Origin of the sequence: Thermophilibacter immobilis (genome assembly GCF_015277515.1) — a bacterium.
Classification (GTDB): domain Bacteria; phylum Actinomycetota; class Coriobacteriia; order Coriobacteriales; family Atopobiaceae; genus Thermophilibacter; species Thermophilibacter immobilis.
The window spans coordinates 2,009,153-2,066,823 of sequence record NZ_CP063767.1 but is presented as its reverse complement, the minus strand read 5'-3'; the positions used below and the strand labels follow the sequence as shown (position 1 = coordinate 2,066,823).

At 61.1% G+C, this 57,671-nt stretch carries 48 protein-coding genes, 3 tRNA genes and 1 other RNA gene (2 of these 52 running past the window's edge); 45 read left to right on the top strand and 7 right to left on the bottom strand.

Annotation, left to right across the window (positions count from 1 at the left end):
• On the bottom strand, window positions 1–481 hold the beginning of the coding sequence (locus tag INP52_RS09400; RefSeq protein WP_194371187.1) for an adenine deaminase. Its footprint begins 1,331 nt before the window's first position; 481 of the gene's 1,812 nt are visible here — the first part of the coding sequence; it begins with the start codon at window positions 479–481; its stop codon lies off the left edge, out of view.
• 533 nt (window positions 482–1,014) lie between these two features.
• Here INP52_RS09400 and ffs point away from each other — a divergent pair.
• The 19 genes from ffs to INP52_RS09305 all read left to right on the top strand — a co-directional run bounded on the left by ffs (window position 1,015) and on the right by INP52_RS09305 (window position 24,482).
• An RNA gene (gene ffs, locus INP52_RS09395) (signal recognition particle sRNA small type) lies at window positions 1,015–1,110 on the top strand.
• 78 nt (window positions 1,111–1,188) lie between these two features.
• Window positions 1,189–1,836, top strand: coding sequence for a DedA family protein (locus INP52_RS09390; RefSeq protein WP_194371185.1), 648 nt, complete (start codon window positions 1,189–1,191; stop codon window positions 1,834–1,836).
• 255 nt (window positions 1,837–2,091) lie between these two features.
• Window positions 2,092–3,294: an MFS transporter gene (locus INP52_RS09385; protein WP_194371183.1), complete on the top strand. Its 1,203-nt coding sequence runs from the start codon at window positions 2,092–2,094 to the stop codon at window positions 3,292–3,294.
• Window positions 3,295–3,617: 323 nt separating this feature from the next.
• Window positions 3,618–5,849 carry a DNA polymerase III subunit gamma/tau gene (gene dnaX / locus INP52_RS09380; RefSeq protein WP_194371181.1) on the top strand — a complete coding sequence of 744 codons (2,232 nt, stop codon included), beginning with the start codon at window positions 3,618–3,620 and terminating at the stop codon, window positions 5,847–5,849.
• Between the two features lie 101 nt (window positions 5,850–5,950).
• A complete protein-coding gene (locus tag INP52_RS09375; RefSeq protein WP_194372941.1) occupies window positions 5,951–6,268 on the top strand; it encodes a YbaB/EbfC family nucleoid-associated protein in 318 nt (105 codons plus the stop codon).
• Window positions 6,269–6,275: 7 nt separating this feature from the next.
• Window positions 6,276–6,884, top strand: coding sequence for a recombination mediator RecR (recR, locus tag INP52_RS09370; protein WP_194371179.1), 609 nt, complete (start codon window positions 6,276–6,278; stop codon window positions 6,882–6,884).
• Window positions 6,885–6,912: 28 nt separating this feature from the next.
• A complete protein-coding gene (locus INP52_RS09365) occupies window positions 6,913–7,686 on the top strand; it encodes a hypothetical protein (protein WP_194371177.1) in 774 nt (257 codons plus the stop codon).
• Between the two features lie 87 nt (window positions 7,687–7,773).
• Window positions 7,774–7,850 (top strand) — tRNA-Asp (locus INP52_RS09360).
• Between the two features lie 162 nt (window positions 7,851–8,012).
• Window positions 8,013–8,708 (top strand): HAD family hydrolase, encoded by a 696-nt coding sequence (locus INP52_RS09355; RefSeq protein ID WP_194371175.1) that lies wholly within the window; start codon window positions 8,013–8,015, stop codon window positions 8,706–8,708.
• Window positions 8,709–8,737: 29 nt separating this feature from the next.
• On the top strand, window positions 8,738–9,229 hold the full coding sequence (locus INP52_RS09350; RefSeq protein ID WP_194371174.1) for an RrF2 family transcriptional regulator: 492 nt from the start codon (window positions 8,738–8,740) through the stop codon (window positions 9,227–9,229).
• A gap of 3 nt (window positions 9,230–9,232) precedes the next feature.
• Complete coding sequence (locus INP52_RS09345; RefSeq protein ID WP_194371172.1) at window positions 9,233–10,105, top strand: HhH-GPD family protein; 873 nt, start codon at window positions 9,233–9,235, stop codon at window positions 10,103–10,105.
• A gap of 81 nt (window positions 10,106–10,186) precedes the next feature.
• Window positions 10,187–10,732 carry a rubrerythrin gene (gene rbr, locus INP52_RS09340; RefSeq protein WP_194371170.1) on the top strand — a complete coding sequence of 182 codons (546 nt, stop codon included), beginning with the start codon at window positions 10,187–10,189 and terminating at the stop codon, window positions 10,730–10,732.
• Window positions 10,733–11,139: 407 nt separating this feature from the next.
• Entirely contained in the window at window positions 11,140–12,453 is a 1,314-nt protein-coding gene (locus INP52_RS09335; RefSeq protein ID WP_194371168.1) for an O-acetylhomoserine aminocarboxypropyltransferase/cysteine synthase family protein, read from the top strand.
• A 298-nt stretch (window positions 12,454–12,751) separates the two neighbouring features.
• Complete coding sequence (gene glgB / locus INP52_RS09330) at window positions 12,752–14,917, top strand: 1,4-alpha-glucan branching protein GlgB (RefSeq protein ID WP_228478338.1); 2,166 nt, start codon at window positions 12,752–12,754, stop codon at window positions 14,915–14,917.
• Between the two features lie 40 nt (window positions 14,918–14,957).
• The gene (locus tag INP52_RS09325) at window positions 14,958–17,405 is read left to right on the top strand and encodes a glycogen/starch/alpha-glucan phosphorylase (RefSeq protein WP_194371166.1); all 2,448 of its coding nucleotides are present in this window, start codon (window positions 14,958–14,960) and stop codon (window positions 17,403–17,405) included.
• Between the two features lie 59 nt (window positions 17,406–17,464).
• The gene (locus INP52_RS09320) at window positions 17,465–18,613 is read left to right on the top strand and encodes a glucose-1-phosphate adenylyltransferase (RefSeq protein WP_194371164.1); all 1,149 of its coding nucleotides are present in this window, start codon (window positions 17,465–17,467) and stop codon (window positions 18,611–18,613) included.
• 2 nt (window positions 18,614–18,615) lie between these two features.
• Window positions 18,616–19,710 carry a glucose-1-phosphate adenylyltransferase subunit GlgD gene (gene glgD / locus INP52_RS09315; protein WP_194371162.1) on the top strand — a complete coding sequence of 365 codons (1,095 nt, stop codon included), beginning with the start codon at window positions 18,616–18,618 and terminating at the stop codon, window positions 19,708–19,710.
• Between the two features lie 44 nt (window positions 19,711–19,754).
• Window positions 19,755–21,227 carry a glycogen synthase GlgA gene (gene glgA / locus INP52_RS09310; protein WP_228478337.1) on the top strand — a complete coding sequence of 491 codons (1,473 nt, stop codon included), beginning with the start codon at window positions 19,755–19,757 and terminating at the stop codon, window positions 21,225–21,227.
• Between the two features lie 3 nt (window positions 21,228–21,230).
• Window positions 21,231–24,482 carry a 4-alpha-glucanotransferase gene (locus tag INP52_RS09305; RefSeq protein ID WP_194371158.1) on the top strand — a complete coding sequence of 1,084 codons (3,252 nt, stop codon included), beginning with the start codon at window positions 21,231–21,233 and terminating at the stop codon, window positions 24,480–24,482.
• On the opposite strand, the gene INP52_RS09300 is transcribed toward INP52_RS09305, so the two are convergent.
• On the bottom strand, window positions 24,479–24,703 hold the full coding sequence (locus tag INP52_RS09300) for a PTS sugar transporter subunit IIA (protein WP_194371156.1): 225 nt from the start codon (window positions 24,701–24,703) through the stop codon (window positions 24,479–24,481). The genes INP52_RS09305 and INP52_RS09300 overlap by 4 nt on opposite strands.
• 143 nt (window positions 24,704–24,846) lie before the next feature.
• Here INP52_RS09300 and mfd point away from each other — a divergent pair, with 143 nt between their 5' ends.
• The gene (gene mfd, locus INP52_RS09295; protein ID WP_194371154.1) at window positions 24,847–28,284 is read left to right on the top strand and encodes a transcription-repair coupling factor; all 3,438 of its coding nucleotides are present in this window, start codon (window positions 24,847–24,849) and stop codon (window positions 28,282–28,284) included.
• A 238-nt stretch (window positions 28,285–28,522) separates the two neighbouring features.
• Here mfd and INP52_RS09290 read toward each other — a convergent pair whose 3' ends face one another.
• Window positions 28,523–30,892 (bottom strand): glycoside hydrolase family 3 N-terminal domain-containing protein, encoded by a 2,370-nt coding sequence (locus tag INP52_RS09290; protein WP_228478335.1) that lies wholly within the window; start codon window positions 30,890–30,892, stop codon window positions 28,523–28,525.
• A 635-nt stretch (window positions 30,893–31,527) separates the two neighbouring features.
• Between INP52_RS09290 and INP52_RS09285 the strand changes: the two genes are divergently transcribed.
• Both INP52_RS09285 and INP52_RS09280 read left to right on the top strand, forming a co-directional pair.
• Window positions 31,528–32,328, top strand: a complete 801-nt coding sequence (locus tag INP52_RS09285; protein WP_194371150.1) for a PTS mannose/fructose/sorbose/N-acetylgalactosamine transporter subunit IIC — start codon at window positions 31,528–31,530, stop codon at window positions 32,326–32,328.
• 17 nt (window positions 32,329–32,345) lie between these two features.
• On the top strand, window positions 32,346–33,230 hold the full coding sequence (locus INP52_RS09280; protein WP_194371148.1) for a PTS system mannose/fructose/sorbose family transporter subunit IID: 885 nt from the start codon (window positions 32,346–32,348) through the stop codon (window positions 33,228–33,230).
• Between the two features lie 307 nt (window positions 33,231–33,537).
• On the opposite strand, the gene INP52_RS09275 is transcribed toward INP52_RS09280, so the two are convergent.
• Window positions 33,538–34,398 carry a sugar phosphate isomerase/epimerase family protein gene (locus INP52_RS09275; protein WP_228478334.1) on the bottom strand — a complete coding sequence of 287 codons (861 nt, stop codon included), beginning with the start codon at window positions 34,396–34,398 and terminating at the stop codon, window positions 33,538–33,540.
• 194 nt (window positions 34,399–34,592) lie between these two features.
• Between INP52_RS09275 and INP52_RS09270 the strand changes: the two genes are divergently transcribed.
• From INP52_RS09270 to INP52_RS10215, 10 genes are all read left to right on the top strand, one after another.
• Window positions 34,593–35,021 (top strand): PTS sugar transporter subunit IIA, encoded by a 429-nt coding sequence (locus tag INP52_RS09270; protein ID WP_194371144.1) that lies wholly within the window; start codon window positions 34,593–34,595, stop codon window positions 35,019–35,021.
• Window positions 35,018–35,485 carry a PTS sugar transporter subunit IIB gene (locus INP52_RS09265; RefSeq protein WP_194371142.1) on the top strand — a complete coding sequence of 156 codons (468 nt, stop codon included), beginning with the start codon at window positions 35,018–35,020 and terminating at the stop codon, window positions 35,483–35,485. Before INP52_RS09270 ends, INP52_RS09265 begins: the two co-directional genes overlap by 4 nt.
• 77 nt (window positions 35,486–35,562) lie before the next feature.
• Window positions 35,563–36,546: an SIS domain-containing protein gene (locus INP52_RS09260; RefSeq protein ID WP_194371140.1), complete on the top strand. Its 984-nt coding sequence runs from the start codon at window positions 35,563–35,565 to the stop codon at window positions 36,544–36,546.
• Window positions 36,547–36,747: 201 nt separating this feature from the next.
• Window positions 36,748–37,470: a GntR family transcriptional regulator gene (locus INP52_RS09255; RefSeq protein WP_194371138.1), complete on the top strand. Its 723-nt coding sequence runs from the start codon at window positions 36,748–36,750 to the stop codon at window positions 37,468–37,470.
• A 368-nt stretch (window positions 37,471–37,838) separates the two neighbouring features.
• On the top strand, window positions 37,839–38,705 hold the full coding sequence (mazG, locus tag INP52_RS09250; protein ID WP_194371136.1) for a nucleoside triphosphate pyrophosphohydrolase: 867 nt from the start codon (window positions 37,839–37,841) through the stop codon (window positions 38,703–38,705).
• 97 nt (window positions 38,706–38,802) lie between these two features.
• Entirely contained in the window at window positions 38,803–39,330 is a 528-nt protein-coding gene (locus tag INP52_RS09245) for a septum formation initiator family protein (RefSeq protein WP_194371134.1), read from the top strand.
• The gene (locus INP52_RS09240; RefSeq protein WP_194371132.1) at window positions 39,330–40,352 is read left to right on the top strand and encodes a Ppx/GppA phosphatase family protein; all 1,023 of its coding nucleotides are present in this window, start codon (window positions 39,330–39,332) and stop codon (window positions 40,350–40,352) included. Before INP52_RS09245 ends, INP52_RS09240 begins: the two co-directional genes overlap by 1 nt.
• 15 nt (window positions 40,353–40,367) lie before the next feature.
• Window positions 40,368–40,452: transfer RNA gene (locus INP52_RS09235), tRNA-Leu, on the top strand.
• Between the two features lie 298 nt (window positions 40,453–40,750).
• A tRNA-Glu gene (locus INP52_RS09230) sits at window positions 40,751–40,823 on the top strand.
• Window positions 40,824–40,855: 32 nt separating this feature from the next.
• Window positions 40,856–41,023 carry a Rho termination factor N-terminal domain-containing protein gene (locus INP52_RS10215; RefSeq protein WP_408647675.1) on the top strand — a complete coding sequence of 56 codons (168 nt, stop codon included), beginning with the start codon at window positions 40,856–40,858 and terminating at the stop codon, window positions 41,021–41,023.
• A 14-nt stretch (window positions 41,024–41,037) separates the two neighbouring features.
• Here INP52_RS10215 and INP52_RS09220 read toward each other — a convergent pair whose 3' ends face one another.
• Both INP52_RS09220 and INP52_RS09215 read right to left on the bottom strand, forming a co-directional pair.
• A complete protein-coding gene (locus INP52_RS09220) occupies window positions 41,038–42,009 on the bottom strand; it encodes a hypothetical protein (RefSeq protein ID WP_194371128.1) in 972 nt (323 codons plus the stop codon).
• Window positions 42,006–43,052 (bottom strand): response regulator receiver protein, encoded by a 1,047-nt coding sequence (locus tag INP52_RS09215; RefSeq protein ID WP_194371126.1) that lies wholly within the window; start codon window positions 43,050–43,052, stop codon window positions 42,006–42,008. Before INP52_RS09215 ends, INP52_RS09220 begins: the two co-directional genes overlap by 4 nt.
• Window positions 43,053–43,456: 404 nt before the next feature.
• On the opposite strand from INP52_RS09215, the gene INP52_RS09210 reads away from it, so the two are divergent.
• The 13 genes from INP52_RS09210 (at window position 43,457) to INP52_RS09150 (ending at window position 56,920) form a co-directional block, all read left to right on the top strand.
• The gene (locus INP52_RS09210) at window positions 43,457–44,671 is read left to right on the top strand and encodes an iron-containing alcohol dehydrogenase (protein WP_194371123.1); all 1,215 of its coding nucleotides are present in this window, start codon (window positions 43,457–43,459) and stop codon (window positions 44,669–44,671) included.
• A 348-nt stretch (window positions 44,672–45,019) separates the two neighbouring features.
• Window positions 45,020–46,036, top strand: coding sequence for a LacI family DNA-binding transcriptional regulator (locus INP52_RS09205; protein WP_194371121.1), 1,017 nt, complete (start codon window positions 45,020–45,022; stop codon window positions 46,034–46,036).
• 302 nt (window positions 46,037–46,338) lie between these two features.
• Window positions 46,339–46,827: a PTS system mannose/fructose/N-acetylgalactosamine-transporter subunit IIB gene (locus INP52_RS09200; RefSeq protein WP_194371119.1), complete on the top strand. Its 489-nt coding sequence runs from the start codon at window positions 46,339–46,341 to the stop codon at window positions 46,825–46,827.
• Window positions 46,828–46,848: 21 nt separating this feature from the next.
• Complete coding sequence (locus INP52_RS09195) at window positions 46,849–47,607, top strand: PTS mannose/fructose/sorbose/N-acetylgalactosamine transporter subunit IIC (RefSeq protein ID WP_194371118.1); 759 nt, start codon at window positions 46,849–46,851, stop codon at window positions 47,605–47,607.
• A complete protein-coding gene (locus tag INP52_RS09190; protein ID WP_228478333.1) occupies window positions 47,600–48,508 on the top strand; it encodes a PTS system mannose/fructose/sorbose family transporter subunit IID in 909 nt (302 codons plus the stop codon). Before INP52_RS09195 ends, INP52_RS09190 begins: the two co-directional genes overlap by 8 nt.
• Before the next feature lie 74 nt (window positions 48,509–48,582).
• Window positions 48,583–49,512, top strand: coding sequence for a phosphoglycerate dehydrogenase (locus INP52_RS09185; protein WP_194371116.1), 930 nt, complete (start codon window positions 48,583–48,585; stop codon window positions 49,510–49,512).
• A gap of 2 nt (window positions 49,513–49,514) precedes the next feature.
• Window positions 49,515–49,928: a PTS sugar transporter subunit IIA gene (locus tag INP52_RS09180; protein ID WP_194371114.1), complete on the top strand. Its 414-nt coding sequence runs from the start codon at window positions 49,515–49,517 to the stop codon at window positions 49,926–49,928.
• A gap of 44 nt (window positions 49,929–49,972) precedes the next feature.
• On the top strand, window positions 49,973–50,869 hold the full coding sequence (locus INP52_RS09175; RefSeq protein WP_194371112.1) for a dihydrodipicolinate synthase family protein: 897 nt from the start codon (window positions 49,973–49,975) through the stop codon (window positions 50,867–50,869).
• A gap of 57 nt (window positions 50,870–50,926) precedes the next feature.
• On the top strand, window positions 50,927–51,565 hold the full coding sequence (locus INP52_RS09170; protein ID WP_228478332.1) for a beta/alpha barrel domain-containing protein: 639 nt from the start codon (window positions 50,927–50,929) through the stop codon (window positions 51,563–51,565).
• A gap of 216 nt (window positions 51,566–51,781) precedes the next feature.
• The gene (locus tag INP52_RS09165) at window positions 51,782–53,200 is read left to right on the top strand and encodes a glycoside hydrolase family 1 protein (RefSeq protein ID WP_194371108.1); all 1,419 of its coding nucleotides are present in this window, start codon (window positions 51,782–51,784) and stop codon (window positions 53,198–53,200) included.
• A gap of 23 nt (window positions 53,201–53,223) precedes the next feature.
• Complete coding sequence (locus INP52_RS09160) at window positions 53,224–54,012, top strand: MurR/RpiR family transcriptional regulator (protein WP_194371106.1); 789 nt, start codon at window positions 53,224–53,226, stop codon at window positions 54,010–54,012.
• A gap of 132 nt (window positions 54,013–54,144) precedes the next feature.
• Window positions 54,145–55,563, top strand: coding sequence for a PTS transporter subunit EIIC (locus tag INP52_RS09155; RefSeq protein WP_228478331.1), 1,419 nt, complete (start codon window positions 54,145–54,147; stop codon window positions 55,561–55,563).
• Window positions 55,564–55,630: 67 nt separating this feature from the next.
• Entirely contained in the window at window positions 55,631–56,920 is a 1,290-nt protein-coding gene (locus INP52_RS09150) for an IS256 family transposase (protein WP_228478260.1), read from the top strand.
• A gap of 297 nt (window positions 56,921–57,217) precedes the next feature.
• Here the strand turns inward: INP52_RS09150 and INP52_RS09145 are convergent, their stop codons facing one another.
• On the bottom strand, window positions 57,218–57,671 hold the end of the coding sequence (locus INP52_RS09145; RefSeq protein ID WP_194371101.1) for a Mur ligase family protein. The gene runs 1,094 nt beyond the window's last position; 454 of the gene's 1,548 nt are visible here — the last part of the coding sequence; its start codon lies off the right edge, out of view; the stop codon is at window positions 57,218–57,220.

The window sequence follows — 57,671 nt, the reverse complement described above, 5'->3', positions numbered from 1 at the left end:
CGGTCACGGCCGGCACGCACGACGGCGTGGTGACCATGGCCTTGAGCGGCACGCGGTCGGCGTCCTCGTACATGGAGCGCACGCCCTCAAGGCCGCGCACGTTGGCGCACTCATGTGGGTCGCAGAAGACGCCCGTGGTGCCATGCGGGACCACGGCGCGCGCGTACTCGGCCACGCCGACCATCGAGCTTTCTATGTGGATGTGGCTGTCCATGAAACCGGGGGTGGCAAAAAGTCCGGTGGCATCGATGACGTGGGTCTTCTCGCCGATGCAGTGCTCTGCTGTGTGTCCGTCGATGCCTAGGTAGGCCACGCGTCCACAAGAGAGCGCGATGTCGGCGTCAGGCAGGAGCTCGTGGGTGGTGACGCTCACGAGGGTAGCGTGGCGAATGACGGTGTCGGCGGGCTCGAGGCCCTGCGCCACGCGGACGAGCGTGGCGTTGCACTCCCAAAGTGGCTGCCTGCAGAACCTGTTGATCACGTTGACTCCCTCGGACACATTGTTTAGGGACCAATCTAGCGTAGCAGTCCACCCGCCGCGCGAGCAGTGAGTTTTCACGTGCTCGCAGCGTATGGGCTCATGGGGGCAAGGTCTGTAACATCTTAGGGGCACGCTGCTGTCCGCGAGTACGTCCTAGCGTTGCTCGGATACGCCGACACCTATACCGCTATTCATTTTGTTCGAGTCTGAACTGCACTTTTCTCAGAAGTTATGCAGTCTTTTTGGTGCTGCTCTGTTGGCGCAGATAGAAAAGGGGACTTGTCAATAGATTTATCGGGTGTGCCCGAGTAGCTCGTTTTTGGTCAAGTCTATGACCTGCTGATTTTCAATCGGGGATAGGCTTGCTACTCAAGGGATGGCAAAAAACTGTTGACAAGTCCCCTGTATACGGTTGGATGCCATATTTTCAGACTTGGTCGGCGCGAAAGAGGATTAAAAACTCTTGGCAGGGGAGATTCATGCTCCGCTAGTGGAGCTCTTCTCACTAGGCTATACTTAACATCCGAGCGCGTTGGATGGGTTCGGGCGACGCAACACCTCGAACCTGGTCAGGGCCGGGAGGCAGCAGCCATAAGGGGCCTCTGGCGGGCGCCCGTTCCCATCGAGCGCACTCGTGCCCCGTCGCCGCAAGGCTGCGGGGCGTTTTCTTGCGACGTGCGACCGGCTTGCGCCGGGAGGGAACGGTTATGGGTTTCATCGACTTTATCGCCAACCTGCTGCGCGACCCGCGCGCCGCCATTGCCGGATGGATCGCGGCCGGCCCGCTGACGGCCTATGGTTTTGTCTTTCTCATCATCTTCATCGAGACGGGCGTGGTGTTCTTCCCGTTTCTGCCGGGAGACTCTCTGCTGTTCGCGTCGGGGTTCTTTGCCCAGGGAGGCGGGTTCAACATCTGGGCTCTTCTCGCCGTGGCTTGGTGCGCGGCCATTCTGGGCGACCAGTGCAACTTCATGATCGGACACTTCTTTGGAGGGAGAATCCTAGCCTCGGGCAAGGTCAAGGTCATGACGCCCGAGCGCATGAAGAAAAGCGAGAAGTTCCTTGAGAAGTGGGGACACCTGGCCATCTTCCTGGGGAGGTTCTTTCCGTTCATCCGCACGTTCGTCCCGTTCATCGCTGGCATGGGCGGCATGCACTGGCGAAACTTCGTGATCTTCAACGTGCTCGGCGGCGTCACGTGGTCGACGCTGTTCACGCTGCTCGGCTACTTCTTCGGGGGGATTCCTTTTGTGCAGGACCACTTCGAGCTGCTGATCGTGGGCATCGTATTGGTATCGGTCATCCCAACCGTAGTGGGCCTGGTGCATAGTCGCATGAAGGCGCAACGAGCTTAGAGATCGTATCCCCAGACGGCCTTTCGAACGGTTCTGGTTTGTACGGGAGCGCGTTCGCAGGGGGCGCAATATCCCCCGACTGAACCCTAAGACGGAGAACCGTGAAGTCTTCGTGTCGGTTTTTCTGGATGATTCGCCTTCCTCACTATAATGATGCACGTCGATGAGCGGCCCCGCGGCGTAAGTCCGATTGACTCCGTGGCCGCCCGACCTTCGCCGGACGGTCAAAGCTGCGTCCGTTCGGAGGAAAGCATTATGTCCCATAAAAATTCTCGTGCCCAGGCCGCGCGCCCCCAGTTGTGGACGCGCGACCTTGTGCTCATCATCCTGGTGAATCTCTGCGTGTTCGTGAACCACATCATGAGCCTCTCGACGTTCCCGTTCTACATTCAGAGCCTTGGCGGAACCGAGGCGGACGCTGGAGCGTGCGCGGCGCTCTTCTGCCTGGTCGCGGTCGTGTGTCGACCGTTTGTGGGGTGGTGGCTCGATAACGGGGCTCGCCGCGTGGTGCTGGTCGTGGGCCTGCTGCTCTTGGGCTTGGCTCCGCTGGGGTATCTCTTCACGTCGGTACTGTCGTGCGCCATTGCCTCTCGTATGCTGCATGGTGCCGCCCTCTCGTTCTCTAACTCGACGACGGCTACGGTCGCCTCGGACGTCATTGCCCGACCGCGCTTTGCCGAGGGGATGGGGTGCTTCGGCATGGCGACGGCCCTGGCCTCGGCGCTCGCGCCGGCGCTCGGCCTCACGCTGATTGAGCGAGCAGGATATGGCGTGCTGTATGCGACGGCGGCGGGTATCGCGCTTCTGGGACTGATTCTGTTTCTGTTCGTGCGCGCCCCACGCGTCGAGGTGCCCCATACGTCGTTGAGCATCAAGGGACTTATCAATCGCGACTCCTTGCCCGCCTCCTGCACGATGCTCGTCTTCATGTTCACTCTTGGCGCGCTCGAGAACTTCGTGGCCATTTTCTCCTCGAACGAGGGGCTGCCTTCGGGGTCTGTGTACTTCGTGGTCATGTCCGTGTCGCTGCTGGTCGTGCGCGTGACGCTGGGAAGGGTCGTGGACGAGCGCGGGGAGGCGCTCTTTGTCTACACCGGAAACGCCGCCATGCTCGTGGCCTTGCTTCTGCTGGCGCTCTCTCCCAACGTGGTGACGTTCGTGCTCTCGGCGGTGCTCTCGGGGTACGCCTTCGGCGGACTTGAGCCTGCGCTGCAGTCTATGGCGGTCCATACGGCCACAGATGAGAAGCGCGGCTCGGCCAACTCCACGTTCTTGTGCGGCTACGATATCGGCTACGGCCTGGGCGGAGGAGTCGCAGGTGTGCTCATTACAAGCGTGGGCTATGGGGTCATGTGGGCAATTGTCTCGCTTGCGTGCGTGGCCTCGGTCGTGCTCTACGTGGCGTGGGCGCGCCGCTCCGACACGAGCTTCTCCAAGCAGATTGCGATGCGAGGTTAGGGGCGTACGCCAGAGGCCGGCGGCAACGCGGGCGCTCCCTGCGTTCGTTTGTGCGGCCGCAAAAGTCGTCGGGCGGCGATAAAAACGAAGGAGCTCTCCATTTTCCCAGTTCAGAGGAACGTTACTTTTTGTCAGTCACGTGTTCTTGTCATTTGCGACCGCACAAAGCAGTGGTGGCGTGACGTCGGGAGAGGACTGCTGAGAAGCTCGGCGCCGCAGCCTCCCCACGAAGGTGTGCCCGCGACGTTCTTCTCGTGGGCGGTCGAGCGTCCCCGCGCGCGCAGGTATACTGAGGAGCCACATGACAATGCGCCGGAGGATGTATGGAATCGCTGTACACCAAGTATCGCCCACAGACGTTTGAGCAGGTCGTGGGCCAGAGCCACGTGGTTGAGACCCTCAAGCGGGCCGTGCTCGAGGGCCGTACCAGTCACGCGTACCTGTTCTGCGGCCCGCGCGGCACGGGCAAGACCACCATGGCGCGCCTCCTGGCCAAGGCCCTTATGTGCGAAAGCGGCCCCGCGGCTCTGCCCGACGGAACCTGCGAGCAGTGCCATCTCATCGCGGCCGGCGAGCACCCGGACGTCATCGAGCTCGACGCCGCCTCGCGCACGGGCGTGGACAACGTCCGCGAGGAGATCATCTCCCGTGTGAACTACGCTCCCACGCGTGGCCGCTGCAAGGTCTACATCATCGACGAGGTCCACATGCTCACCACGGCGGCGTTCAACGCGCTGCTCAAGACCCTCGAGGAGCCTCCCGAGCACGTGGTCTTCATCATGTGCACCACCGACCCGCAGAAGATTCTGCCCACGATTCTCTCGCGCGTGCAGCGCTTTGACTTCCATGCCATCGGAAGCGGGGAGATGCAGGCTCACCTGGCCTTCATTTGCAACCAGGAGGGGTTTTCCTACGATGAGGGCGCGCTCGAGCTCGTGGTGCGCCACGCGCGCGGAGGCATGCGCGACGCCCTGACCTCGCTCGAGCAGCTCTCGGTCTTTGGCGAGGGCGACGTGAGCATGGCGGCGGCGTCCGACTTCCTGGGCGAGGTCTCCGGCTCCGTCTTGGGCCAGGTCTCAGGAGCGCTGGCCGCACGAGACGTGGCCGCGCTGTTCGGCGCGGTCTCCAAGCTCGTGGAGGCGGGTCGCGACCTGCTCCAGTTCACGCGTGAGCTCGCGGCATACCTGCGCGACGTCTACGTGGTCTCGGTAGCACCGCGCTCCGATGAGGTGGTAGACGCACGGGGAGAAGAGCTCGAGCATCTGCGCTCCGTGGCTGCCGCGTTTGGCTCGCCAGATCGCATAGCGCGCGTGCTGACCATCTTGGGGGACGCCTCGAGTCAGATGCGCATGGCTACCAACCAGCGGCTCGTTCTTGAGATCGCCTTCACGCGCAGCGCGCGGCCCGAGTCCGACCTCACGCTCGAGGCCCTTGCGGAGCGCGTGTCCGACCTCGAACGCCAGGTGGCCATTCTCGCCACGCCTGCCGCAACGGCTCTCGTGGCTTCGGGCGCTCCCGCTCCCGTCGAGGAGGAGCCCGAACCAGCGTTACCGAGCGTCACGCCGCAGGCGTCGAATCCCGTGCAGGTCCCGGAGCCCACGAAGCCCGAGGTGGCATCCCAGCCTAAGTCCGCCCCGCGCGCCGCTTCGCAGGGCGAGCCGCCCCGTCTCGCCCCAAGCCCGTCGCAGCCCGCCGCCCGGCCGACGGTCACCAACGGAAACCTCCAGCGTCTCTGGAAGCAGGTCGTCGACGAGCTCGTAACCAACGTCCCCTCCAAGGGCTCCCTGCTCCTCTCGTCCACGGCTGTTTCCGACGACGGCGAGAAGCTCACGATTTCGCTGCCCAAGGGCTCCCGCTTCGCCGCGCGCATGCTCGAGCGCACTGACGTGCGCGAGAGCATTGAACCGACGGTCTCCCGGGCCTTCGGCCCTCGCCAGATTGTGTACGTGGAGTCGAGCCTTGCCAGCCAGAAGATCTCGCGCGCCGAGAAGCCCGCCGCGTCCGCTTCGCGTCCGGCGGCCCCCCGACCTTCCGCCGCGCCGGCTCGGACGCCGGAGCCCGCGCCCGCCGCGCCTCCCGCTCCCAAGAAGGCCGATTTCCCCATGCCATGGGACGCCCCGACCCCTGCCCAGAGCGCGAGCCCACAACCCGCTCCCGCGGATGATGTGGTCCCCTATGGCGATTCTGACGTGACCGTCTACGAGGAGCACTATGAGGAGGAGGGCTTCTCGCCAACCGCCTTGCCGAAAAAAGCGAACTCTGCGGCGAGCTCGAAACCGACCTCAAAGACTCCATCCGCAGCCCAGGCCCTGGCTGCGTCCACGAGCCCAAATCCGGCCCCGTCCCCGGTGCCACCCGCGCCCTCCTCCGGCCTGACCCCCGAGTTCTCGAGCATCGCCTCGATGCTCGCCGAGGCCTTCGGTCAGCCGGTCTCTGTGAGCGTGGAGAGCGCCGCCACGACCACGGACGACGAGGCCGCCGCCGAGCTCTCACACGATGCCCGCGCCAATCTTGAGCCCAGCTTCACCGACGAGCCCACGGAGGACGACGACTAGCCCGTCCCGCTCACAGACCACAGGCTAGAGGCCCCAGAGCCCAAGCCCGGGCCGCATGGCCCCTGACGAAAGGAAGAACCTTGTCCAAGGGATACAACAACATGGGTGGTATGAACCGCAACCAGATGATGGCGCAGGCTCGCAAGATGCAGGAGCAGCTTGTGGCCGCCCAGCAGCGCGCCTCCGAGACCGAGGTCACGGCCAGTGCCGGAGGCGGTGCCGTCAAGGTCACGGCCACGGGCGACCTGCGCCTGACCTCGCTCACGATCGATCCGGACGCCCTCGACCCCGCAGACGCCGAGATGCTGCAGGACATGATCCTTGCCGCCGTCAATGACGTCCTCGAGTCCGCTGAACAGGCCGCCGGCCAGCAGATCAACGCCGCCACGGGCGGCCTCAACATCCCGGGCCTCTTCTAGGGTGCCCATGGATTCGACAATCAACGACGGTCGGGCGCTCCAGCGTCTCCTCGACGAGCTGGGTCGCCTTCCCGGAATCGGCCCCAAGTCCGCCCAGCGAATCGCCTACCATCTCCTCGAGGCGGACGCGGAGGAGGCGCGCAGGCTCGCGATGGCCATTCTCGAGGTCAAGCAGCAGGTGCATTTTTGCCCCGTCTGCTTCTCCTACGCCACGCGCGACACCTGCGACGTGTGCGCCGACGTCTCGCGTGACCGCTCCTCGATCTGCGTGGTCTCGGAGCCGCGCGACGTCACGGCCATCGAGCGCACGGGCAGCTACCATGGCTTGTACCACGTTCTTGGTGGCGTCATCAGCCCCATGGACAAGATCGGGCCCGAGCAGCTCCACGTCCGCGAGCTCCTCTCTCGTCTGGCAGACGGTTCGGTGAGCGAGGTCATCCTGGCCACCAACCCAGACGTGGAGGGAGAGACCACGGCGACCTATCTCTCACGGGTCATCCGACCGCTCGGCGTGCGCGTGACGCGCCTCGCAAGCGGCTTGCCGGTGGGGGGAGACCTAGAATACGCTGACGAGGTGACCCTTGGCCGTGCCATCGAGGCACGCCAAGAGGTCTAGCAGCACTCACGGGAAGGAACGACGAGAGATGTCGAACAGCGAGGAGCGGCACCCGGCGCACGGGGCACGTCACGAGCGGTCCACTGCTGACTCCGAGTGCCTCTCGACCATTCACGAGGGGCAGGGTGCGCGGGTGACCACGCGCAAGAACGCCTCCGAGGCAGCCGATCGAGCCCGTCACAACGCCGAGAAGCGCTATCAGACCCGCCACCCGGAGGCCCATCGGCCGCAGGGAGGCCCCGAGCGCAGCCACAAAAACGTCGCCCTCCTGGTCGCGGCAGCCATCCTGGGGCTCGTGCTCCTGTTCTTCGTGGTGCGCTGCGCCACCGCGGCACTCACGCCAGGTCCCGCGGAGCAGGCCGCGCAGAGCTCCGATCAGACCCAGCAAGACGCTACCGACCAAACCCAGCAGGGCACGCAGGATTCCACGAATGAGCAGGCACAGACAGACGCGGCGGTGTCCTACCGCGGCGCCTCCTATGCGCTCCAGACGCAGGAGGATGGCCTCTGGGGTCTCGTGTGCACCTCGCCGGATGGGACATCGACCACGCTCTTCAAGATCGAGGGAGACCCCCTCTCGCTCATGCGTCACGACGACACGATTCTCATCCCGGAGAACCGAGATGGCAGCTGGGACGTGGCGTGCTACGTGATTGACGCCCATGCGGACGCGGGCTATGTGGTGGGCTCGGACGGCGCCATGGTCCAGGGCTCTGCTGAGGCCACGTCTGCCCAGCTTGACGACGCGACGATTCACGTCACGGACGCCACGGGCGCGACCACGGACGTGGCCCTGGCGTAGCAAGGGGCTCCGTCAACGGCTTTTTTCAAATTGCCTCTTGCCATGAACCCCAGAGGTATGCGAGAATTGCCCACGCGCAAGGCGAACGGGGTATTAGCTCAGCTGGTTAGAGCGCCGGCCTGTCACGTCGGAGGTCGCGGGTTCGAGCCCCGCATATCCCGCCATTGCACGCTTCGGGGCCCTCTGGGCCCCTTTTTCTTTGGGGTTCGGGTTTTCAGCTGTCCGCGGTCGTCTCGGCCTCACTTCGATTGGTATCTCGAGCGCACAATGCTCGGGGCGAGGTACCATATAGCTCGTTATTTTTGAACGAGACCACAGGATGAGGAATGCAGACCAGCTCAGAGCGGCATGAGATTCATAACGTTGCGGTCTTCGACTTCGATGGCACCATCGTCGACGGTCAGTCTGGTGCCCTCTTCACGACCTATCTCTTCAGGAACCACATAATGTCGCTCGGTCGTGCGCTCAGGCTTGGGTGGTGGGGCGTGCGTTATAAGCTGCACCTTCCGTATCGTCAGGACGAGGCGCGCGAGCTCGTCTTTGGGGCGCTTCTGGGTCGCCCATACGACGAGGTGGATGCTCTCATGGTGCGCTTCCACGACGAGGTCCTGCTTCCGCGCTATCGTCCGCAGGCCGTGGACGAGGTCGCGCGCCGCAGCGCGGAGGGCAACGTCACGCTCCTGGTCTCCGCCACCTTCGAGACCATCGCCCAGGCCGCCGCCCGTACCCTCGGCATGGACGGTGTCGTGGCGACGCAGATGGCGCATGATGCACAGGGCGCTTACCTGGGTGTCGTCGAGGGACCCGTGATAGCGGGAGCCGAGAAGTACCGTGCGGTCGTGCGCTGGTGCGACGAGCGGCTCGGGTTTGGCCAGTGGCTTCTCGCCTACGCTTACGGTGACCACCACACCGACAAGGACCTCCTCTCACATGCGCAGGAGCCGTTCGCGGTCTGCCCGGGCAAGACCCTGCACGCGATCGCCAAGCAGCACGGCTGGAAAATTCTGGAGTGGGACGCCTAGGGCGCCTCGCGCGTCGAACAAGGGGGAGCATGGACATTTCAAGAAAGACCGACTACGCCCTACGCATGCTTGCGGAGCTCGTGAGCAACTCCACGGGAGTCGTGTCCGTGCGCACGGCCGCGAGGGAGAACGAGGTTCCTTATTCGTTTGCCCGCTCCATCCAGCATGATCTTGCCCTCGCCGGCATCGTCGAGAACACCCGGGGGGCAAGCGGCGGGATGCGTCTTTCCGTGGACCCGCACAAGACCACGCTGCTACAGCTTGTCGAGGCGGTGCAGGGCCCCGTGGTCGTCTCAGCCTGTCTCTCGCTGCCCGCGACGGGCGAGCCCTGCCCACGACGCCACAACTGCCCCTTCAACCCCGTCTGGTGCAACGCCGAGCGCCTCCTGCGCTTGTTTCTCGCGTCGGTGACCCTCTACGAGCTCGTGGTCGAGAGGACCTCTCCCTTGTTCGAGGGCAGTTTTCGCCTGGTCAGCGAGGAGGAGGCCCGCGCCGCGGCAAAGGACGCAAGGGAGGAGTAGCCCATGGTCGATGACGCCTGTCTCGCGAGCTTTCGCGCCACGGTGCGCACGCGGGGCGTCGAGCTCTATCGTGACCTGCCCTGGCGGCGCACGCGCGACCCGTACGCCATCTGGATTAGCGAGGTCATGCTCCAGCAGACACAGACCACGCGCGTAGACGGGCGCTGGCAGCGCTGGCTCGAGCGCTTTCCCACGGCCGACGCGCTGGCCGCGGCGGACTCCGGCGACGTGCTCGACGAGTGGCAGGGTCTGGGCTACAACCGCCGGGCGCTCGCCGTGCACCGTGCGGCCCAGGCCGTCTCACAGGCGGGCGGGCAGCTTCCCTCGGAGGCCCCCCTTCTCCAGGCGCTTCCCGGCATCGGGCCCGCCACGGCGGCGGGCATTCGAGCCTTTGCCTTTGACCTGCATTCCGTTTACCTTGAGACCAACGTTCGCACGGTCTTTCTCCACGAGCTCTACCCCTCGTCTGATGGCGTGGCCGACTCCGAGCTCGTGCCGCTCGTGCGCGACACCTGCCCCGCCGACGACTCCGATCCCGCCGACGACCCGCGCACGTGGTACTACGCCCTGCTCGACTACGGTGCCTACCTCAAGCGCACCGTGCCCAATCCGTCGCGGCGCTCGCGCACGCACGTGCGCCAGTCCCGCTTCGAGGGGTCGCATCGCCAGAAGCGCGCCGAGCTGCTGCGCGTTCTTCTCGCCCATAAGGGAGACGCCTCTGCCGGTGCGGATTTTGAGACGATTGTCTACGAGCTCTCGCGCGAGGAGGAAAAAGCGGGTAGAACGGCTCTTGGCTCAGCGGATGTGCAGGTTCTGCTCGATGAGCTCTCCGACGAGGGGTTCTGCCATCTGGAGCATGACACTTGGCGCATCTAACTGATATAGTGTCCTAATACTGGGCGAGGGGCCCGGTATGAGAGAACGTTGATCCCTGAGGGGACCAGAGAGAGGAGCATTATGGCTGTCGATTTTGAGAGTTCGCAGACCAAGAAGAACCTCGAGGCTGCCTTTGCGGGCGAGTCCCAGGCCACCGTCAAGTACAGCTACTACGCTGACAAGGCCAAGAAGGAGGGCTACGTCCAGATCGGCGACATCTTCACCGAGACCTCGGGCAACGAGCGTCAGCATGCCAAGCTCTGGTTCAAGTACCTCCACGACGGCGACATTCCCGGAACCGTCGCCAACCTCGAGGACGCTGCGGCCGGCGAGAACTACGAGTGGACCGACATGTACAAGGGCTTCGCCGAGACCGCCAAGCAGGAGGGCTTCACCGAGATCGCCGCTAAGTTCTCCCTGGTCGGCGGCGTCGAGAAGCACCACGAGGAGCGCTATCGCAAGCTCGTCGAGCGCGTCGAGAAGGGCGAGGTCTTCGCTCGTCCCGGCGTCAAGGTGTGGAAGTGCCTCAAGTGCGGCCACCTGCACGTTGGTGCCGAGGCCCCGAAGGTCTGCCCGGTCTGCGGTCACCCGCAGAGCTACTTCGAGGAGCAGGCGATCAACTACTAGGTCGCGCCTTGTCGTCTCTTGGGCACCCGTCTCGCGCGCTGCGAGGCGGGTGCTTTTTCTTATCGGCGCCCTCTCCGTCCCCCGTCGTGGAGAGGGGGAGGCCTTCGAAGGGATGGAGGAGAGAGGGAGACGGATGCGAGGGGCTCCCGTAACAAAGTGCTTACACAACACGGCTTGCGAATCTTCATCACTTTGCTAGGATTAGGCACATGAAGAAGCAGCACGTATACAATGCGCTCATCTGCATGGGGTTGTTCATGCGCAGGCCCGAGGTCGCCTAGACACGGGTTCTTCTCGCATGCCCGCGTCTGGCCTCGGGCGGTTCGCCTTTTCTCACCATACAACCTAGACAAGGTGCGCACGGCTGCGGTCGGCGCTGCCTTCTCCCCCTGCAGAGAGGAACCATCATGGCCTTCCAGCTTGATCCCACCTTCTCCTCCGATCCCGAGAAGCACTTTGACACCCTCCAGGTCCACGCGGGTTTGGCCCCCGACCCCACGACCGGGGCGGCCGCGCTGCCCATCTATGCCTCGGCAGCGTTTCAGTTTGACGACGCCGCTGACGCCGCCGGCAAGTTCGGTCTCACCAGGCCGGGCAACGTCTACGGTCGCCTGACCAACACCACCACCGACGCGGTGGCCGCGCGCGTGGCCGCCATAGAGGGCGGGACCGGGGCCGTGGCCGTCGCCTCGGGTCACGCCGCCGAGATCCTGGCCATCACCAACATCGTGGGCGCCGGCGACGAGATCGTGGCATCTGACTCCCTGTATGGCGGCACTTGGAACATCTTCCTGCACACCCTCGCCGACCTAGGGGTTAAGACGACCTTCGTCGAGAACAACGACATTGACGCCTTCGTTGCCGCCAGCAACGAGCACACCAAGCTCTGGTACGTGGAGACCATAGGCAACCCCCTCGTCGACGTGGCCGACGTGCCCGCCCTCGTCGAGGCGGCCCGCTCGCTCAACCTTCCCGTGTTCGTTGACAACACCTTTGCGACGCCCTATCTCTACCGTCCCACCGAGGACGGCGCGGCCGTGGTGATCGAGTCGCTGACCAAGTGGATCGGCGGTCACGGTGCCACGCTCGGCGGCGCCGTGATCGATGCGGGGACCTTTGCCTGGGGGGCCGTTCCCGGCAAGTTCCCCACCCTTACTGAGCCCGACCCGTCCTATCACGGCCTTGTCTTCGCTGAGGCCGCTGCCGCGGCGCCCTTCTCGACGCGCGTGCTTGCCAACAAGCTGCGTGACTTTGGCCCCACGCTCTCTCCTTACGCGGCTCAGCTCATCGGTATCGGCATCGAGACCCTCTCGTTGCGCGTACAGCGCCACTCCGACAACGCCCTGGCGGTGGCCCGCTTCCTGGAGGGCCATCCCAAGGTCAGCTGGGTGCGTTACGCGGGGCTCGAGAACGACCCGTCTCACGAGCTCGCTGCGCGTCTGCTGCGCCACGGCTTTGGCGGCGTCTTGGTGTTCGGCGTTAAGGGCGGCCGCGAGGCGGGCTTGCGCGTCGTCGAGAGGGTGCGCCTGTTCACGCACCTCGCCAACGTGGGCGATGCCAAGTCGCTGATCATCCACCCGGCCTCGACCACGCACTCCCAGCTCTCGGCGGAGCAGCTCAGGGAGGCCCATCTCTCCGAGGACCTCGTGCGTCTCTCGGTGGGCATCGAGAACGTCGAGGACCTTATCGCCGACCTTGACCAGGCGCTCGCACGCGCGTAGTCGCTGCCCGAGAGGGACTGCCGTCTCATAAGAGGAATCTTCGTGGGCCCCCGTGCGCACTGCGCATGGGGGCCTGTTCGCGTTTACCGTGCGTGCGGATATACCGCTCACCTAATTATTCAGCAGAGGGTTTGCTAAAATGCCTGTTCGCGTATCTCAGATGTGTCGCTCACGGTTTTTTTTGTGGACATTCGGTGCTCATACTTGGTACAACAGGAACGTTCCGCGAGCGGGGTCACGCCCGCGCTGGGACGCCCGCGCAGGGGGTGTGACGCATTCGATCTCTGAGGAGCATGACGTGGAGACTCTTGACGCCAGTCTGTACCTGAGCGACTATGACCTCTTCCTGCTCGCGGGAGGGCAGTGGTACCAGAGCTACGAGAAGCTCGGCGCGCATCCGGCCGTGGACGCGAGCGGTGCGACGGGTTTCCACTTTGCCGTGTGGGCCCCGCGGGTTCAGAGCGTTCACGTCATCGGCGCGTTCAACGGATGGGACGAGCAAGCCAACCCCCTCGTCCAGACCTCGATCGGAGGCGTCTGGGAGGGCTTCGTCGCCGGTGTCGAGCTCGGGAGCCTCTACAAGTACCTCATCGTGACCGCCTCGGGCAAGAAGCTCTACAAGGCCGATCCCTATGCTTTCTTTGCCGAGGTGGCTCCCGGCACGGCCTCTCGCACGACCGACCTCTCCGGGTACGCCTGGAGCGACGCCTCCTATCTCGCCCGTCGCGCCGCGCGCAACCCCTTTAAGGAGCCCCTCAACATCTTTGAGGTGCACCTGGGCAGCTGGAAGCGGCACGGCGACGAGCCTCAGGGCGAGCCGCGCGCAGACGGAACCTATCCCGGCCCGGGGGACCAGTTCCCCGCCCAGCGCGGGACCTTCTACACCTACGACGACTTCGCCGACGAGCTCGTGGCCTACGTGCGTGACATGGGCTACTCCCACATCGAGGTCCTGCCCCTGAGCGAGCACCCGTTCGACGGGTCCTGGGGCTATCAGCCCACGGGCTACTTTGCCGCCACGTCGCGCTACGGCACCCCCCAGCAGCTCATGCACTTCATCGATGCCTGCCACGAGGCGGGCATCGGCGTCATCTTGGACTGGGTCCCCGGGGGCTTCTGCGCCGACGCCCAAGGCCTGGCCGCCTTCAACGGGGAGATGCTCTACGAGCACGAGATCCATCCCAACTGGGGGACCCACAAGTTCGACTACGCGCGAGGCGAGGTCAGGAGCTTCCTGGTCTCCAACGCGCTGTTCTGGGCCGAGCGCTTTCACGTCGACGGCATCCGGATGGACGGCGTGACGAGCATGCTCTACATGAACTTCGGCGTTGACGATCCTAGTCGCAAGCGCGTGAACAAGAAGGGCACCGAGGAGGACCTCGACGCCTCTGCCTTCATCCGGCAGACCAATGCGGCCATGGGCAAGGCCCATCCCGACGTCATCATGATCGCCGAGGAGTCCACCGCCTGGCCGCTCGTCACCTACCCGCCCGCCGACGGCGGCCTGGGCTTCCACTTCAAGTGGGACATGGGTTGGATGAACGACACCCTCCACTACCTGCAGACCGACTTTCCCTGGCGCCCGGGCAACTACCGAATGCTCACGTTCTCCTCGATGTACCAGTTCAACGAGAACTTCATCCTGCCGCTCTCGCACGACGAGGTCGTCAACGGCAAGTGCTCCCTGATTACGCGTCAGCCTGGGGATCCCTGGCGCCAGTTCGCCGGCATGCGGGCGCTCGCGCTCTATCAGATGACGCATGCGGGCGGCAAGCTCAACTTCATGGGCGACGAGATCGCCCAGTTCATCGAGTGGCGCTACTACGAGGGCATCCAGTACTTTCTCGCAGAGGAGTTCGAGTCCCATCGCAACCAGCAGCTCTTTGTGCGCGAGCTCAACCACTTCTACAACGAGCACCCCGCTCTGTGGCAGTGCGGCTACGAGTCCGACAGCTTCTCGTGGATCGACGCCGACAACGCGGAGCAGTCAATCATCTCGTTCGTGCGCCGGGGCGACGATTCCGCCGACGACCTCGTCGTCCTTATCAACTTTGACGTCAGCGCCCACGAGGGCTTTCGCATGGGCGTGCCCGCATGGGGCGTCTGGGAGGAGCTTCTCAGCTCCGATGACGAGCGGTTCGGCGGCTCGGGCGTCACCAACACCGTTAGGCTCGCGGCCGAGGACGAGCCCTGGAACGGCTGCGAGCAGTCCATCACCGTGCGGGTCCCGCCGCTGGGCGGCATGATTCTGGCCTGCACCGGGGAGCTGAAGCGCCCCGCCAAGAAACCGAGCGAGTCCATCAAGGCATCCCCGACCGAAAAGAAGGCGCCGGTCGCCGCAGCCAAGCCCTCGACCAGGTCCAAGGCCACAGCAAAGGGTAAGGGTAAATCAAAGGCCAGGGGCAAGACCGGTAAGACCAGCAAGCCCAAGGTCACCGCGACCAAGAGGAAGACCTCTCGGTAGCCTTTTGCCCGTCAGTATCATCGGATTTGAGGAGTTTGTTTTGCCTACTACCACGTCCAAGATCTTCGAGAACGAGCAGGACTTCGTTGAGCAGTATCGCAAGGCTTGCCTTGCCCACTACGGGGAGCCGTTCGAGGAGTGCACGAGCCAGGAGCAGTTCTCGGTGCTGGCCGGCCTCGTTGCCAGCAAGTCGCGTGCCGCCCAGATTACCTCGCACCCGAAGGGTGCCAAGAAGGTCTACTACTTCTCGCTCGAGTTCTTGCTGGGGCCCCTGCTCGACAACTACCTCATCAACTTTGGCATCCGCGACCTCGTGGACAGGGGCATCAAGTCCATGGGTGCCGACCTCGACACCATCTGTCGCCAGGAGGTCGATCCCGGCCTGGGCAACGGCGGTCTGGGACGGCTGGCTGCCTGCTTCCTGGACTCCATGGCTCACGAGGGCATCGCCGGCTACGGAAACGGCATGCGCTATCGCTACGGGCTGTTCCGTCAGAGCATCGAGGGCGGCCGCCAGGTCGAGTGCACGGACAACTGGCTCGCCAATGGCTTTGCTTGGGAGACGCGCAAGGACGACAGCTCGGTCATCGTGCAGTTTGGTGCGCAGGTCGTGCGCCACGAGGATGAGAACGGCCACTTCTGGTTCACTCAGGAGGGAGGTGAGAGGGTCCGCGCGGTCCCCTATGACGTGCCCATCGTGGGCTTTGGCGGCAAGGTCGTGAACAAGCTGCGCCTGTGGAGCGCCGAGCCCTCTGCCGAGAACTTTGACCTCGACGCCTTCAACGCCGGCGACTACGCGCGCGCCAACAAGTTCCGCTCGGACGTCGAGGCCATCTCCACGATTCTGTACCCCAACGATTCGGGCGAGCACGGACGGATGCTGCGCCTCAAGCAGGAGTACCTGTTCGTCTCCGCAGGCCTGCAGACCATCCTGCGCACCTACGAGCGCGACTTCGGGGACGACTGGGAGCATCTGGGTGACCACGTGAGCATCCACACCAACGATACCCATCCCGCAATGTGCGGGCCCGAGCTCATGCGCCTGCTCGTGGACGAGCGCGGTGTGGGCTTTGACGCGGCCCTTAAGATCGCCCAAGAGGTTCTCTCGTTCACCAACCACACGGTCATGCCCGAGGCCCTGGAGAAGTGGCCCATAGCCACGTTTCGCGCCCTGCTTCCTCGCCTCTACATGTTCGTCGAGGAGATTGACCGCCGTTTTCGCGAGGACCTCTCCAGCAGGCTCTCTCCCACGGATGGCAACTGGACCAACGTCCTCAAGAGCACGGCGATCCTGTGGGACGGTCAGGTCCGCATGGCGAACCTCTCGATTATCTTCAGCCACTCGATCAACGGCGTCTCGGCGCTTCACACGCAGATTCTCAAGGACAGCGTCTTTCACGAGTTCTACGAGCTGCGCCCCGAGGCGTTCAACAACAAGACCAACGGCGTCTCTCACCGTCGCTTCCTGCGCGAGGCCAACCCGTCCTACTCTCGGCTCATCACCGACGCCATCGGCGACGGCTGGCTCGACGACGCCATGGAGCTCGAGGGGCTCGTGGCCTTTGAGGGTGACGCGAGCTTCCTCGACGGCATGGAGAAGGCCAAGCATGAGGACAAGGAGCGCCTGGCGGCCTTTGTCAAGCAGGTCTCAGGCGTGGAGCTGGATACGAGCACGGTCTTTGACGTGCAGGTCAAGCGCTTCCACGCCTACAAGCGCCAACTCCTCAACGTGTTCAAAATCCTTGACCTGTATAATCGCATCCTGGCTGATCCGAGCTTCGAGATGCAGCCGACCTCGTTTATCTTCTCGGGCAAGGCCGCACAGAGCTACACCTTCGCCAAGGAGATCATTCGCCTCATCAACTCGGTGGCCGACGTCGTCAACGCCGACGCGCGCGTCAACGACAAGATCCGCGTGGCCTTCGTGCCCAACTTCGCGGTCTCCAACGCGCAGCTCATCTACTCCGCCGCCGAGATCTCCGAGCAGATTAGCGTGGCGGGAGCGGAGGCCTCGGGCACCTCGAACATGAAGCTCATGATGAACGCCGCCATCACGCTGGGAACCCTCGATGGATCCAACGTTGAGATCTCCGAGCTCGTGGGACCCGATAACATCAAGATCTTTGGCCTTCACGCCAACGAGGTCGAGGAGCTGCGCGCGAGTGGCCGCTACTACGCCTGGGACCAGTACAACGCGGACCGCGCCCGGCTGGGCCGCGTGGTGGACGAGCTCACCGACGGCACGCTCGCGCGCCTCTCGGGCAACTTCGACAGCGTGCGCGACTATCTCATGGCCGACAATGACCCCGATCTGGTCCTGCGTGACTTCCCCTCCTACGCCCAGGCGTTCGATGAGCTGAGTCATGACTACGCGGATCGGCGCTGGTGGAACAAGGCGGCGCTCCACAATACTGCCAAGGCGGGATATTTCTCCAGCGACCGAACCATTCGCGAGTACATGGCCGACATCTGGCACATTGAGAGCTAGGAAGAAGCATGTTCTTGGGGCTCCACGCCCTGTGACAGGTTGTGAAAGGAGTGGGGGGTATGAGCAGAAAAGAGTGCATCGCAATGCTCCTGGCAGGAGGTCAGGGTAGTAGGCTCGGAGCCCTGACGGAAAACGTTGCCAAACCAGCGGTCTCGTTTGGGGGCAAGTTCCGCATTATCGACTTCGCGCTCTCCAACTGTGCGAACTCTGGTGTCACCACGGTGGGGGTGCTGACGCAGTACCGTCCGTACCTGCTGCACAGCTACATTGGCACCGGGGAGGCGTGGAACCTCGACGATCGCGAGGGCGGCGTCTCCATCCTGCCGCCGTACGCCACGCAGGCCGGCGGTGCCTGGTACGAGGGCACGGCCGACGCCGTGACCCAGAATCTGGGCTACATCGAGCAGAACGACCCCGAGTACGTGCTCATTCTCTCCGGCGATCAGCTCTACCGGATGGACTACGCGGACATGCTCGCCACCCACCGCGCCCACAACGCGGACCTCACGATCGCGGTCATGCCCGTGCCTTGGGAGGAGGCCTCGCGCTTTGGCATCATCACGCAGGACGACGACGAGAAGATCCTGAAGTTCAGCGAGAAGCCCACCAAGCCTGACTCCAACCTCGCGTCGATGGGCATCTACATCTTCAACACCGACCTGCTCGTCTCGTCTCTGAAGGAAGACGCCATCGACCAGGTCTCCGAGCACGACTTTGGCAAGAACATCATCCCGAAGCTCCTGGAGCAGGGCAAGCGCCTCTGCACCTACGAGTTCAACGGCTTCTGGCGCGACGTGGGCACCATCTCGAGCTATCACGAGACGAGCATGGACCTTCTGGGCCCCAACCCCGCCTTTGACATCTTCTGCAGCACCTTCCCCATCATGAGTAACGCCTCCACCCGCCCGCCGGCGTTTGTGGGAAAAAACGGCAACATAGAGGACTGCCTGGTCGCAAATGGCTGTCAGATCCATGGCACCGCCAAGCACTCGATCCTTTCGACCGACGCCTACGTCGGCGAGCGCGCCACGATTGTCGACTCGGTGCTCCTGCCGGGTGCCGTGGTCAAGGACGGTGCCCACGTCGTGCGCGCCATCCTGGGCGAGAACGCCGTCGTAGAGGAAAACGTCAACCTCGGCAGCGTCGACCAGACCAAGGACACGGCCGTCATCGGCAACGACGTCGTCGTTGGAAAGGGGGAGAACTAGCCATGGAGAAGATCATCGGTCTTATCACCTGCAACTACTCCGCCAAGGAGTCCAGCCCGCTCAATGAGAGCCGCCCCGTGGCGTCTCTGCCTTATCTGGGACGCTACCGCCTCGTTGACTTTGCCCTCTCCAACCTGGTGAACAGCGGCATTCGCACCGTGGGCATGGTCATGCCGTACAACTACCGCTCGATCATCGACCACGTGGGCTCCGGCAAGGACTGGGACCTCGACCGCAAGAACGGCGGTCTGTTCATCCTGCCGGGGTCCGCCTTTGGCACCTCGCGCACGGGCGCTCGCTTCCTTTTGCGCGACCTCGTGCACAACCGGGTCTACTTCACGAGGAGCACGGCCGACGCCGTGATCTTCTCGACGGCCAACTTCGTGTACAACGCCGATCTCGGCCAGGTCTACGAGGCCCACAAGGCCTCCGGCACCGACATCACCGTCCTCACCAAGACGGCCTCTGAGGCCGACGAGGACGTTACCGCGTTCGACGTCGAGGACGGCCGCGTGAAGGGCGTTCACCACGGCGTGAACTTTGGCGAGACGATGTTCCTTGACTGCTTCATCATCGACCGGCAGCTCCTGCTCGACATGTTCGACTGGTACGCCCCGACGGACTACCTCGATCTCTTCGAGGCCATGCAGGGAGACTTCGGTCGGGTCAACGTTCGCACGCACGACTTTGGGGGCTACGCGGTCCCGGTCTTCAACAAGCGCTCCTACTACCGCTCCAACATGGACCTACTCGACCCGCACGTCTCGGCCGAGCTCTTCCCGAGCGGTCGCTCGATCAAGACCAAGGCGCATGACACGGCGCCAGCCAAGTTCGAGGTCGGCTCTCGCTCCAGCAACTCTCGCATCTCCTCGGGCTGCCGCATCTATGGAAGCGTCAGCGACTCCATCCTGGGCCGCGGCGTGGTCGTGGAGGCGGGCGCCACGGTGCGCAGCTCCATCGTGATGCAGAACTGCATCGTGAAGAGCGGCGCGCGCGTGGAGAACGCCATCGTGGACCGCGGAAACGTCGTGCCGGCGGGCACCGAGATGAGGGGCACTCCTGAGGACGTGCTCATCAAGGAGAAGGCCCGCGACTAGGAGTCGGAGAGAAAAACATGTCAGCCACTGCAAAACGAAGAAAGATGAGGGTGCTCTTCGCGTCCTCAGAGGCCGTCCCGTTCGTCAAGACGGGAGGGCTCGCAGACGTCGCCGGATCGCTTCCCCGCGCTCTCAAGCACGCCGGCGCCAGGGTTGCCGTGATTCTCCCCAAGTACGGCAGCATCCCGCAGGAGTACCGCGACCGGATGAAGCACGTTACCGACTTCAACGTGCCCCTTGCCTGGAGAAACGACTACTGCGGCATCGACAAGCTGACCCTACAGGGCCTCGACTTCTACTTCATCGACAACGAGTCCTACTTCAAGCGCGATGGGCTCTACGGCTACTACGACGACGGCGAGCGCTTCGCCTTCTTTTCCAAGGCCATCTGCGAGGCCATCGCTCAGGTGTCCGAGCTCGCGTGTGACGTTCTGCACTGCAATGACTGGCAAAGCGCGCTGTGCCCCGTGTTCCTGCGCGAGTTCTATCGCGAGATTCCCGCCTGCAATCAGGTGAAGTGCGTCTTCACCATTCACAACGTCAAGTTCCAGGGCCAGTACTCCTTCACGGTCCTCGATGACGTCCTGGGCCTGGGGCACATCCCCGCGGCGCGCGACCAGCTCTACTACGACCGAGACTCGATCAACTACATGAAGGGCGCCCTGTGCTACGCCGACGCGCTGACTACGGTGAGTCCGAGCTATGCCTACGAACTGCAGATGCCGTTTTACGGTGAGGGCCTCGACGCCCTCTTCAGGCGTCGCTCGAACGTCTTGTCCGGAATCCTGAACGGCATCGATCAGAGCATCTGGAACCCCGCCACGGACCCGATGATCGAGGAGGGCTTCTCGGCAGCAGACCTTTCGGGCAAGGCTGCGTGCAAACGAGCGCTCCAGGCCGAGCTGGGCCTGGACGAGGATCCCACGCACCCGCTCGTCGTCTTCGTGGGACGTCTCACCGACCAGAAGGGCCTGGGCCTGGTGCGCTACGCCATGAGCGCCCTCATGCGCCGCGGGGTTCAGGTGGCCGTTCTGGGCACGGGCGATGCGGAGCAGGAGGAGGCGCTGCGCTACTTTGCCGCCGCCTATTCGGGCCAGATGTGCGCACGCATCGCGTTTGACAACGAGCTCTCGCACCGCATGTACGCGGGCGGCGACATCCTGCTCATGCCATCCGAGTTCGAGCCCTGTGGCCTGTCGCAGATGATCGCCATGCGCTACGGCACGCTGCCGCTCGTGCGCGAGACCGGGGGGCTTGCGGACTCGGTCGTGCCCTACAACAAGTTTACCGGCGAGGGGACCGGCTTCACCTTTGCCAACATGAATGCCGACGAGATGCTCGACACCCTCCTTGGAGCCTGTGAGATTTTCTGGACTAAGGCGGATACGTGGACTAAGCTCGTGCGTCAGGCCATGGCGGCGGACTTCAGCTGGCGTCGTGCCGCGAACGACTACATGGATATCTACCATGGTCTCCATCCGGAGGTCATTCGGTATAACAAGAGAAGAGACAGGTAGCGCTTGAAGGCTCGTCACGTAACCTCCGAGAAAGAGTACCGAAGTCCTTTTGGTGCCGTCCAGCTGGGCGGTACCGTCACGTTGGGCATCGACGTGTGGGAAGACGGGGTCGTCTTCTGCACCCTGCGCGTCTGGACCGACGCCCACGGCGAGGAGCTCGTGGAGATGCACGGCTCCAACCAGGAGGATCACCTGCGCTTCTCGGCGACCTATAGGCCTGCTGAGACGGGCGTGGTGTGGTACAGCTTTGACATCGAGGCCCAGGACGGCTCCGTGTGGCGCTACGGCGCGCGCGAGGGCTGGACCACGGGAGAAGGCGCCTTCTCCTACGCCGAGCCTCCCTCGTTTCAGATCACAGTCTTCTCGCCGCGCGCCCAGCAGCCGAACTGGTACCGCGAGGGCATTGCCTACCAGATCTTCCCCGATCGCTTCGCGCGCGGGAAGGACTGGGAGAAGCGCGCCCACCGTGCGCTTGCCAGGCCGCGCGGGGCCGCCGAGCGGGTCCTGGTCGAGGACTGGGATACCCCGCCCACCTATGCGCGCCGCGAGGACGCGAGCATCGCTCGCTGGGACTTCTATGGAGGGACCCTCGAGGGCGTGCGCGAGCATCTGGACTATCTGGAGAATCTCGGCGTGAGCGTGATCTACCTCAACCCCATCTTTGAGGCGGCGAGCAACCATCGCTATGACACGGCCGACTACCTGCGCATAGACCCCATGCTCGGCGGCGAGAATGACCTGCGCACGCTGTGCGTGGACGCGGCCGAGCGGGGCATGTCCGTCATCTTGGACGGCGTCTTCAACCACTGCGGCGCCGACTCGCGCTACTTCAACCGCTACGGGACCTATCCCGAACCGGGTGCCTTCCAGAGCGAGGACTCCGCGTATCGCGACTGGTTCAGCTTCAACGAGGACGGCACCTACGCGAGCTGGTGGGGCAACCCCGACCTGCCTGACCTCAACGAGAAGAGCTCCTTCCACGATCTCGTGTGCGGCCGCAACGGCATCGTGCGCCGCTGGATGCGCGCGGGTGCGCGCGGCTGGCGCCTTGACGTCGCCGACGAGCTCTCCGACGAGTTCATCGTCGACATCAAGCATGCCATCCTCACCGAGCGTCCCGACGCCGTGCTCATCGGCGAGGTCTGGGAGGACGCCTCCAACAAGCTCGCCTACGGAAAGCTCCGCCAGTACTTCCAGGGCCGGGAGCTGGACGCGACGATGAACTATCCGCTGCGCACGGGGCTTCTCGCCTTTCTGCGGGGCACGACGGGTGCCCCCGAGCTGGTCGCCTGCCTCGAGCAGCTGCGCGAGAACTACCCGCGTGACGCCTTCTACTCGGCGCTCAACCTCCTGGGTAGCCACGACCGGGAGCGTCTGTTCACCGTCTTGGGGGGTGCCCCTGACCCCGACAGCCTCTCGGAGGACGAGCGCGCGAGCTATCGGCTGGACGAGGGACAGGTGGGCCTTGCGAAGGCGCGCCTGTGGGCGGCGGCGCTGCTCCAGATGACGCTACCAGGCGTGCCCTGCGTCTACTACGGTGACGAGCGGGGCCTCGAGGGCTTTCGCGATCCGTACAACCGGGCGAGCTTTCCCTGGGGCGGCCCGCGCGGGCGGGCGGACTGCGCGAACAGCTATCGCAATGCGATCGCGCTGCGCAGGACCCTGCCGGTGCTCGTGGACGGGGACTTCGAGCCCTTCTCCTCGGGTGAGGACGTCTTTGGGTTCTGGCGACGCGGGGACCACGAGAGCGTGTGCGTGCTCGTGAATCGCAGCCTCTCCGAGGCCCACACGGTCAAGGTTCCCCTGGTGGGAGAGGCGGTCACGGACGTGGTCTCGGGGCGGGCACCGCAGGTGGACCACGGGCAGGCCGAGGCCTTCCTATGGCCGCTTGGCACGGCGGTCCTCTCCTTCCAGAACGAGCTTCGTCTCCAGAAGCCGCTGGAGCGGGGGATGGGGGTGCTGTGCCACATCACGTCGGTTCCCAACGATGGGGCTCCGGGCACGCTCGGCGCGCCCGCGCGGCGCTTCGTCGACTGGCTCGTTGCGTGCGGGCAGAGGTACTGGCAGGTCCTGCCCGTGAACCCGGCCGACGAGTTTGGGTCGCCGTATGCGGGCCTCGCCGCGTTTGCGGGCAACACTGACCTGCTCGAGCAGCCGGCCGAGGTCACGCTCGCCTCTCTGGAGAAGATTGGCAACGACGCTGACTACCTGAGGTTCTGTGCCGAGAACGAGTACTGGCTTACGCCGTACTGCACGTTTCGTGCGCTCAAGGAGCGCTTGGGCGAGGGGCCCTGGCAGGGCTGGCCCGCGCGCTACCGCCACTACACCCCCAGGCTGGCCGGCGAGACGCGCCTGCGCGCTGCGATCGAGGACCAGCGCCGGCTGCAGTACGCGTTCGAGCGCGCCTGGGATGACCTGCACGACTACGCACGCGCACGTGGGGTGCAGATCATCGGCGACATGCCGATGTACGTCTCGGGGGACTCGTCGGACGTCTGGAGCGAGCCGGACCTCTTCGACCTGGACGAGCAGGGGCGCACGCGGCATCAGGCGGGCGCGCCCGGTGACGCCTTTGCGCCCGAGGGCCAGCTCTGGGGCAACCCTATCTATCGCTGGGACATCATGCGCGAGCAAAACTACGGCTGGTGGCTCAGGCGCTTCAGTCGCGCGCTCTCGCTCTACGACTACGTGCGGCTTGATCACTTCATTGGCTTCTCGTCGTATTGGATGGTGCCCGAGGGAGTGCCTGCGAGCGAGGGCTCGTATGCGTTTGGGCCGGGGGTCGAGCTCTTCGAGGAGGCGAACAGACAGTTTGGTTCGCTGCCGTTCATAGCGGAGGACCTGGGGGCGCTCACACCCGCCGTGCGCGCTCTCGTGGCCAAGACGGGCCTTCCCGGCATGGACGTCATCCAGTTCTGCGACGCTGACGTGCGCCAAGGGTACGAGCCGCCCGCCGGTGCGGTGGCCTATACGGGCACGCACGACAATCAGACCCTCGTGGGCTTCTGCGAGAAGCGCTTTGACGTTGCGGGAGACGAGGCCGTCCAGCTGGCCGGATCCCTCATGCAGCGCGTGGTTGACTCCGGGGCCGACGTGGCGATCGTGGCCCTCCAGGACGTGCTCGGTCTGGGCGACGAGGCGCGCATGAACGTGCCGGGCGTGGCCGAGGGTAACTGGAGCTGGCACGCGGATGGCGCGGCCGTGGAGGCTGCGAGCTCGCGCCTGCGCGAGCTCGCCAGGCGGAGCGCGCGCTAGGCGCTCGAGGCCTTGATGACCATGGACTCAAGGAGCCCGACCATGGTCTCGTAGGAATCGGCGCGAATAAGCTGCCGCACGTTTGCCCTACTGCGGAGCACCCTAAAGAGGACGTCGAAGAGAAGCTTGAACTCCCTGCGGCTGTCCTCGTTGATTCCGATGAGGAGAATGAGCGAGACACTCTGGGAACTCCACGGTATGGGCCTGCTGCCCACTGCCACAAAAAGGAAGGGCTTCCAAGTTGAGGCCGACACGCGATGAGCGTCCGCACGAGAGAGGGTTGCGTGTCACGGGTACAATGTACGCAAATTCGTTCGCACAGCCGGTCCCCCGGGGAGCTGGCGTTATCGCATGTCGAGGTGCCATGCTCATCAACCGCGTTTCTCGTCAGCTCCTGTCCGCGCCGGAGCTGGAGCCGCTGCTTCGCGAGCTCGGCGCGGGCCACGACGCCACGCTCGCCGTGGCTCAGAGCGCCCGCCCCCTGGTGGTCGCCTCCCTCTGGGCGCGCGACCCCCAGCCCTGCCTGCTCGTGGTCTCCGGCGAAGAGGCCGCAGGCCGCACGGCTCGCGCGCTTGCGGCATGGCTGGGTCAGGACGTGGTGGCTCGCTATCCCGAGCGACGCGACCGCCCCTGGGCCGAGGCCGCCCCGGACGATGCGGCCATCGGGGCTCGCTGCCAAGCCGTTTCTCGCCTCGCGTCTGGCGAGAAGTGCCTCGTGGTGGCGAGCGCCCACGCGCTCCTGCGCCGCGTGCCGCCCAAGGGCTCGGGCTACTTCGCGTCGAGCACCTTCTCCGTGGCCGACGAGGTTCCCTTTGACGAGGTCCCGGCCCTGCTCGTGGGCATGGGCTACGCCGACGCGGGTGAGGTGGACGCCCCGGGCACCTTCCACGTGCACGGCGACGCCGTCGACGTCTTTCCCGCCCAGGCCACCTCTCCGGTGCGCATTGAGTTCTTTGGCGACGAGATCGACCGCGTGCGCCGCATGGTCTCCTCGACGGGTCAGACCATAGGCGAGCTCGAGTCAGTGACCGTCGCTCCCTGTCGCGAGATGGCCCTCACGGACCAGACCGTGGCCCACGCCGAGCGCGCCCTGTTCAACCGAGCCCGCGACAACGCTAAGGTGGCTGCCGATCTGGAGCTCATTCGTCAGCGTGCAGCACAGCCGGCGCTCGAGCGCTATCTTCCGGAACTCTATGGCTCCACAGCCTCGCCGCTTGACCATATCTGCCCCGAGACTCTCGTGGTTCTCGCCGAGCCCCGCGCTCTCTTTGACGACTGCGCCCGCGCCATGGACGAGGTCCAGGTGGCTGCTAGCGCCGCGCACATCTCGCTCGAGGGTCTCTACACGGCACCGCGTGACCTCGACTTTGGACGCCAGCAGCGCCTGTCCCTCGCGTCCATCCTGCGCGCGGGGACCGCCGCCGCCACGGCCGAGCTCCCGGTACGTCAGCCGCAGATCGCGGGCTCAGACGTCAAGCTCCTGGGTCGCGCCCGTCAGCTCGTGGCCGACCGGGCGGCAGTGATCTTTGCCGTGCCGGATCGGGCGGCACGTGAGGCCCTTGAGCTGCGCTTTACCGACGAGCTCATCCCCGTGGTCGAGTCTTTGGGCGCGGCCCCCGAGAACCGCGACCCTGAGCCCGTGCCCCTGGATCGTGGGCGCGTGACGTTCGTGGACGCACCGGTTCCCGCTGGCATCGTGATTCCCACGGCGCAGCTCGCGGTCTTCTCGGTCTCGGATCTCACCGCGCGCACGGCCAAGTCGCATCGCCGCGCGCGGCGCGTGGACCCCACGAGCGTGACCTTCCCGTTCAAACCCGGCGACTACGTGGTCCACGCCACGCACGGCATCGCGCTGTTCTCCCAGATCGTGCGCCAGGAGGTGGGTGGCAAGGAGCGCGACTACTTCCTTTTGGAGTACGCCGGCGGCGACAAGCTCTTTGTGCCGCTCGAGCAGGTGGACCGCATCACGCGCTACGTGGGGCCGGACGGCAGCAGCCCGCGCCTCACGCGCCTCAACACCGCGGACTGGTCGCGCGCCACGGGCAAGGCCCGCAAGAGTGCCAAGAAGCTTGCCTTTGACCTGGTCGACCTCTATACGCGCCGCTCCTCGGTGGCGGGCTACGCGTTTGCCCCGGACACGCCGGTGCAGCAGGAGATGGAGGCGAGCTTCCCCTACGAGCTCACGCTCGATCAGGCCAACGCGATCGTGGACATCAAGGCCGACATGGAGACGCGACGCCCCATGGATCGCCTGCTCTGCGGCGACGTGGGCTTTGGCAAGACCGAGGTGGCCCTGCGCGCGGCGTTCAAGTGCTGTCAGGATTCCAAACAGGTCATGGTCCTGTGCCCCACGACGATTCTGGCGCAGCAGCACTTCGAGACGTTCTTCTCGCGGTTTGCGCCGTTTGACCTCAAGGTGGCGGTGCTGTCGCGCTTTGTGACGCCGGCGCAGCAGCGTCGCGCGCTCGAGGGGTTCGCGGACGGCTCGGTGGACGTGCTCATTGGCACGCACCGGCTGCTCTCCGCCGACGTTAATCCTTATGACCTGGGCCTTGTGGTGATTGACGAGGAGCAGCGCTTTGGCGTCCAGCACAAGGAGCAGCTCAAGAACATGCGCGAGCAGGTCGACGTGCTCACGCTTTCCGCCACGCCCATTCCGCGCACCATGCAGATGGCCATGAGCGGCGTGCGCGACATGAGCCTCATCATGACGCCTCCTCCCGGGCGCCTGCCGGTCAAGGTGAAGGTGGGGGAGTACGACTCCGACGTGGTCTCGGCCGCCATTCGCGAGGAGCTTGGTCGCAAGGGGCAGGTCTACTACGTCTCCAATCGCGTGACCACGATCGAGGACGCGGTCGAGCGCGTGGTCGAGGCGGCACCTGAGGCTCGCGTGGGGGTGGCGCACGGTAAGATGAGCGCACGCGAGGTGGAAGATGCCATGCTGCGCTTCTCGGAGCACGAGATCGACGTGCTCGTGGCCACGACGATCATCGAGAGCGGCATCGACAACCCGCACACCAACACGCTTATCATCGAGGACTCGCAGCGCCTGGGCCTGGCCCAGCTCTACCAGCTCAAGGGGCGCGTGGGGCGCGGACGAACGCAGGCCTTCGCCTACCTCATGTTCCCGGCCGAGCTGCCCCTCACGCCCGAGGCCACCGACCGCCTCACGGCCATCAACGAGTACCAGGACCTGGGCAGCGGCATGAAGATTGCCATGCGCGACCTGGAGATTCGCGGCGCGGGCTCGCTCATGGGGGCCGAGCAGCACGGTAACCTCTCCAGCGTGGGCTTCGACCTCTTCACGCAGATGCTCGGCGAGGCCGTGAGCGAGGCGCGCGGCGAGACGCGCGAGGTGGAGCAGGCCGAGGTCACCATCAACCTGCCCGCCGACTTCTTCCTGGCTGAGGAGTACCTACCTGACGTGGACAAGCGCGTGCTCGCGTATCGGCGTCTGGCCGCGGCCGTTGACCTGGCCGAGGTGGACGCGCTTCAGCGGGAGTGTGAGGAGGGCTTCGGCGCGCTGCCGCTTGCCGGCCGCAACCTCTTCGACCGCGCGCGTGTGCGGATCCGCGCTCAGCGCCTGGGATGCACGTCGGTTTCGCTCACTAACGGCAGGCTCATCTACCAGAGGGTCGAGGTGGCGCGCCCCGTGGCGCTCAAGCTCAAGGGGCGCGGGGCCCTGGTGTATCCCAAGACCAAGAAGGTGGCCTATCCATTCCATCGAGGTGTGGAGGAGGTCATGCCGGCGGCGCTGGGCGTGCTCGAGGAGATTGGCGGCGACGACGAGGTCGATGCATAAAGCGAACGGGCCCGACCGCTTTGGGTCCCATCCCCCGTGCATCGTAATTCTGACTTTTGTGAGAGTCGGAATCTGAGGCTTGCATAGAGATCACCTTCTATCTGCGTAAATACAGACAGAAATGCATACTTTCTCGTCTGACTCCCACAAAAGTCAGAACGCGATTGCCGAGAAACACAAGAGGCCGACCGAAGGGGTGCCTTCGGTCGGCCTCAAACCTCGCGAGGACGAGAAGGGGCTACTCGCCGTCGTCCTTTGCGTCATTCGCACCAATCGCGCGACCTGCGCCAATGGCTGCGGCACCAGCGACCGCAGCGGCGGCGAGAGCGGCAAGGGGGCTGGGGTCGCCCGTGTTGGGGACCTTGCCCTTGGGGGTCTTCTTGTCGTTTGCATCCGTGTCCGGCGTGGGATGGGGATTCGTGCCCGGTTCCGGAGAACCACCAGCCGTCACGAGGGCGCCGCGCGCGTCGGTGAGCTCCTTCAGCGCCTGGTCAACCTGCTCTTGCGTGGCATCGGGATCGTCCAGGACTGCCTTCGCGGCGTCGAGGGCGCTTTGCAGCGCGGCGAAGCTCTCGGCGGTGAAGGTGTCCTTCTTGGGAACGACGTTGTCCTCGATGTCCTTGACGGTAGCCGCGAGCGCCGTGGTGTCCACGGTGGTCTTTTCTCCGCAGGGGTCGTACTCGAGCCCAAACCCAAAGGGATACGCGATCGACTCGATATTAAAGTGAGCACCGTTGTCATCCACCACGGCATCGTAGAGGTCGACCGGGAGCTTGCCCTGTGCCCCGTGCCCGCCCATGAGGACCTCGATCCCCGCAGGGATGTTGGGGCCAAAGGCAGTCGCGGGAGCCAGCGCTTCCGTGGGATCCATGCCCATGTTGCCAAACACGGCGGCCACGGCCGGGGCATCCTCATAGACCGCGCAGTCGTACGGCAGAGAGATGCTCATGATTGCTACGGGGACTTTGGCCTCGTTCGCCTTGATCGCGATCTGGGTCGGAATGTAGGTGCTGTAAACACTCTTCAGCTGAGGATTGAGGTTGGACGTCCTGCCAACCTCGGAGATCACTACGACCTGGGTGGCCTCGGACACCTCGGGGAGAATGGCCTCGAGGGCAAGCGCGGGATCGCCATAGGTCTCGGCGTAGTCTATGGACTTGTAGGTGACGTCTTCGGGAATCTTTCCCTCGGCGATGAGGCGGCGCATTGCCAGCTCCATCCCGGGCCTCTCGTTTTGGTATGCCGCGACAAGAAGGACGTGGTCTCCGGAGGAGGGGCACAGCGGCAGGACGCCCCCCTCGTTCTTGACCACGGTGACGGCGTCAGCAGAGACCTCGCGCTCGACGGAGCGGTTCTCGGCGCTGCCCACGGTGGCAAGCGTCTCCGAGAGGGCCGCGTCGATGTCTCCTGCCGTGGAGGCGTAGTCCAGGATGCCGCGCTTCTTCTTGAGCGCGAGAATGCGCCTGACGGACTCGTCGAGGTAGGCGTCGGTGATTGAGCTGTCCTGCTCAAGCGTGTCGATGAGCGCGTCGAGTCGGGGCAGGTCATCGGATGAGGTCAGAGACAGGGGCATGAGCGCTATGTCGACACCCGCCAGGAAGGTGCGCCTCACGGCGTCGATGTAGTCGAAGTTGCTGGCGATGGCCATCATATTCAGGGCGTCCGTGACTGAGACGCCCGTGAAGCCCATCTCGGTGCGGAGGATGTCGGTCATGAAGATGTGGGACAAGGTGGCGGGGAGCTCGATTTCGCCCGTATCGGGATTGGTTGAGGTTGCCGTCCCGGTCTCGACCTTGGGATACTGGATGTGGGCGGTCATGAGCATGTCCGCGCCCGCCTTAATAGCCGCCTTGAACGGTGCGAAGTCGACGGCCTCCAGCTCCTCCTGGGTCTTCTCGATGCGGGGAAGGCCCGTGTGAGAGTCGGTCCCAGCGTCTCCGTGACCGGGGAAGTGCTTTGCAGAAACGGCCACGTTATGGGCTTGCACGCCCTGCATCATGGGGACGCCCAGCTCGGAGACGAGCTCAGGCTTGCTACCTATCGAGCGCAAGCCGATCACGGGGTTATTGGGATTGCTGTTGACGTCGAGCACCGGCGCGAAGTTGACGTTGATGCCCAGGGCCGAGAGCTCCCGACCTATTACCTCCCCACAGTCCCGCGCGTCCTCGACGCTGCGCGTGGCCCCCACGGCCATGTTTCCGGGCAGGCCCGTGCCACTGCCCAGGCGGTATACGATTCCGCCCTCCTGGTCAATGGTGAGGAGCAGGGGGACGTCTCCGAAGGAATTGCCACTTGCATTGCCCACGACGGCGTCCTGCAGACCCCTGCACAGCCGCAGGGTCTGCTCGGTTTCTTTGACATTGTTGGCGAACAGGATGACGCCGCTAAAGTCATATTTGTCTACAATGCCTGCGACCTCAGCGTTCATTACGGTGAAGTCAGCCACCGTGCCGTCCTGAGCCCACTTCCTGAAGTCGGGCATGAGCTTCTGCGCTATCTTCTGGCGGCGGCTCATTCCGGCGAGTACGGCTTCGACGTCTGTGTTGCCGGAACCCTGGGCGCCCTCAGCAAAGGCGGGAAGGGGCGCCAGGCCCAAGCCTGCCGCCACAGCGAGGCCAGCTGCTCCTGCTTTGAGGAATGTGCGACGGTTGATCGAGGGCGAGGATGTTTGTGGGGACGGCGTACACGTCATAAATCTCCTTGGCATGCGACCCGTGTAGACGGGCGATCTGAACGGCGCCCTCACTATAACAGCCTCTTTTTAGGAGGCAGTGTTCCCCGCCAGCGGCTCCGTCACTGGTGGTGGGGGGTGGGGGTAAGTGCGGTGCGGTCATGCCCACGGATTGTCGCCCTTGCTGCCCCCGCCCTGACTTTTGTGAGAGTCGGGGGCTTCGAGTGCATGGAGCCAGTCTTTCAACGGTTGTTTTGTGAAGGTCTATGCATAAATCTTCGCATGATTCCCATAAGAGGCAAAGCATGGGAGAGAGCTGGATTGCTTTTATAGAAGGCGGGATCTGGAAGCAAACGCAGCCAGCAAGAGAGAGTAGAAGATGACCGTCCTATGGGAAGTTAGGAGTGACCGCTTACCGAAATATCTGACCGCTCATCTCCATAAAGGACAAAATATGGCTTAAACATATAAGACGTATATAATGACTAATACCAAAAGAGAAAGAAAGGGGATTGCGGAGATTGTCTTTAGTTATCGGACATGGCGATGAAATAAGTTGGAAGGAGACGTAGATGAACCAGCTCTATGCTGCTGTTGTTGTTGGCTTAGTAGGCGTCATCTGCATTATGGATTCCCGCTTACTTGGGCGTTTGAGTGTCGAACGTCCTCTTATCGGGGCGACGATGGTTGGTATCGTACTTGGAGACATTCCTACCGCACTTGCGGCGGGGGCTACGCTCGAGCTCATGAGCATTGGGCTTATTAACGTGGGCGCATCGATGATTCCCGATATGAATATGGGCTCTATAGTGGCAACTGCTTTTGTCATTCTAACGGGAGCGGGCCCAGAAGCTGCTCTGACAATTGCGGTGCCTGTTGCCATGCTTGGGCAAGCTCTTGGTCTTGCCATACGAATGGTCCTCTCTGCGTTCAGCACGAGGACCGACGCCCTAATTGACGAGGGTAAGTTCACGCAGGCCCTTCATCTGCACATAATCTGGGGCAATATACTTTATGCTCTTATGTATTTCGTTCCCATCTTCCTCGCTATTTACATAGGGACTGATTTTGTCCAACAGCTTGTCAACGCAATTCCCGCATGGGTTACCAGTGGTCTATCCCTTGCAGGCAACATGCTCACAGCCCTCGGCATGGCTTTGCTTCTTACCATCATGCTGACGAAGAGCATGACCATATTTTTCCTGTTGGGGTTCTTTGGTGCAGCATTCCTAGGACTCAACGTGACAGCTATGGCTATTTTTGCCGTGTTGATTGGACTGCTTCTAATGGGGCTGAAATTCCGTGATGGGGGTGCCACCAGAGCTGCGGCACAAGACTTAGACCAGTATGACCCCCTTGAGGATGACGAGTAGCGAAGGGAGCTATTTACATGACACAGGATACTGACAGCCCGATTGATGCCAAGCAGAAGAGTGAGCTAAAGAGCCTTGAACCGAAGCCAGTTTCAGAGAGGAAAAGGCTGTGGCAGTTTTTCTGGCGGACATGGGCCATTCAGAGCTCATGGAATTATCAAGGCCAAATGAACCTAGGTTTCCTCTATAGCATAGCTCCCACACTTGATCGAATTTATACGGATGAGTCCGATCCAGAGATTCTTGCAAGAAAAAAAGAGGCGTATCACCGCCATACCGCCCTATATAACATTACTCAGCAGCTCAACAGCTTTGTTCTTGGCCTAGCCGCATCAATGGAAGAGGAATATGGGCGTAATCCTGAGGATTTTAATCCAGAGGTCATCAACTCTCTGAAGGTTTCTTTGATGGGACCTTTGTCAGGTATCGGGGATTCTCTACTTGAAGGTACACTTCGAATAATTTCCTTCGGACTGGGCGCTTCGCTTGCTGCGCAGGGATCAATTCTCGGTCCTATTCTGGCTCTTATCATTTCGGGTGTCCCAAAAACTCTCATTACATGGTTTGGTGGGAAAGTTGGTTATACGCTAGGCACCGACTACGTCAAGCAGCTCCAAGACGGTGGAATCATGGACCGAGTCATGTATGTGGCGAGCGTAGTCGGGCTGATGACCGTGGGTGCTATGATTGCGACAATGATCGGAATTACCACTCCTCTTGAGTTTCAAGACGGTGCTGTTGTACTTCAGAGCGTTTTTGACGGGATCTTTCCCGCTATGATTCCCTTGCTTATTACATGGCTGCTCTATACCCTTCTAAAAAAGAAAATTGGGCTTGGATGGCTTTTGTCAGGATGTATTGTGGTCAGCCTAGTGTGCAGCTTCTTTGGCCTTCTCGCCTAACTAAATAAGTGGTTCCTAAAGGAGGGGCCCGGCGGCAATCCGGCCCCTCCTTTAGGCCCAGACAACCCATGATTTAGGAAAATATCGTAACTCAAACAAAAGATACGAAGAATTTATTTCTATATATATATTGAAATATTAGATCTAATACTGGAACGGTCCTTGGGAAGCAAGCAGAAATAATGAATAGGAGAGCACTAAACGACTTTATGTGTCAGCGGTGGGGCAGATTTGCCTCCGAGGTAGAGATCCCTAAAGGTCTCTACCTCGGAGGAGGAGTTAAGTGGGAGTGTGCCTCCATCTATGGCTATAGATGCGCCCCATCATCAATGGCTTCATAGGCCCTCTTGTATGTTGCCATTGAACGAGCGTCGGCGGCCTTGGGATTGTAAGAAGCCTGAGCATCAGTGCATTCGACACTCAAGACGCCTCGATACTCGTTTCGAGCGAATTCCTCAATGTCTTGAGCTATATTCCGCTCGCCATCACCCAGGGAGAGATGCAAAGAGCGTTCGCCGCAGTCAACAAAGTGTGAGTGAATAACATCTGAACCAAACGTGTCAAAGTAGCCCTGAATGGTATCACCCGCAGCGACCATGGCACCGATATCAAGACAAACTTTAAGGGCTGGGCAGTCCACTTTTTTAATGAGCGAGTGAAGATCTTCGACTGAATTTGCAATGAGTGATTCGGGAGCACGCAATGCCTCCATTGCGAGATTGATTGATTTCCTCTCAGCGTAGGAAGAAACTCTCTTTAGCATTTCTACGCTGCGCTTGCGCGCTTCTGTTAAGGGCTCGCTATAAAATGCCCACCCGCTTGTTACCAGAACTTGGCTGGCGCCGATTTCTTTGGCAACATCTATGGCTCTAGTAAAGTACAGATACACACGCTCTTGGATGCTTGGATCCTTTGCAGCCATGTTATGGGGTTTGGGGTTAGTCTGCTCAGGGCAAAGACCCATAACCTGAATGCTATATCTATCCATGAGACGAGTTATTTTTGTCACTGGGTCATTTTGCTGATAGTCCATGAAGAAGTGTTGAGGCGCAGTCCATAGCTCGACGCTCTGGAAACCGCACTCGTGTGCGGAGGCAAAGAAATCCTCAAGCTCAAAAAATAGATAATGATGGTTCATCGCCACCAGCTCGATGTGTTTTTGTTTCACAGGTCCCCCTAAGTCGGATTCTATAAACATAGTATACGTTATAGACGTTATATATAGTAGTCTTTACGCTAGAGAGCCAGATAAAAGAGCATTCCGCGAATGGGCCCTTTTGCACCGTGAACGCAAAGAAATAGGCGGGGGTGGACTTATAGGTATATAACATCTATGATGAATAGAATAGATGAGGAGGGATTATGAATCGGCTTGTACTAGCGTCACATGGTGGACTTGCTGAAGGGGCTCGAGACTCCATTGAGATGATTACGGGCGACGTCTCCAAGCTGAGTGTTATTTCGCTCGAACGCGATGATACCGAGCAAATTATTGACAGAACTGAGGCCCTGCTCCGCACATTCGATTCGGCGGACACCGTCTACATACTCACAGATATGCTTGGTAGCAGCGTAACCAATCAGATGATAGAGCTTCACGGGAATCATTCAGCGATTACCGTGATTACGGGTATGAATCTCCCCCTTATTTTAGAGCTGGTACTTTGCGATTATTCGCCTCGTGAGGAGGAACTGGAGGAGATGATTAATCGGGGCAGAGAGGGCATCCAGAATACTGAAGTTCTCATGAGAGCGGCCACACAACAAGAAGAGGGAGACGATCTCCTATGATTAGGCTTGTGAGATTAGACTATCGGCTCGTTCACGGCCAGATTCTGGCTGCTTGGGTAAATCATCTGAGTGCACAGCGCATCATCTTGGTGGACGACACTGCTGCTAACGATCAAATGAAATCCGCAGCGCTTAAGCTGGCAAAACCTACTGGAATTCGTTTAAATATATTTACAGTTGCAAAAACTATCGAAAAGATGCCCAAAATCCTTTCCCTCAATGAGAACATCATGATGGTCTTTGGGACAACCTCCGCGCTAGTGGATGTTTGCAAAAAAACTTCTGCGTTTAATGAAATACAATATGGTGCGACCTTCAATAAAAAGGGATCAATGCAAATTGATGAGAGCGTTTTCTTGGATGAGCAGGAGCAAAACGACACACGCGAGCTGCTTAGTTTAGGGGTTACGATTTATAGCCAACAGACTCCTGCTAGGAAAAAGGTTCCAATTACAAAAATATAGATTCTATATTTGTAGACACGGGTCTATTTGTCGCGGCCACAACGGCCACGTCACCGAATCAGGAGGAGGATTCATCTATGTTTGACATTGATCTCGACCAGCCCAAGCAGATTGTCTCCGACGTTTTGTCCAACCACAAGATCACGAGCGTCGCCTTCGTGGGCTGCGGCGCCTCGATGTCCGAGCTCTACCCGGCCAAGTACTTCCTGGCCAACAACACCAAGACGCTGAACGTCCAGATCTTCACGGCCAACGAGTTCAACTACGACACCCCGGCGTGGCTCGACGAGCACACCTTCGTGCTCACCTGCTCGCTCGGCGGCGGGACCCCCGAGACAGTCGAGGCCAACAAGACCGCCAAGGCTGCGGGCGCCCTCGTGGTCGCCCTCACCCACGTCCCCGGGTCCGCGCTCACCAAGGGCGTCGACCATGTGATCGTTCACGGCTTCGAGGCAAACTACGCCGCCAAGGCCGAGAAGGTGGGCTATGCCCTTGCCGTTGCTCTGGAGATCCTCCAGCAGGTGGAGGGCTACGACCACTATGACGACATGATCGAGGGGTTCTCCAAGGTCTTCGAGGTGGCCGAGAACGCCGCTCAGTCCGTGGGCAAGGTCGCCGAGGACTGGGCCCAGGAGCACAAGGACGACGAGTGCATCTACTTCATCGCCTCTGGTGCCAGCGAGAAGGTCGCCTACTCCACCTCCATGTTTCTCATGATGGAGATGCAGTGGATCAACTCCGGAAACTACAACTCGGGCGAGTTCTTCCACGGCCCCTTCGAGCTCACCGACGACAAGCACAACTTCGTGCTCTTCATGGCTGACGGGAAGACGCGCCCCATGGACGCCCGCGTCCTCACCTTCCTCCAGCGCTTCGACGCGCGCTGCCTCGTCATCGACGCCAAGGACTTCGGCCTTTCCGGCGCGGTTCCCGCCTCGGTGGCCACGTACTTCAACCCGATCGTGCATACGGCGGCAATGCGCGTCTTTGCCGAGCACCTCGCCGACCTGCGCCAGCACCCGCTGACCAAGCGTCGCTACATGTGGAAGCTCGAGTATTAGGTTTCAAGCAAGTGCGGCCTATTGATGGGACGGGTGAAAGCTCGTCCCATTTTTGCTGAGTCGACCAGACCTGCAGACACAACAATCGGGCCCCAGTCTAAAAACATGAGACCGCCTGGCTGTCATAAGACGTGTAGCATACTCCAATAGCTGAAGGACGGCAGACTTTTTGAGCAACTATAGAGAGGCAAAGGAAACAATATGACCGATTTGGGGTCAACCCCTCTTTATCAGCAGATTTATGCGGACATTAAAGATTCCATCGAGAGCGGGGTCTACAAGACGGGAGATCGTATCCCTTCAGAAGCAGAGCTAAGCAAGGAATATGATGTGAGTCGAATAACCGTACGAAGAGCGATTGAGGGCCTTTGCTCGGATGGATTCCTTAACAAGAAGCAAGGGCGGGGCACATTTGTGGGGAAGTCTCGCTTATATCGACGTCTCTCGCAATCGCGTGAGGTGCGCTCATTTTCCTCTATGTGTAAAGATGGCGGGGTTATGCAGGGGGCGCATTTGATAGATCGACAAATCGTGCCTGCGCGCCCCCAGGAGATTGAGTTCTTTGGCATAGAGGAAGGGGCTCTTCTTCTATACATTCATCGCATCAGAACGGCTGATGAGGTACCCGTCCTCGATGAGAATATTTTTCTTCCCTACGATTGGGCAGCCACTTTGTTCTCTATGCCGCTGGAGAATAAATCTATATTTGACACGCTTTATGAGGTGACGGGCAGGAGACCCGTGTCAAGTACCATATGGAGGATAAGTGCCGTGCGCGCTACAGTTGAACAATCCTCCCGCCTGGATATTCCCGTTGGGGACCCTCTCATATATACAATTAATCACTATGTGGACTCAGGAGGGAATCCCGCTTGTATCGGGCGGGATTACTTCGTGGGGAGTCGGTACGAGCTGAGCCTTTAGCCCCCGCATTAAGGAGTACTGTCTCTTTCCTGGACGCTGAAGAGGCACTGTCTGCATGGGGCGTCACTTCTTTGTAGGAAGACGCGACGAGCTTGCCCTCTCGCTCGCAGGACCCTTTCTCTGCAGGGTGTCCTCCATGCCGTCGTTCTGTTGTGCAGCTCCGTCCAATTTATCCTGTAGTGCTGTCCCAAATTCTGACGTTTGTGAGAGTGAGGTGACGGAAAGTGCGCAGAGTTGTCCGCTCAACAGGTATTTCATGGACACTCATGCATAAATCTTCGGTTGTCTCTCACAAAAGTCAGAGTTGCCGAGGACCTGGGGGGATTCAGTCCCGCGCTAGAATGGCCCCAGCCAACGAGAGGAGCACCATGTCCGACGACACCGCCTCTGCCGCAGACCGCGTGGACGCCGAGAACGCCGCGCGCCCCGGCGCTCCGATGACGCACCCTGAGTTCGACCGGCTCGTGCGCACCATCTGGCGACTGCGCCAGCCCGACGGCTGCCCGTGGGACCGCGAGCAGACGCACCGCTCCATCACCAAGAACATGATTGAGGAGGCCTACGAAGCCGTCGACGCCATAGAGGCCGACGACACCGGTCACCTGCGTGAAGAGCTGGGGGACGTGCTCGAGCAGGTCCTTCTCCACGCGCAGATCTCGTCCGATGACGGCGTCTTTGACATAGACGATGTGGCCCGCGAACTCAACGAGAAGCTCGTCCGCCGTCATCCACACGTTTTCGGCGATCTTGCGGCAGCCGCAAACGGCGACGAGGTCATGGACATCTGGGATGACGTCAAGCGTGCCGAGCGCGCGGCGGCAGGGGAGGGGGACGCTCCCGAGCCGGGGATTCTCGACTCTGTGCCCCACTCTCTGCCCGCCCTCATGCAGGCGCAGAAGATTTCCAAGCGCGCGGCTAAGTCAGGCTTTGAGTGGGAGACCGTGGACGACGTCTGGGACAAGGTCGCCGAGGAGCGCGTGGAGTTTGAGCGTGAGGAGCCGGGAACCGACGCTCGCTCCCTTGAGTTCGGTGACCTGCTCTTCGCCCTGGTCAACGTTGCGCGTCGTGAGGGAATCGACGCCGAGGAGGCTCTTGCCGCTTCCAACCGGAAGTTTCGCGCTCGCTGGTCGCGCATGGAGGAGCTTGCGCGACAGAGTGGACGCGAGCTCGATTCCCTAGGCACGACGGAGCTTAACGTGCTCTGGGGGCGTGCGAAGCAAGAGGAGATGGCCTGACCTTCTCGTTGCGCGCGGATGCGTCTGGTATAAAAGAGGAGGGCGCGACCTCGTTGCGCCTGGCTTTGCCCAAACGATCAAGAAACGAAGCTGTGGCATGAGCGAGTCTTCCTCAAAAATTACGTCAGGCGTGCGCGCCGGCCGCGCAGCCGCGCGCCCCTCGCTTGACTCGACGGGTCGCATTCCGGTGGGGAGCACGCGCGCGTCGAAGCCCCCGCGCAAGAAGGTCTCTCGCGCGGGCGAGAAGGTCGGCGCCCTTTCTGGTCTGGTCCGGCGCTTCCGCGTGCCCCTTATCGTCTTTGCCGCTCTGGCCCTGGTCGTCGTGGCGCTCTACGCCCCCGCTCAGGGGCTGTACGTCGCCTGGAGAGACGGTCAGAGTCTGGGCTCGCAGATCTCTGGGCTCGACCAGAGCAACGACGAGTACCAAAGTGACATCGAACGCCTGCAGTCGCGCGAGGGCATCGAGGACGAGGCGCGCAAGAAGGGCTACGTGAGCGAGGGCGAGACGGGCGTGGTCGTGGAGGGCATGGACGAGGACGACTCCACTAGCCAAGACACGACTGCGACGGAGCTCCCCTGGTACCTGAGCCTGGGCGACTTCGTCTTCCAGTACCAGGCGCAATGATGCGACGCATTGCCTGCATCGACATCGGGACCGTGACCGCCCGTCTTGCCGTGGCTGACGTCGAGGGCGGCCGCGTGGTGCGCCTTGCCAAGCACTCCGAGATCTGCAACCTCGGTGAGAACGTGGACCAGACGGGGGAGCTCAAGCAGGAGGCCATGGAGCGCGTCTTTCTGTGCGCGCGGGGCTACGTCGAGTCCGCTCGCGAGGCAAAGGCCGAGGTCGTCTGCTGTACCCTGACGAGCGCGGCGCGTGACGCCAGAAACGCGCGCGAGCTAGGAGCCGCGCTGGGCTCAATCGGACTCGAGCCAGTGATCATCCCCGGTGAGCTTGAGGGTACCCTCACGTTTCTGGGCGTGGCCCAGGACTTTAGGGGCAAGCGGATTATGGTGGCCGATAACGGAGGCGGCTCCACCGAGCTCGCGCTGGGCTCCTTGGGTACTGACGGAGCCTTCGACCTGGGATTTGTTACGTCTGTTGACGTGGGGTGCCGACGCGTTACGGAGAAGTACCTCTCAGCTGGGCCTCTGCCTTCTGCGGATGACCTTGCCGCTGCTCACGAGTTTGCGGCTTCGGCCTTCAGGGGCGCTGTCGAGAGGGGCGGCCTGCGAGCTGCGAAATCCGCGCGCTCGGACAAGGACGCCCCTGCCGCTCCCGAGGAGCTCGTCGTCTGCGGCGGCACCGTGACCAGCCTGGTGGCGATTGACGCGCGGCTCGATCCCTACGATCCCGCGCGCGTTCATCTTGCCACGCTCTCCCGGAGTCGGGTCGAGGAACTCGAGGCGCTTCTCGCCGGCTTGACGGTGGAGGAGCGCGCCGCGCTGCCAGGCCTGCAGGAGAAGCGCGCCCCCGTGATGCTGGGCGGGGCGGTGGCCGTGGCGGAGCTCATGCGCCAGACGGGCTTCGAGCGGCTGGTGGTCAGCGAGTCCGACCTGCTCTTTGGCTTGGCGCTCGCGGCGGCTGCCGAGCTCTGCGGCGTCGAGTCTCCCGTGGTCTGGAAGCCCGCTCTGCGTCCGCTGCGCTAGGATGTTCATAGACACGGGGGCGTGGCGGAATTGGCATACGCAGCGGACTTAAAATCCGCAGCCGAAAGGATTGTGGGTTCGAGTCCCACCGCCCCTACCATCACCTCTTTTCGGGTTTGGGTTCTCGGAATAGGCTTTTTTTGGAGCCCTGCTCGATTCATTCATGTTTTCTGAGGTAGTGCCATCAAATCGTTACTGGGGCGAACCCAAACTCGAAGTTGAGTTTGGGTTCATCGGAGGGGCTCGGCGGATATAGGGGCATCTGCCATCTGGTCTTTTCTCGATTCTCTTCTCGAATCGTCTGTCACGGAGAACCCAAACCCGAAAAGGGCCCATGTGCTGCTTCGAAAAGACACCTCGCGAATCCTCCGACGGGCGTCTGATATACTCTGCCCTGCGTCCCCATCGTCTAGTGGCCTAGGACACCGCCCTTTCAAGGCGGTAACACGGGTTCGAGTCCCGTTGGGGGCACCCGACTCGTATTGCACGGGCACTCACCTGGGGTGCCCGTGTTTTCCCTTTCTAGGGGCTTTCTCGCTACTAAGGAAAAGGCGGAGGACCTGCCCGACCGCACCGTTGCTGAGCTGTGCCACCGTGCAAGGGAGCTCGGGCTGCACGGCTACTCCAAGCTACGCAGGGCGGAGCTCATCAACCTCATACGAAATAGCTGACACGGCAGATGGCTCTACCAGTCCAGGTCGTTCTCCTCAGCAAAGCGCTCGGCGGAGCGAACGAACCAGTCATGATCCTGACACCAGCCGATGAAATCGGGGATGTCAGCGATGATGGGCTCTGCCTCTCGCACGGCGAACGTGCCCTCCTCGAGTCCGCCGGGGCTCACCTTGGGTCGGTCGGGGAGATAGATCTCAACGTAGGCGGGACGTAGCAGCGCGTAGGCACCTCCTACGTTGAGTTCGTCGAACCCGCGCAGCGCACGGCGAGCGGCGCTCATCCGGTTGAGCTTGTAGAGCAGGATCGTGCGCGCGAGGTGCAACCAGGGACTTCCCTGGCGAGAAAACCGTGCGTCGAGCGCATCAAACCCAGGCTCATCCTCGAGGCGCGCCAAGGCAAGCGCGTAGGTATGACGCGCGCCCACCGGATCGCTCGGGGAGGCGTCGATCACGGAGGCTGCCGCGCTCGCAGCCATGCGGAAGCGCGCCCCGTCCAGACAGGTCCGCGCCACGGCAGCGCGCAGCCTGAGGCGCGGGCGGCAGAAGACGTCCGGCCAGAGATCGGAGCTCGGCGCGGCATCGATGGGCAGGTCCTTGGCAACCGCCTGCTCCAGGCCAATAAGCTCCTCGAGCAGCGGGTCGGGGTCGAGGTCGCTTGCAAGGATTCGCACGAGGCGAGCGTCTAGGCATTTCTCGTCAGTTGTGGACACCTCGGCGCAGTGTTCGGCAAGGGCCGAGAGACGCCGGGTTCGCGCCGCCTGGTAGGCCTCGTCATCCAGGAGATCTTCGTCGTCCAGGCTCTCGTGGTAGGCGTCAAGTGCTTGTGCGAGCCCAAGGAATGCCTGTTCGGAAGGATCGTCGATAAATGACGCGGGGTCGTGGCGCACCGCGAGCAAAAGCTCTGCATAGGCCTCGTCGGAGAGGGGCCCAATCTTCTCGCGCCGATGTGTGGCGCAGCGCTCCACCAGCTCACCCCAGGCGTTCACGAGCTCTGCGCCCCCTCGTTGCGCCCCATGTGCAGGGCCTCCTCGGTGGCGTGCGGGTCCATCCGCGCGACCTCGCGTGCAATCCAGGAGCCGAGGACTCCCTTGCCGCTCCTCGCGCTACCCTCCTGCAAAAGGACAATGCCCTCGCTCACGGCAAGGATGAGCTCGTCCTCGCTGTAGGGCGTTACACGCAGCCGGGCGAACTCGCCGTCAGGAAGCTCGCTCTGGCGAATGAGGGCCGAGCCGGTTCCGGGATAGGTCGCGAGGAGCCGCGCGAGCTGCTCGCGCGCAGAGGCAAAGTCGCAGCGCTTGTGGGCAAGGGAGATGCGTGCCAGCGTAATCCAGGCGTCGTCGGCCGGACGCAGCGGGCAGAGGGACGCGTAGCGTCGGGAGAGCTCGCTCAGCCCCTCCTCGTCCTCGAGCTTGGCGAGCGCGTAGGCGAGCGTAAAGCGAACGTCCGAGGTGTCGTGCGGGTCCTGTGCGAGAAGCTCCTCGGCGGCGGCGATTGCATCATGGTTGCGCCCGCAGATCAGGGCCTCCTCGGCCATCGAGGCCAGCCAGCGCCAGTAGGGACGCAGGGCGATGTCGGCTGCGAGCGTAGCGCGCTCGCCGCTCAGCCCCCCGCGCGCCTCGTCGCGGATCTTCTCGCATGACGCACGAACCTCCCTGACGTGTCCCGCAAGAAAGCGATAGCGGGCGTCGACGGTCGGGGCCTCGGACGAGGAGCGCATCCTCAGCGCGTCGTGGCAGGAGGGGTCAAGTCGAAGCGCCTCGTTCAGGAAGTCCTTCCCGCGTTGGATGAGCTTCTCGGCCGCCTCGTCGGTGGCAAAGGGGAGCTCGTAGTCGATGACCTCGGCCGCTAGAACGACCAGGTGGAAGGCTCGGTCGGCGTCAGACTGGGGGAGGCTGTCGCGATCCTGCGCGAAGCGGCGCCCAAACGACGCGAACGCGCGGGTGGCGGCAACGGGGTCACCTGCGTCGAGCTCGCGGGCGAACCGCAGGCTCAGTCGCTGGTAGTCCTCGCGTTTTGGGTCGTGCGCCATCGAGCCTCCTTTCGGACTTCCTATGGTAGCCGAGATGCCCGGGACATGCGGCGTGGCTCCGCTGCAGTGGCCTTCCCAGGGAGTTTCTCTGAACCGCGGCTCTTTGAAGGTCCGTTGGTGGTTTCGGGTCGCTTTTTCTCCTCGAAAGGTTGGAGATACTTAAAGAATATGATGTGGTGAGATACGAGGGGATTGCGTTTCGACGCCTCTCTGAGAATGCAAAATGAGGGATTGTTGCCAAGGGATTTCTGATATTCTAATGGGGTCTGAGCTGTCCGTACACCGAGAGTTACCTACCGTGCGCCGAAAGCCCAGGAGATGACCGTCTCGTTTGCCAAAAACGGGGGATTCCCCCGTTTTACATTCCGTCGCGGTGGCGACGGCAGAGAACCGGAGGAGAACGTATGGGACAGTTTACCAATCCGCGCGACCTGTACTTTGGCGAGGGAGCCCGCCACGAGGTGAAGAAGCTCAAGGGGTCTAAGGCCCTGATAGTCACCGGCGGGGGCTCTATGCGCCGGGGCGGCTTCCTGCAGGAGGTCGAGGCCGATCTCAAGGAGGCGGGCTTCGAGGTCCAGATCTTTGAGGGCGTTGAGTCCGACCCCTCCGTTGACACCGTCATGCGCGGCGCGAAGGCAATGGAGGAGTTTGGTCCTGACTGGATCATCGGCATCGGCGGCGGTTCTCCGATTGACGCGGCCAAGGGCATGTGGCTCTTTTACGAGTATCCTGACGAGACCTTTGAGGAAGCCGTTGTCCCGTTCAGCTTTCCCACGCTGCGCACAAAGGCCCGCTTCTGCGCGATTTCCTCGACGTCCGGCACCGCTACTGAGGTTACGGCCTTCTCGGTGATCACGGACTACGAGAAGGGAATCAAGTATCCTCTTGCCGACTTCAACATCACGCCGGACGTGGCCATCGTCGATCCCGAGCTCACCTACACCATGCCCGTCAAGCTGTGCGCGCACACCGGCATGGATGCCCTGACGCACGCTATCGAGGCGTACGTCTCCACGGCGAGCTCGATGTTCACCGACGCCAACGCACTGCACGCCATCCGCGAGATCGTCGAGTGGCTGCCCGCATCCTACCAGGGAGACCACGAGGCTCGCGCACACATGCACGAGGCTCAGTGCCTTGCCGGCATAGCCTTCTCCTCGGGCCTGCTCGGCATCGTGCACTCCATGGCGCACAAGACGGGGGCCGCCTACTCCGGGGACCATATCATTCACGGTTGCGCCAATGCCATGTACCTGGGCAAGGTTATCCAGTTCAATGCCAAGGACACCCGGGCCAAGACTCGCTACGCCTACATTGCCCACGAGATCCTGCACCTCCCCGGCGAGACGGAGGACGAGCTCGTGGCCGCCCTGGTCCAGAAGATCCGCGACCTCAATGATCAGCTCAACATTCCCCAGGGCATCAAGAACTACGGCAAGGGCGGCGTGAAGGCCGACGAGTCCATCATCGACTACGACGAGTTCAAGGCCAAGAAGGCCGATGTCGCGGCCAATGCCCTGCTCGACGCCTGCACGGGCTCCAACCCCCGCCAGCCCACGCAGAAGGATATGGAGAAGCTTCTCGAGTGCGTCTACAACGACGAGGACGTTGACTTCTAGATCGTACATCTGACTTGTGTGGTATGGGGGCTGGGACCTGCGGGTTCCGGCCCCTTTTCTCGGTGCTTGCCCCTCGGCATCTCCCTCCCAGGATTCTGACTTTTGTGAGAGTCAGCGATTGCTTTATGCATCGCATCCAGAATCCCCGCAGGTGGTGAGAGTATTGCATACACTCTCGAGCGTGCTGCTTTCTCGCGCTTGTCGGTAGCGTTCGATGAACGCGCCGCAGCGTTCCATCGGTCAATGAAGCCTCGATTGATTTCATGAGAGGGCTGTTACCTGCTAATTCTGGCACCTTATCTTGTAAGATGAATACACTTAGCAGCAGGAAAAAGGCAGTGAGGGCACATGCGGAGCAAAACAACGCTGAAGGATATCGCCAATGAGGTCGGCGTCTCCATTACGATTGTCTCTGGTGTGCTCAACGGTCACCCCGTGCGCGTATCTGAGGAGAAACGTGAGGAAATCGTACGCGTGGCAAAGGAGCGAAAGTATCTTCCCAATCGCATTGCTCGGAGTTTGGTCTCTCGGCGTTCTAAGACTTTTGGACTTATCATCCCCAGCATAGAGAGTCGCACCTACACTTCATATACGAAGAATCTTGAGGGGCTCTGTCAGAAAGAGGGCTTTGGGCTGTTTATTGCCAATACGAACGACCGGCTTGAGCGCGATCTTGCGACCATGGCCCAGCTCGTTGAGCGAGGCGTGGATGGCATCTTCTTTGTTCCTAGCAATGAGTCGTATGAGAGCAAGGAACTCATCTATGTCCTGGAGGATCTCCCTGTTCCCTACGTCATGGTCAACCGCTATCTGGTGAATTATAGGTGCGATCGTGTCTACTTTGACAACGAGCGCGGAGGCTATGAGGCGACCAAGCTACTTTTGGATAATGGCCATACAAAAATCTGTTGTGTAGCTAATACAAGTGGGTCCAATACGGGTCGTGCAAGGTTTCGAGGCTATGTGGAGGCTCTTGAGAACCATGGTCTTATCCTGAGGCCCGAGTACCTTATCGAGAGTAGCTATACCATGCTCGGCGGGTATGAAGCAGGTGAGAAGGTCCTAAAGACCGATACAACCGCCATCGTAGCGGGGAGTGACTACATCGCTCTTGGTTTGCGAAGGGCCCTGCAAAAGAGGGGTCGACGTGTGCCGGAGGACTACTCACTTGTGAGCTTTGACCAAAGCGAGTCAGACTTTCTCGTGGACCCTCCGGCAACTACGGTCATCCAGAACATGTCAGAACTCGCGCGACGCTCATTTGAACTGATGAATCGTCGTCTAGCGGGCGAACAGGGCGATCCCATCGAGATTGTGCTGGACGTCTGCATTCGACTGGGTGATACAGTCCGACCATTGTCATAGGCGTTCCAATACCGGTTACCGATAAATTTGGTCCTTTCGCGGTAGCGATACCTCCTATTCATAATCCATGCCTTTTAATGGTGCTGCACCAGTAGGTTTAACGTTAAATCAAAAGAGAAGTTGGGTGTGATTACCAAAAGGTTGAAAGAGAGAAGTCGATTTCCCCGCATTTGACGGAAGAGAGAGGAAACGGGTGCAGTTACTTGGTTTAACGTTGCACCTCAGAGGATTACAAGAGGAATTTGACGGTGGGATGCAGAGAACAGTGTCGAGATAGGTCAGGTTTTGTAGAAAGGGGATTCATGGGCGTAGAGCTGACAAGAGTCGACTACCGACTTATCCACGGGCAGGTGATCACTAATTGGATGAGCTTTTACAACATCAATAAAATCGTGACAATTGATGACGACCTGCGTAACGACTCCTTTATGCAGGATGTCTTTAAGATGGCAGCTCCAAAAGGAGTAAAAATCGTCATCGTATCTGCGAATGAGGCGGTGGCAGCCCAGTCAAATGGGGAGCTTGATTCCGGTCGTGTCATGCTGCTGCTTAAAAACGTGCAGGCACTCAAGACCGCAGTTGACGCAGGTGTGCAATTCACGCGCGTCCAAATTGGTGGCCTTGGTGGGGCGGCGGGACGAAAAGCGGTACACGGGCCCATAACGCTTGACCAGAGGGACCTGGACACCCTTCTCGAAATCCAAGCGACTGGGGTGGAAATCTACTTTCAAACCACAACCGACTACCCAGTTGCCTCGCTCGAAAAAGTCGCTGAAAAATTTAATCATTAAATAGAGCTGGGGGAGGAAGCAATGAACGATGTTCTCCGCGCGGTTCTCGTAGGACTGGTGTACTGGGTCTCTATGGGACGAGCTTTCTATTACTTTTCCTTTGCGTTTCGCAAACCCGTCGTCCTCGGTGTCGTCATAGGCGCGATTTACGGGGATGTCCAAATGGGACTGCTCCTGGGCGCAAGCATCCAGCTCATGTATATGGGCGGCATTGAGGCTGGGGGTAACATCCCCTCCGACCAGGGGCTTGCCGCTTGCATCGCCATTCCGGCAGCGCTGGTAAACGGACTTGACCCGGGTACGGCCGTAGCATTGGCGGTGCCGTTCGGTGTCCTTGGAGTCCTCATCAACAATGTGCGCAGGACGATCAACTCCTTCTTTAATACTAAGGGTGACCAGCTGGTCGTCGAGGGAAAATACGATGCGCTTGCTAAGTTTTCGTTTCTCATCCCCTGGCTCGCGAACGGGGTTCTGTATTTTACCCCGGTCTTTATCGCCACGTTGGTAGGCCCCTCCGCTGTTCAGGCCTTCCTTGATGTCATACCGCAGTGGGTAATGGGTGGGCTTAGTAACGCGGGCAATATGCTTCCCGCCCTCGGTTTTGCCCTGACGCTCGTGGTTATGGGCAAGAGGCACTACCTTCCCTTCTTTGTCCTGGGCTTCTTCCTCTACGAGCTCCTTGGCTTCTCGATGCTTACGGGAGCTGTCATTGGTCTGTGCTTCGCCATGATTGCGTCTCTGTTCGTACAGCACAACGAGAAGGAGGTTCTTGATGTCTAACGGAGACAGCGCTAGGGGACAGGAAGAACCCGTTATGGATCAGAAAGCCGTACAGGACAGCATAGAGAACGTGATGAAGTCTGAGAATGTTTCTGCTGTTACCAAGACCGACCTGCTCAAGGCTTGGTGGAAATGGTGCCTCGCCGTCGAGGTTCCGGTAAGCTTTGATCGTATGCAGGCGCTTGCGTTTTCCTATTCCATGAATAAAGTTCTGCAAAAGCTGTACAAAAATGATCCCGATGAGCTCAGGGCTGCTTTTGAGCGTCACACGTCCATGTTTAACACGAACTGTGACTGGGGCAGCGTTATCCATGGCATCGTGATTTCCCTCGAAGAACAGCGCGCCAATGGAGCTGAGGAAATTACGGCCGACATGATTCAGTCAATCAAGATTGGCCTTATGGGACCCCTTGCGGGTATCGGCGACTCGGTTGATCAGGGGATAGTGGCCACTATTCCCCTGGGCATATTCGTTCCGATGGCCCTGCAGGGCTCTGTTATCGCGGCCTTTATTCCTGGCCTTGTTTACATCCTCTGGTCATGTGGATGGTCTTGGTTCTTGTTCCAAAAGGGATATACGCTGGGCCGTGAGGCCGTGACCGAGATTCTTCATTCGGGGGCCATCAAGCGTGTTATTGATATCGCGAGTATTCTCGGCATTTTTATGGTGGGATGCCTCTCTGCTTCCTATGTGAAGGTGAGTACGGCTCTTGAGTTTACGAGCGGCGGAGGGACCACGACGCTTCAGAGTATTCTGGATGGCATGCTTCCCGGCCTGCTGCCCTTCTGCGTTGTCATGGGCATGTACCTCTACATCACAAAGCGCGGACCAAAGTATCTACGTTTGATTATCTACACCATGGTCATTGCCATCGTCCTGACGGGTCTTGGTGTTCTTTAGGCATTTTATTCGCGCCCCGGGGCGTCGGCTTTATCAGCGTAAGCCGACGCTCCGATGGGCAGAGAGGAGCATTCATGAAAGTTCTCATCACGCCCCGTGGGTTTGCCAAGTATGGGCTCGATGAGGTCAAGCGGATGGAATCCAAGGGACTCGAGGTGGACTACAACGACACTGGCAGGGCCTATTCGCCAGAGCAATTCCTTAAGAAGGCGACCGATGCCGACGCCATTATCGTCGGCGTTGACCGGATGGGCGATGAGGTCATCGACATGTGCTCCCACCTTAAGGTGATTTGTAAGTTCGGAGTGGGGACCGACAACATCAATGTTGCGCATGCCGCTAAGAGGGGAATTTTCGTGGGGCGTACTGTCGGATCAAACTCGCTGTCCGTTGCCGAGCATGTGGCCGCGCTCATGTTCGCAGACGCCAAGAATCTGTGGCCCGCGCTTCGTGAGGTTAAAGGCGGAGGATGGGGTAAGCCGACAGGGACAGAGCTTGCTGGAAAGACGCTAGGTATCGTAGGATTTGGCGCTATCGGGAAATGTCTCTCGCGAATTGCCGCGGGAATCGGCATGCGTGTTAAGGCCTATGATGCCCTTGTTGTGGATACAAAAACAGCAGAGGAGTACGGCGCTGAGATAGCGAGTTTCGACGATCTTCTCGAGGGCTCCGACTATGTATCTCTTCATGTCCCCTTGCTTGAGAGTACGCACAACTTGATTGCTGAGCCAGAACTCAAGCTTATGAAAGCCAACGCATGCTTGGTCAACGCCGCGCGCGGAGGGGTCGTGGATGAAGGCGATCTTTACAACGCCCTCATGAATGGGGAGATTCGCTCCGCATGTTTTGACGTGTATTCGAAAGAACCCCCCGCACCTGATGACCGCCTGCTCTCGCTCGACAACTTCCTGCTCACTCCCCACATTGGCTCAAGGACCAATGAATCGGAGGCACGTACCTGTGCCGTCTCCACGGGTGTCGTGCTCGAGCACCTGGGCCTCTAGGTATGGCAGACAGGAAACGTATGAAAATTGTTCTAGGAACGCATGGAAGGCTTGGCGAAGAACTCGTGAAGTCCGCCGAGATGATACTAGGAAAGCTTGAGGGCATCGAGGTCGTGTCTCTCATGCCGGGGATGTCCTTCGAAGATTTCACGTGCCTGGCTGAAGAGAAACTCGCTGCGGCTCATGGTGAGCGCGTGATTGTGCTCGTCGACCTCTTAGGGGGAACTCCTTCCAACGTCTTCTCCGCCCTGACGCGTAAGTATCAGTGCGATGTAATTACGGGGGTGAATCTGCCCGCGCTCATCGGGCTCTACATGAGTCTTGACCAGGGGAAGTTCACTGCAGAGCTTGTGGATGAGGCGCTGTCTCTCATCAGGGAAAGTGCGGTTCACACCAATGAGCTCTTGGACACATAGGAATACGTCGTTTTGCGGAAGGTCTCTAGGAGAAAGACAGTGCTATGACAACTTTTTCTGGTGTCATCGTTCCCATGGTCACCCCGTTCAATCGTGATGAGAGACAGACCATCAATTACGAGGTGGCCGAGCAGCTCATCGACAGGCTTGTCTCTGCGGGTGCCTCGGGCATCTTCGTCTTTGGCTCTAACGGAGAGTTCCATCTTGTGGGCCACAAGGAGAAAGTCGACTTTTCTCGCCATGTCATAGAGTATGTGAGAGGGCGCGTGCCCGTGTACGTGGGAACGGGTTCCTGCTCTACGTATGAGGCATGTGAGCTGTCGCGTGAGGCGGAGGCCTTGGGGGCATCGGCGCTCTCGGTCATTAACCCCTACTTCATGGGCATCACCTCCAGGGAGATCGAAAGCTACTATGAGGATGTCTCGGCAAGCGTAAAAATTCCAATTATTCTCTACAACATTCCCAAATCCACAGGCATGAATTTGCCGGCTGGCATTGTGGCCAAGCTAGCCCCGATCGATAACATTAGAGGTATTAAGGACTCTTCGGGAGACATGGACAATCTCGCGAGTTACGTACGTGCCGCAAGGGGACATGACATGGATGTGCTCGTAGGGTCTGATGGAAAGATCTCGGAGGCCTACGAACTGGGGGCATCCGGGACAATCGCCGGTACGGCCAATCTCATCTGTGATGTGGTGGTGACCCTATGGAATGCGCTCAAGAGAGGTGACACTACCGCTGTCACGCGTCTTCAGGCGGACATCGAGCCCCTTCGAGACGTTCTTCACCTAGGCTCGACCCCCTCGATGCTCAAGCGCTCCCTCGAACTTGCGGGCGTGCCCGTAGGCCCAGCTCGAAGACCCGTGGGCGAGGTGCCTGCCGGGCTCGACGATTCCATCAGGGTCATGCTCGATCATTATGGTATTGCACATGCGTAGGGGCATTCAATGATGACCTTACGCCCTGGTGCACAAGACAAGGAGAAATGCATGAATATGCAAAAAGCAACCGTTACCCAGGCCCTCTACGAGACCTGTGCGTTTGCGGTCGTGAGAACGCCTACGGTTGAGCGTGGCTGCGAGATAGCGGAAGGACTGCTCAAAGGTGGCGTCAGGGCGATGGAGATAAGCTACACCCTGCCCAACGCAGGAGAGGTCATCTCTGGCATACGAGAGCGCTTTGGCCATGACGTGCTCGTGGGCGCGGGCACGGTCATGGATGCTGCGACGGCGCGCCTAGCTCAGATGTCTGGTGCCCAGTTTGTGGTTGCCAACTGCTTCTCTGAAGAGGTCGCTCGGACCTGTAATCTCTATCAGATTCCCTACGCCCCGGGCTGCACCACGATGACCGAGGCAAACCACGCGCTCGAGGTGGGGGCGGCATTCATCAAGTGCTTCCCCATCTCCAACACCTATGGTCCGTCACTCGTAGGGCTCTTCAAGACGCCGACTCCCTGGATGCCCCTTATGGCCTCGGGTGGCATCACCCTTGAAAACCTCTCCGAATGGGTGGAAAAGGGCGTTGACTGCTGCGGAATGGGTGGTCTACTTACTAAGGGCGCCGTGGAGGAGATTGCCCTCAACGCATCTGAGGTGCGTCGCATCATTGACGACACGCGCGCAAGGATGAGATAGCCTCACCGCTCGGGGTAGCTCTTGTTGGGCGCTCTCGCGGTTCCTTGAACGCCACCAGCAGTTCCTGATTGGCTATTTCACCTTGAGCCGCTGGTGGCGTTCAAAGAACGCGCCGCAAAGAGTCCGGCCACGGTCGCGCTTCATTATTTGAAGCGCCTTGATCCCCGACCAGACGCTACAGTAGCCCCAGAAGCATGAGCTCGGGGAGGCTGGGGCATGAGGTTCACATCAAGAGAGTTCGAGGGGCGTCCCTTCATCTGGGGCTCGGCAAACTCCGCGTATCAGTGTGAGGGTGCGTGGGATGCTGACGGAAGGGGCCTAGGCGAGTGGGACTACTTCAACGCACAGCCTCACATGAATACCAATCACGTTGATGCTACGCAGACAAGCGACTTCTATCATCGTTATCGCGAGGACATTGACCTCATGGCCCAGGGCGGCCAGAACTCCGTGCGCCTGTCCCTCTCATGGAGTCGCATCATTCCCCAGGGTACCGGTGAGGTGAACGAGCAGGGCGTCTCCTTCTACAATGATCTCATTGACTACTGCGTCGAACGAGGGGTGGAGCCCAATCTCACCCTCCTCCAGTATGACCTGCCCTATGCCATGGCCCTTACGGGGGGGTGGTCGAACTCTGCTACCGCAGATGCCTTCTGCGCGTACGCCTGCGTGTGCTTTGAGCGTTTTGGCGACCGCGTGTGCCTCTGGTCGACGGTGGACGAGCCTCAGTACTACAGCTACTGTGCCAACTTTCTGGGGATTTACCCGCCTTGCCGGCATGTGGATATCCAGTCGTACCTTCAGTGGCAGTACAACCAGATGCTGGGGAGCGCCAAGGCGATTAAGGCGTTCCATGGGGGCGGCTATGAGGGGGCCATTGGCGTTATACATCAAGACTGCAATGTTGAGCTGGCCCCGGGGACGCGAGGTCGTGAGGGCGTTTATGCAGCGGCTGACTTCTTCTACAATCGATTGATCCTGTGTCCGGCACTCGAGGGCAGGATTCCCCCCGAGACCAATGCCATGCTTGAGAAGCTAGGCACCTATCTGTATCGCGTGCCCAATGAAGAGGAGATTTTCTCCGACGGTATCGTAGACTTTCTGAGCCTGAACGTGTTCTGCCGCAAGTATGTAACGGACTGGCAGGGCGGCGCCATGCAGGCGTCTGGGAACATAAAGGGAGCGGACAGCTCGAGCGTGGAGGGGCAGGTGGTCGCCCCCCTGTTTGAAACTGCCTACGATGCAGGGGAGACACACAACCAGTGGGGAAGAGAGCTTCTCCCTCGCGTCATGTACTCGTCGCTTATGCGGGTGAAGGAGCAGTACGGCAACCCTCCCGTGGTCGCCGAAAACGGACACGGCAGCTACGAGACGCCTGACGCGCGCGGTTTCGTGGAAGACGATGGGCGCATATCGGTTATCGGAGAGTTTCTGGACCATCTGGAGAAAGCCAAGCGTGAAGGTGCCAACGTGCGAGGCTATTACTATTGGTCTACCATGGACCTCTATAGCTGGGTCAACGGCTACGAGAAGCGCTATGGCCTCGTGCGCGTTGACTTTGACAACGGTCTCAAGCGGATTCCCAAGAAGAGCTGGGGATGGTATCGGGATTTGATACGCCAGCCCAAGAGCTGACGCATACGAGACGGGGGTCAGACGTGGACGCTAACGGCTTTGGCCTCCTCAGTTCAATCTCGGAAATTCTCAACTCGCGCAAGCGAGACAGCGACTACGCTATTGCCCGCTACCTCGTTCCACGCTTGGACAACTTGCGCTCCTTGATGATTACCGATATCACGGAGAATGCCTTTGTGACGCGCTCGGCGGTCCGTCGATTTTGCAACAAGCTGGGTTTTAGCAGCTTCAGCGAGCTTAAGTCTCAGGTGACAACAGCCGCCTATCCGAGCGACCTTAACCATCGAGACCTGCAGGAAAATGTTGTGGAGTATCGTGCAAGCCTCGACGGGGGCATTGAGGATATGTTGTCGGAGATGGGACGCACGGTGAACAACGACCAGGTCGTTGCCCTTTCTCGGAGCCTCCATGATCATGCCGGCGTGGTTCTCGTATGCGCCAACAATACCAGCGGAACGCTTGTGCGATTTCAGCAGGAGCTCTTCTATGCGCAAAAGTTCATTCAACTTGCAACGGATTCTTATCGGACGCGCCTCGTGGAGTCTACAGATGACGAGGACCGACTCGTTGTGGTGGTCTCGGCGTCCGGCGTGTTCGCACGTAATATAGAGAGCTGGATCAGCGAGATCGAATCCGAGAAGTACCTTATTACGGCAAACCCCGCAGCCGTGCGCATTGATGACTATGACCGAACTTACTGTCTCAACTGCAGCCCCATTGACCACGACAGCTGGGGGTTGTTCGGAAAATATGGGATGACATACTTCTTTGACTTGCTTTCGGCATGCTACCTACATCTTTACGGTGCGTAGCCGCTAACCTCCACTGACCTGGTGGTTCGTTTAATGAACCACGCGCGACGCTCTCTGCCTTCTATATTTCTACATGAGAGCTTCAAAACAACGCAGCGGCCCGTAAGCCGCCGAGCGGAAGGGGAGATGACCGTGGATACCTATGAAGACCTTGCCCGTCAGATTATTGAAGACGTGGGTGGGCCCTCGAATGTCTCAAGCGTAACGCACTGCTTTACCAGGCTCCGCTTTACTCTCAAGGACAACGAGGCAGTACGGGAGGATCACCTCAGGAAGCTATCGGGCGTTGCCGGGACCGCGCTCGCGGCCGGTCAGTATCAGGTTGTGATTGGCAATGACGTGACGAAGGTCTACGACGCCGTGACGAGCCTGCCAGGCATCACCGGCGAGGGTGAGGTAGCCGCAGAGTCCGTCGCCGACGAGAAGCCCGTCAAGCCGGTCAAGAAGGGTTTCTCGTATTGGATCAACATTCCTTTGAATACCATGTCGTCCACCATCACGCCGGTCCTTAACGGACTCGTGGTCACGGGGCTATTCAAGGCGGTTCTCTCGATTCTTGTCCTGCTCGGAGCGCTCGACACCACGAGTCAGACGTACGTGCTGCTCAACATGATGAGCGATGTGTTCTTCTACTTCATGCCGTTCATGATCGCATGGAGCGCCTCCAAACACTTCAAGTGCAATACCGTGATCTCGCTCATGCTCGTGGGAATTCTTCTGCACCCCACCTTCACCGGCCTGGTGAGCGCAGGTGATTCTGTGAGTCTCTTTGGTCTGCCGGTGCACGCCATCTCCTACAGTTCGTCGCTGCTCCCGGCGCTTATCACCGTGTGGGCTCAGTCCAAGGTTGAGCGGCTGTTCTCCAAGACGTTCTTCAACAAGCTTGGCCTCATTGAGCTTTTGCCTACTTTTATTGTTATGGCCCCACTGACGCTCCTGGTAACGGGCCCCGTGGGCTCCATCATCGGCGAGGTCATCGCTAGCGCCATGCTCGCGCTGTATCAGAACTACTACCTGCTGGGCGTCTTTGCTGTCTGCCTTATCATGCCCGTGCTCATCCTTACGGGAAGCCATTGGATTTTGATGCCCACAGCCCTCTCTAACCTCTCGACCTTGGGCTTTGATCCTTTCCTCTGGGTGGGCTTCGCCGTTATCAACTTCACGCAGCTTGCGGTCTCCCTGGCGATCTTCTTCAAGGCTAAGAGCCGCGAGATCAAGGAGTTCGCTGGCAGCGCTGTGCTTCCCATTGCCACGGCTGGCGTGACCGAGCCCTGCATGTATGGCCTCACGCTCAAGCTTAAGAAGCCTCTCATTGCCACGTTCGTGGGCTGCGCGGTAGGTGGCCTGTACTGCGGCCTCATGCATGTCAAGGTGTTCGAGCTCATTACTGTCTCCCTGGTGAGCCTGCCGCAGTTCATCGATCCCGCAGGAGGCAACAACTTCGTGGTTGCCCTTATCGGCATGGCACTCGTGTTCGTGGTGACCTTCGTGGTGACAGATCGTGTCGCGAAAGTTGGTGTAAGCACGTTCCCCTCAGGCCTGAAGGCCTGAGGGGAACGGCCATCGCCCTAGAATCCCGAACAGCGACGTATCGGGACTAGGAGAGGCGATGACCGCTATGGCAATCATAGGCGATGGGCAGGACGGTGTGACACCGGGGCTGCCCCGGTTCGACGACGGGATGGTGAACGTGGGCGAGCTGGCGAGGGTGCTCGCCGAGTCCGTCGTCAACGAGGTGATGAGCGTCGAGGCCGACCTCGAGTGCGAGGGCGGCAACCAGAGGAACGGCTACCGGGAGCGCTCGCTGCTCACGAGCGTCGGCACGATCACCCTCCGCATACCCAAGCTCAGGCGCGGGTCCTTCTTCCCCGAGGACCTGGTGGAGCGATACTCCAGGACCGACCGCGCGATCGTGGCGGCCGTGGCCGAGATGGTCACCTGTGGGGTCTCGACGAGGAAGGTCGAGCGCGTGGCCCACACGCTCGGTGCCGACAGGCTCGGCAAGGATGCCGTCTCCCGGATGTGCGCCACGCTCGACGAGACGGTCGCAGACCTGCAGGGGCGCGTCTTCCGCGACCTGCGTTTCCCCTACCTGTGGCTCGACGCCACCTACATCAAGGCCCGGGAGGGCGGGCACGTCGGCTCCGTGGCCGTGGTGACGGCGATAGCGGCCGCCGATGACGGCCACCGCTACCTCGTCGGCGTCGACGCGGTCGACACGGAGTCCTACGCGTCCTGGCTCGGGTTCCTGAGGGGCCTGCGCGACCGTGGCGTGGCGGACGTCATCTGCGTCGTCTCCGACGCCCACGAGGGGCTGAGGCGTGCCATCGAGGAGACCTTCCCGGGCGCCGCCTGGCAGCGCTGCATCGTCCACCTCGAGAGGAACTGCTGCTCGCTCGCCAGGACAAGGCGCCAGCGCGCCCTCGTGGGGCAGGTGCTCTCGGCCGTGTTCGCGGAGCGTGACCCGGACCTCGTCAGGGAGCTCTACCACCTGGCGATCGACGAGGTTGGCGCCATCTGCCCCGCGGCGGGCGAGCTCCTGGAGGAGACCGAGGCTGACGCGCTCGCCTACCTCGACTTCCCCTACGAGCACCACATCAGGCTCAGGACCAACAACATCCAGGAGCGCACCAACCGGGAGATCAAGCGCAGGAGCCGCGTCGTGCAGGTCTTCCCCTCGAGGAGGAGCCTCCTCAGGTACGTCGGTGCCGCTCTCTCGGAGATGGACGAGGCCTGGCAGTCGAGACGCTGGTTCTCCGCAGGGTCCATCCAGGAGGCCTACGAGGAGGACTCCCAGCGTACGCCAGCGCCGGCACCGACGTACGAGGGAACCGCGGCCGAGCATGCCGCCGCCATCATCCGGCTGGTGAAGGCGGACGGCGTTGACTCGAGGAGGAGGGCGGCATAGGATGCGTTAGGAGGAAGCGGGTTCACGGGCGAAGGCACCGCTTACACCAACTTTTGAGACACTACCTGGTGACATGGGTCGTCGGCTTTGACGAGAAGGACTTTGAGAACTAACGAGCTGCTTCGCGCCTGGTATGGGGGCTGGGACCTGCGGGTTCCGGCCCTTTTTCTCGACGTCGGCCCCTCTCGAGCTTCTCTCGCTTGTGCGGCCGCAAATGACAGGAATCCTCGACTGACAAGAACCAACGACTCTTCTACCTGCGTAAACGTAGGAGGTGCGCTGAGTGGGCGCTCGCGCCTACGTTTCCGACTCGTCCTTCTGGGCGTGGGCGCGTACGGCTTCCTGGAAGAGGTCGGCGTCGGTGCGACAGGGCACGAAGGCGTCGCCCACGTGCTGGCGGGTCTCGTCACCCTTGGCAAGAAGGCACACGAGCGCGCGGTCCTCGCCCTCGTAGCCCAGCTCCACGGCCCGTCGCACGGCAGCGGGGCGATCGTAGATGACCTCGTAGGACGTGTCCCGCGGCGTGGCGTCTGCCAGCTGGGCGCAAATCTCCTCGAGGGAGTCGTGGGCGGGGTCCTCCTCGGTGTAGATGAGGTGGTCGGCCCACTTGGCTGCCTCCTGGGGCAGCTCTTGTCGGCGCTCGTGTGCCTTGCCGCCCGGTGCCCCAAAGAGCGCGATGATCCTGAACCCGGGGAACTCCTTCTTGAGGGAGGAGAAGAGCTTCTGGTAGGAGAGCTTGTTATGCGCGTAG

What these genes read in the sequence shown, in the direction of transcription:
- INP52_RS09175 (WP_194371112.1), top strand. Translation starts at nt 49,973, where the DNA reads ATGACAACTTTTTCTGGTGTCATCGTTCCCATGGTCACCCCGTTCAAT.
- INP52_RS09205 (WP_194371121.1), top strand. Translation starts at nt 45,020, where the DNA reads ATGCGGAGCAAAACAACGCTGAAGGATATCGCCAATGAGGTCGGCGTC.
- INP52_RS09190 (WP_228478333.1), top strand. Translation starts at nt 47,600, where the DNA reads ATGTCTAACGGAGACAGCGCTAGGGGACAGGAAGAACCCGTTATGGAT.
- INP52_RS09375 (WP_194372941.1), top strand. Translation starts at nt 5,951, where the DNA reads ATGGGTGGTATGAACCGCAACCAGATGATGGCGCAGGCTCGCAAGATG.
- INP52_RS09240 (WP_194371132.1), top strand. Translation starts at nt 39,330, where the DNA reads ATGCGACGCATTGCCTGCATCGACATCGGGACCGTGACCGCCCGTCTT.
- INP52_RS09210 (WP_194371123.1), top strand. Translation starts at nt 43,457, where the DNA reads ATGGGACAGTTTACCAATCCGCGCGACCTGTACTTTGGCGAGGGAGCC.
- INP52_RS09185 (WP_194371116.1), top strand. Translation starts at nt 48,583, where the DNA reads ATGAAAGTTCTCATCACGCCCCGTGGGTTTGCCAAGTATGGGCTCGAT.
- glgA (WP_228478337.1), top strand. Translation starts at nt 19,755, where the DNA reads ATGAGGGTGCTCTTCGCGTCCTCAGAGGCCGTCCCGTTCGTCAAGACG.
- INP52_RS09345 (WP_194371172.1), top strand. Translation starts at nt 9,233, where the DNA reads ATGGTCGATGACGCCTGTCTCGCGAGCTTTCGCGCCACGGTGCGCACG.
- INP52_RS09260 (WP_194371140.1), top strand. Translation starts at nt 35,563, where the DNA reads ATGTTTGACATTGATCTCGACCAGCCCAAGCAGATTGTCTCCGACGTT.
- INP52_RS09320 (WP_194371164.1), top strand. Translation starts at nt 17,465, where the DNA reads ATGAGCAGAAAAGAGTGCATCGCAATGCTCCTGGCAGGAGGTCAGGGT.
- INP52_RS09270 (WP_194371144.1), top strand. Translation starts at nt 34,593, where the DNA reads ATGAATCGGCTTGTACTAGCGTCACATGGTGGACTTGCTGAAGGGGCT.
- dnaX (WP_194371181.1), top strand. Translation starts at nt 3,618, where the DNA reads ATGGAATCGCTGTACACCAAGTATCGCCCACAGACGTTTGAGCAGGTC.
- INP52_RS09180 (WP_194371114.1), top strand. Translation starts at nt 49,515, where the DNA reads ATGGCAGACAGGAAACGTATGAAAATTGTTCTAGGAACGCATGGAAGG.
- INP52_RS09265 (WP_194371142.1), top strand. Translation starts at nt 35,018, where the DNA reads ATGATTAGGCTTGTGAGATTAGACTATCGGCTCGTTCACGGCCAGATT.
- recR (WP_194371179.1), top strand. Translation starts at nt 6,276, where the DNA reads ATGGATTCGACAATCAACGACGGTCGGGCGCTCCAGCGTCTCCTCGAC.
- INP52_RS09165 (WP_194371108.1), top strand. Translation starts at nt 51,782, where the DNA reads ATGAGGTTCACATCAAGAGAGTTCGAGGGGCGTCCCTTCATCTGGGGC.
- INP52_RS09335 (WP_194371168.1), top strand. Translation starts at nt 11,140, where the DNA reads ATGGCCTTCCAGCTTGATCCCACCTTCTCCTCCGATCCCGAGAAGCAC.
- mfd (WP_194371154.1), top strand. Translation starts at nt 24,847, where the DNA reads ATGCTCATCAACCGCGTTTCTCGTCAGCTCCTGTCCGCGCCGGAGCTG.
- INP52_RS09390 (WP_194371185.1), top strand. Translation starts at nt 1,189, where the DNA reads ATGGGTTTCATCGACTTTATCGCCAACCTGCTGCGCGACCCGCGCGCC.
- INP52_RS09255 (WP_194371138.1), top strand. Translation starts at nt 36,748, where the DNA reads ATGACCGATTTGGGGTCAACCCCTCTTTATCAGCAGATTTATGCGGAC.
- INP52_RS09215 (WP_194371126.1), bottom strand. Translation starts at nt 43,052, where the DNA reads ATGGCGCACGACCCAAAACGCGAGGACTACCAGCGACTGAGCCTGCGG.
- mazG (WP_194371136.1), top strand. Translation starts at nt 37,839, where the DNA reads ATGTCCGACGACACCGCCTCTGCCGCAGACCGCGTGGACGCCGAGAAC.
- INP52_RS09170 (WP_228478332.1), top strand. Translation starts at nt 50,927, where the DNA reads ATGCAAAAAGCAACCGTTACCCAGGCCCTCTACGAGACCTGTGCGTTT.
- glgD (WP_194371162.1), top strand. Translation starts at nt 18,616, where the DNA reads ATGGAGAAGATCATCGGTCTTATCACCTGCAACTACTCCGCCAAGGAG.
- INP52_RS09350 (WP_194371174.1), top strand. Translation starts at nt 8,738, where the DNA reads ATGGACATTTCAAGAAAGACCGACTACGCCCTACGCATGCTTGCGGAG.
- INP52_RS09355 (WP_194371175.1), top strand. Translation starts at nt 8,013, where the DNA reads ATGCAGACCAGCTCAGAGCGGCATGAGATTCATAACGTTGCGGTCTTC.
- INP52_RS09280 (WP_194371148.1), top strand. Translation starts at nt 32,346, where the DNA reads ATGACACAGGATACTGACAGCCCGATTGATGCCAAGCAGAAGAGTGAG.
- INP52_RS09150 (WP_228478260.1), top strand. Translation starts at nt 55,631, where the DNA reads ATGGCAATCATAGGCGATGGGCAGGACGGTGTGACACCGGGGCTGCCC.
- INP52_RS09365 (WP_194371177.1), top strand. Translation starts at nt 6,913, where the DNA reads ATGTCGAACAGCGAGGAGCGGCACCCGGCGCACGGGGCACGTCACGAG.
- INP52_RS09285 (WP_194371150.1), top strand. Translation starts at nt 31,528, where the DNA reads ATGAACCAGCTCTATGCTGCTGTTGTTGTTGGCTTAGTAGGCGTCATC.
- INP52_RS09200 (WP_194371119.1), top strand. Translation starts at nt 46,339, where the DNA reads ATGGGCGTAGAGCTGACAAGAGTCGACTACCGACTTATCCACGGGCAG.
- INP52_RS09245 (WP_194371134.1), top strand. Translation starts at nt 38,803, where the DNA reads ATGAGCGAGTCTTCCTCAAAAATTACGTCAGGCGTGCGCGCCGGCCGC.
- INP52_RS09385 (WP_194371183.1), top strand. Translation starts at nt 2,092, where the DNA reads ATGTCCCATAAAAATTCTCGTGCCCAGGCCGCGCGCCCCCAGTTGTGG.
- rbr (WP_194371170.1), top strand. Translation starts at nt 10,187, where the DNA reads ATGGCTGTCGATTTTGAGAGTTCGCAGACCAAGAAGAACCTCGAGGCT.
- INP52_RS09195 (WP_194371118.1), top strand. Translation starts at nt 46,849, where the DNA reads ATGAACGATGTTCTCCGCGCGGTTCTCGTAGGACTGGTGTACTGGGTC.